The following is a 57,671-nucleotide window of genomic DNA, read 5'->3' as shown; positions in this document are numbered from 1 at the left end:
TCGCTGGCAGGCACCACGATCTTTCCCACCTTTGACTGGACCACCCCTGAGTTCACTCTTCAGGCCATGGCCGGCATCGCCCTGCCGCTCTTTGTGGTGACCATGGCATCCCAGAACGTTCCGGGGGTGGCTGTGCTCCGGTCGTTCGGCTACCAAACACCGTGGCGTGCATCCATGCTGGTAACGGGGGCGGGAACTGCCCTGGCGGCCCCGTTCGGCGCCCACGCCATCAACCTTGCCGCACTGAGCGCCGCGCTGGCCGCCGGTGAGGAAGCGGGGCCGGACCGGAGCAGGCGGTGGATCGCCGGTTTTACGTCCGGTCTTGCCTACCTTGTACTGGCCGCGTTCTCCACTGCACTGGTTTCCCTTGTGGCCGCCGCACCGGCGGGAGTGCTCGAAGCAGTGGCGGGCTTGGCCCTCCTGGGAACCCTGGCAAGTTCCGTCTCGGCGGCCCTGGCGGACCCGGAGGACAGGATAGCCCCGGCCGTCACTTTCCTGATGGCTGCCTCCGGGCTGGCTTTTGCCGGCGTCGGCTCCGCCTTCTGGGCGCTGGCTGCCGGCCTGGCGGTCCGGGCGGCGCTGAACCCGCGCCGGCCGCCGGCTTCAGGCTAGGACGGTTCGTGGTTCTGGCCTTCACGGGCCAGGGCGGTGAGGCGTGAGACGGCGCGGAAGTACTTCTTCATGTAGCCACCGGTCATCATTTCCTCGGTGAACAGCTGGTCGAAGGGAACACCGCTGGCCAGGATGGGCACATCCTTGTCATAAAGCCGGTCGGCCAGCACCACAAAGCGCAGCGCCACCGCCTGCTCGGTAATGGTTCCCACGTTGCGCCACACCACGCCGTCGATGCCATCGATCAGCTGCCGGTACCGGCTGGGGTGCACACCGGCCAGGTGGGCGATCAGGGTGCTGAACTCGTCCTGGGCCACCGTCTTGCCGTCGAACTCGGCTTTCATGTGCGCGGACAGTTCGCTGTTCTTCAGGGGCGCCGGGGCTGCCGGAAGCCCGCGGTGGCGGAAATCTTCGCCGTCAATCCGGACTACGTCGAACTGGTCGGCGAGGACCTGGATTTCGCGCTGGAAGTCCACCGCGGCGAACCTGCCGTCGCCCAGGGAGCCAGGCAACGTGTTGGACGTGGCCGCGAGCTTCACGCCGGCGTCCGCAAGTTCACGCATCAGCCGCGACATCAGCACGGTATCGCCCGGATCGTCGAGTTCGAATTCGTCGATGCAGACGAGCTTGTAGCCGCTCAGCGCGTCCACGGTTTTGCGGAAGGAGAGGGCCCCCACCAGGTTGGTGTATTCCACGAACGTGCCGAAGGCCTTGGGCCCGGGCGAGGCGTGCCAGAGAGAGGCGAGCAGGTGGGTCTTGCCCACGCCGAAACCACCGTCCAGATAGATGCCGGCGCGGGAAGTGTCCTTCTTCCCGAACAGTTTCTTAAACAGGCCGCCCCCGTCACCGGACCCTACGCCCTCGGCAAAGCTCTGCAGGGCGCGCACGGCATGTGCCTGGCTGGGCTGCTTGGGATCGGGCCTGTAGCTTGCAAAGGACACCTGGCCGAACCGCGGCGAAGGATAGAAACCCTTGAGGAGCTCATCCACCGATACCGACGGGGTTCGGGCGGCAAGCTGTTCGATCTGTACCAAGGTGGTCCGTTCTGCTGGTGGTTGGTCCCCAGAAAGGATACCGGCAATGCACCGCGGCTCCCGGTGGCGCCGGCCACACTTGGCGGATGCGTGATGAAGCCAACATTTCGTCCTGTTAACGGAATACGGACATCACTTGGGGCGCTGGCTAGTGTGGGAGCAGGTCCCAACACCGGTCCCGCGGGTCTCCCGTGTCCTCAATGAAAGGCCAACGTTATGCCATACCCCGTTGAACAGAACGAGAAGTTCGCTGCCTACGCCCACCCGGAGCGCCTCGTCTCCACTGAGTGGCTCGCCGCCGCCGTGGAAAACGGTGCAGTGGAAAGCGGCCAGCTGGTGGTAGTGGAGTCCGACGAGGACGTACTCCTCTACGAAACGGGGCACATCCCCGGTGCCGTGAAGATTGACTGGCACACCGACCTGAACGACGAAGTGACCCGCGACTACGTGGACGGGGCCGCCTTCGCGGAACTGGCGGCGTCGAAGGGCATCTCCCGCGACAGCACCGTGGTGATCTACGGTGACAAGTCCAACTGGTGGGCTGCCTACGCCCTGTGGGTCTTCACCCTCTTCGGCCACCGCGATGTGCGGCTGCTCGACGGCGGCCGGGACAAGTGGATTGCCGAGGGCAGGGAACTGACCACGGACAAGCCCGCACCGGCCAGGGGCAACTACCCTGTGGTGGAACGAGATGACGCTCCGATCCGCGCCTTCAAGGAAGACGTCCTGGCCCACCTGGGCAAGCCCCTGATCGACGTCCGCTCCCCCGAGGAATACACCGGCCAGCGCACCCACATGCCGGCCTACCCCGAAGAAGGCGCGCTGCGCGGCGGCCACATTCCCACGGCTGCCTCCATTCCGTGGGCCCGCGCTGCCGCAGCGGACGGAACATTCCGCAGCCGCGAGGAACTCGACGCCCTCTACCTGGGCGAGGCCGGCCTGACCGAAGGAGACGACGTTGTGGCTTACTGCCGCATCGGCGAGCGTTCCAGCCACACCTGGTTCGCCCTCAAGTACCTCCTGGGCTTCGAAACCGTCCGCAACTACGACGGTTCCTGGACCGAGTGGGGCAACGCCGTACGCGTTCCCATCGTCAAGGGCGCCGAGCGCGGGTCCTTTCCGGTCGCGGTCGGAGCCTGACCCGGCCCCTTTGGATCCCGCGTAAACTTGGAATGATGACTACTCAAGCACTGCCCACCGCCCTTGCGGCCATTGTGGACGACTTCCAGGCCCTGACGGAGCCCGAGCGGCTGCAACTGCTGCTCGAGTTCTCGCAGGGCCTGCCGGAACTGCCCGACCGGCTCAAGGACCATCCCGAGCTGCTCGAACAGGTCGTGGAATGCCAGTCTCCGCTGTTCCTGACCATCGAGACGGAAAAGGGCGAGGGCCCTGCCGGTACGGTACGGCTCTTTTTCAAGGCCCCGGCAGAGGCTCCCACCACCCGCGGGTTTGCCGGCGTCCTGCACGAAGGCCTGGACGGGCTGTCTGCCGAAGAGATCCTCGCCGTGCCGGATGACATGCCGGAACTGCTGGGCCTGACGCGCGCCATCACGCCGCTGCGCATGCGCGGGATGACGGCGATGCTGGGACGGATCAAGCGCAAGGTTGCCGCTTCCACGGCTGTGCGCTCCTAGCCGTCCGCCCGTACCCGATGGGACGCAAAAACGCATCACAGGGAACTCCGGCCACCGCCGTACTGGCGGCCGCCGGGGTTCCCTTTGTGCTGCATCCCTACGATCACGATCCCGCCGCCGCCAGCTACGGCGCCGAAGCTGCCCAGGCGCTGGGGATCGAACCTGCAAAGGTCTTCAAAACCCTGATGGTGGAGGTGGAAGGCAGGCTGGCGGTGGGCATCGTGCCGGTCAGCGGCACACTCGACCTCAAAGCATTCGCAGCGGCCATGGGTGCCAAGAAGGCGGCGATGGCTGACCCCGCCGCCGCCCAGCGGCGCACCGGGTACGTACTCGGCGGCATCTCCCCGCTCGGCCAGCGGCTTCCCTCCCCCACAGTCCTGGACCGCAGCGCCCTGGCGCTGGAGACGCTGCTGGTTTCGGGCGGAAAACGCGGCCTGGACATCGAACTCGCTCCTGCTGACCTGATCCGCCTCACCAAAGCCGTGACGGCACCCATCAGCTCGCTGTCGTAGGAGTTTGAGAACCAAATCACGGGGCCATCTTCATGCTGCGGGCCTATAATCGTTGCACCGCTGAATTGCTGCAGGAGCAGTGACGGTGGGAAAGGTCACGGTCGCCGTGGTCACAAATCCATTCAGGCATGCTGCGCATGATACCCACGAGGGTACAAAAAGCCACGCTCACAAATCCTGGCTGCAGCGCGAGGATGCCGGCATCAGCCATGGCAGGAGCAGCCTTTTCTTCATCGCCCACGAAGAGCCGCCACCGCCGTCGGTGACGTGCCTTCAAGGGCATGAAGTCCTGCCGGGAGAAAACACCTGCAGCCAGGGCCACCCGATCGGCTGACGCTCGTCGGACTAAGCACCGCCAGCGACTTCTAGGCCCGGTCTTCGTCCACTGCAGCGTCCCGTTCCTGCCGGGCTGCACCCGGATTCAGACGCGGGGCCAGCTGTTTCCGCAGCCACGCCTTGACCACGCGCTCCCAGCGCTCCGGGTCAACGTTCCATTCCTTGGTGTGCCGGGCATGGTTGAAAGCCTCGAAGGTGACCATTTCCGGATTACGTTCAGCCAAAAGCGCGGACGGGCCGTAAGGCACGTACTCGTCGTCCACGCTGTGGATGATCAACGTGGGAGTGCGCAGTTCAACCGCCCGCGACACCCAGTCCATCGCCTTGAGGTCCACCGGTGCGGACAGCCCTGTGAGCCGCCGTCCCAGCGGGTGCCCCAGCATGAGTTGCCCGTAACGCCCCACCAGTGACGGAATCTTGTTCAGCTGGGCGTGGTGGGCCAGTACGGTCACCCAGTCAATGACCGGTGCATCCAGCACCATGGCCCGGATCAGGTTCCGGTAGCGGGACAGATCCGCAGTCTGCAGGCAGATGGCGCCGCCCATGGACCAGCCGAACAGCACAATCTCCTCGGCCCCGTTCGCCAGGGCATACTCGATGGCGGCTTCGATATCGCGCCACTCGGTTGACCCGAGGCCGTAGCGTCCGTCATCCGCCGACGGCGCCAGCCCGTCGTTGCGGTAGGAGACCACCAGGGTCGACAGCCCCAGCTCGAGGGCAGGCCCGACGGCGCGCAGGGCTTCCTGCCGCGTGGCGCCCCGGCCGTGGACCATGACAGCCCAGGTCCGTGCCGTTCCGCCGGCGCGGACCAGCCAGGCGGGCGCCTGGCCCCGGTCCACCTCGATCATGACGTCTTCGGCAGGGATTCCGACGGCGGCCGGGTCCGGATACAGAGCCCCGCTCCACCAGCCCCAGCGGGCCTTGCCCAGGTCCCCTGCGTACACCGCTTCGACCTCGCGGGACACCGTGCGCTCAGCAGGAGAGTAGGAGACGATGCGGCCAATGCGGGCGTGCCCCTTGCCGCCGTCGAAAAAAAGCCCGTAGGTCCCGTCAACGGTGGTGTCCTCGTTGGCTGCCATGATCACCTGCTGCCCGTTGCCATCCCGGATCACGGCCAGCACTTCCTGGTTCGCGGCCCGCTGGCGTGCGGGGGTGATCACCCGGCGGGCAAAGTAGACGGCGAGCGCCGAGGATCCCGTGGCCAGCAGCCCCGCGAGCGCGCCTCCGCCGATAGCCCCGCCGATGGCCCATTTGGTCCGCAGCGACAGGCCGGTGCCGGAATCCTTCGGACTCAGGAGGGGTGCGGGGCTGCTGCGCTGGAAAAGTGCCATGGAACTATTCTTACCGCCCCTGCGCCGGCAGGCCGTATTTGCCGCCAGGGGCGCACGGGCCCGGCACGTCGTTAAGCCCGGCACATCCCTGAACGCGTCACGCCCCTGAACCAGTGCGGCCGCACCTTGCGCGGGACTAGGCTAAGGTCATGAGTGATCCCATCGTCATCCTGACTGAAGAACCCCTGGGCGCGGACGACCGCCTGAACATCGAGCGTCTTGTGGACGGAGGAGACACCCGGCTGCTGGTCCTGGTTCCGGCGAACACCGAACGCCATCTGCTGGTGGACTTCCTCGAGAACCTCTCGATGCTGGACATCGCCAAGGCCTTCCGCGAACTGACATCCCACACGCCGGATCCAGCCACCGAACGGGCCCAGGCGGCGGAGACCCTCGCGGTGTCGCTGGCAGCGCTGGCGGGGCTCGGCGCCGGCGTCACGGGAGAAATAGTCGACGGCGGCGCGGTGCAGGGCCTGGTAGCCAAAGTCAAGGAAAGCGGTGCTTCCCAGGCCGTGGTGATCACCCGGCCGCACGCCGTTGCAGATACGTTCCACACCGACTGGGCGAACAAGGCCCAGGACCAACTGGGCCTGCCCGTCCTGCACCTGTACGCAGGTTCGGGATTTATCGGCGACTCCTGAGCGTTGACAAGGCTATGAGCATCTTCGGAAACAACATCCTGGGAAAAAACATCTTCGGAAACAAGGACACAGGTCCGGCTCCCGAGTCCCCTGCCGCCGAGCCCGGCGTCCAGAAGACCGACGCCGAGTGGAGGCAGGAGCTCACGCCGGAGGAATACCATGTACTCCGCCAGGCGGGCACGGAGCGTCCCTTCACCGGTGAGTACTGGGACACCCATACTGCCGGCGTCTACCAGTGCCGGGCGTGCGGGGCGGATCTGTTCACCAGCAATGAGAAATTTGATTCCCATTGCGGGTGGCCCTCCTTCTTCGCACCGCTGGCAGAAGGCACCGTCCGCTACATCCATGACCGCACCCTTGGCATGGAGCGCGTGGAGGTGCGCTGCGCCACCTGTGATTCCCACCTCGGGCACGTGTTCGACGGCGAGGGCTACCCCACCCCCACTGATCAGCGGTACTGCATCAATTCCGTTTCCCTGAAGCTCGTCCCGCGCGAAGAACCGCAGGCCGGCGCGCCCGTGACGGAAGCCTGAGATCAGGAAAGGCTGGACCTTTTTGCAGTCCTGGGGCCAGAAGGAAAAGCTTTTCTTACGGTAGGCCGCTTTTCTGATTAGTCCTGCTGGTTGCTTGCTACGCTCGCCATAGATAGCAAGCAACCAGAAAGGCGCCGACGATGACCGAAACACTGATCACCGCTCCCACCGGGATTTCCGCAGAAAACCAGGACTGGGCCAGGCTCAAGGCCGCCGCCACGGCCCTCCAGGCGCTCCAGGTGAAGGACGGCTCCATTCCCGACCCGGCCAACCATGCCGAAGCATCCCTGCACGTGGGGAACATCGTTGACGCGGTGCGCGCCCTGGCCCCCGCCTTCCCGCACGACGCTGCCTATCTGGATGCGGTCTGCGCCGATTTTGGCACCTGGGAAGCCAAAGGCTTCACGGTCCCCGACTTCCTGTCCTCGCTGCTGGCCTTCCAGCCGCAGGAACAGCGCCAGGACGGTCTCCAGCACCTCGTGGTCTTCCCCATGTACACGCAGAACGGGAGCAGCAACAGGCTGATTGAGGCCGTCCTGATCGAAGTGATCTGGCCGGAGTTCATCGCCGGACTCGAAGCCGCGGAGTACTCGAACAAACTGTTCGTCCCCATCCGCTTCCTGGACTTCACCGCCGGTTACAACACCAACTCCGCAGTACTGTTCCCGGAAACCGTCGCCGTCAGCGAAACCCCCACGTTCACCTGGGGCGCCATCTTCGCCGACCGGGAAGCCGCCCGGTTCCGCCGCGTGCTCAAGGCCGCCGCCGAAACCACCCGCCTGGAACTGCCCGAAGGAGCGGCGGAACTCCTCGCCGACCAGGACCTGACGGAGGCCACCTTTGTGATGTGGGACCTCATCCACGACCGGACCCACATGCGCGGCGACCTTCCCTTCGATCCCTTTATGATCAAGCAGCGGATGCCGTACTTCCTGTACTCACTCGAGGAACTGCGCTGCGACCTGACCGCCTTCCGCGAATCAGTGCGGATCGAAAAAGACGACGACGCCGATCCGGACGCGCGCCGCCACGCCAAGCTCGTGCAGTACGCCATCATCTTCGACCGGATTTTCCGCTTTGCGATCACTGGCAGCCGCGTCCGTAACTACGACGGCCTCGGCGGCCAACTGCTCTTCGCCTGGCTGCACCAGCAGCACGTCCTGCACTGGACCGACACCCGGCTCACCATCGACTGGGACGAGGTGGCCGATGCCGTCATCGCCCTGGGAGCCAGCATCGATGAGCTGTACTGGCGTTCCATCGACCGGCCCAAGACCGCCCACTGGCTCGCCGCATACGAGCTTATTTCCGCTACCGTTACCCCTAACCCGGCATCAGCCTGGGCCAAGGGTCCTGAAGCGCTGGCACTCGCCGGGCCGCCCCGCGGGCTGACCGACCAGGTGCTGGACGACGAGTTCCCGCTGTCCATGTTCTACGAAGCATTGGAGAAGAAGATGCGCCCCGTGATCGAATCCACCGCCGGAATCACCGGAGCCTCCGCGCTGTGACGGAGGGACCGGCAACAGCTGAATCCCTGCCGGAAGCGCCTTCCACGGAGGCCGCACAGCTGAACATCCTGGTGACCGGCGGCAGCGGGGCATCGGGCATCGCCGTTGCACGCGCGCTGCACCAGGCAGGCCACCGCGTGTTTACGGTCGGTTCGGACCAGAAAAGGATCGAGGCGGCAGCGCAGGAGGCGGGCGACGGCGTCACCGGGCTTGTGTGCGACCTCGGGGCTTTGGCGGACGTTCGGCAGTTGCGGACTGATGTGGGCGCAACCGGCGGAGACGGCAAGACCAACACCATTGATGCCGTGATCCACCTGGTGGGCGGCTGGCGCGGAGCCAAAGGCATCCCGGACCAGACCGATGAGGACTGGGACTTCCTGGAACGGGGCGCCATCACCACGCTCCGGAATGTGACGCGGGTGTTCTACGACGATATTGCCGCCTCGCCCCGTGGCCGCTTCGCCATGGTCTCCTCCACCGCGGTGGAAAAACCGGCAGCGGCTTCCGCCAGCTATGTCGCCGCCAAAGCCGCTGCCGAGGCCTGGACCATGGCCGTGGCCGACGGCTTCCGCCGGGCGGCCGGCAACAACCCCGGAGCGGACTCCGGCACCGGACCGGCCGCCGTCGTCCTCGTGGTCAAAGCCCTGGTGGACGACGCGATGCGCCGCAGCCAGCCCGAACGCAGCTTCCCCGGCGCCACGGACGTGGAAGACCTCGCCCGGGCCGTCGTCGGGCTCTTCGAAGCCCCCGCTGACCAGCTGAACGGCACCCGCCTCCGGTTGGCCGACCAGCGCGCCCGCGACTGAACTTAGACTGAAAGCGTGACCAAAGCCATGACCACAACAGCAGAAACTGCCGCCGGGATCCGGCTGCACGATCCCAACGTCCGCGGGTTCGCCTCGGACAACTATTCGGGCGTCCATCCTGAGGTCCTCGCAGCGCTGGCCGCGGCGAATGACGGCCACCAGGTTTCGTACGGCGAAGACGAGTACACCGCCAGGCTGCAGGAAGTGCTGGAAGGCCACTTTGGCGCCGGCATCGAGAGCTTCCCGGTCTTCAACGGCACGGGCGCCAATGTCCTGTCCCTGCAGTCGCTGCTTCCCCGCTGGGGCGCGGTGATTTGCGCCTCCACCGCCCACATCAACATGGACGAAAACGGCGCACCGGAACGCATCGGCGGCATCAAGCTGCTGCACGTCCCCACCCCGGACGGCAAGCTCACGCCTGAACTGATCGACCGGGAGGCCTGGGGCTGGGGCGACGAACACCGCGCCCAGCCGCTCGCCGTCTCCATCACCCAGACCACTGAACTGGGCACCTGCTATACGCCCGAAGAAGTCCGGGCCATCGCCGATCACGCGCATGCCAAGGGCATGAAGCTGCACATGGACGGTGCCCGGCTGGCGAACGCGGCGGCCCACCTTCAGGTCCCCCTGCGGGCGTTCACGCGCGACGCCGGCGTGGACATCCTTTCCTTCGGCGGCACCAAGAACGGGCTGCTGTTCGGTGAAGTAGTGGTGGCCCTGAACCCGGAGGCGGCGCACGGGCTGGTGTACCTGCGCAAGATGAACATGCAGCTGGCGTCCAAGATGCGGTTTATGTCGGCCCAGTTCATTGCCCTCCTGGAGGGGGACCTCTGGCTGCGCTCCGCCTCGCATGCCAACGCGATGGCAGCCAGGCTGCGCGCCGCCGTCGACACCATTGACGGCGTGCAGCCCACGCAAAAAACCGAGTCGAACGGCGTCTTTGCCATCCTTCCCGAGGGTGTGGCGGACCGGCTGCGGCAGTCCTTCCGTTTCTACGACTGGGACGAGGCCGCCCGGGAGGTGCGCTGGATGTGTTCGTTCGATACCACCGAGGAGGATATCGATGCCTTTGCCGATGCCATCAGGCGCGAGCTTCGCGCTTACCGAAGCGGGACGGCGAGCTAGTAGCGCGGCGACGGCGAGCCTTCCCGCCGTCCCCGGCCCGGTTGCGTAACCTGCGAAGGTGAACGCACTTGACCAGGTTCCCCCGGAATTTCTCCACGCCTTGGGAACCCTCAGGAAAGCCCGGTGCCGCGGGGAACTCCGCCTTGCGGAGATCCCCGCGCCGGCACGCCTGGCGCCTTTTGCCGTAGCGCTGGGCGCAGAGGTCCTCGCGCCAGGGCCTAACGCGGCCGCTACTCCCCTGCACGGCCCTGCCGCCATGGCGCTGGCTGCTGCCTCAGGAACAGCGGACGACGACGAGACAGAGTTGGCCACGGGGCGCTTTATCCTGCTCCACGACCCCGAGGGCTCGGCGGTGTGGGACGGTGAGTTCCGCATCGTTACCTATATCCGGGCGCAGCTCGAGCCGGAGATGGGCAATGACGAGATGCTGGGAACGGTGGCGTGGACCTGGCTGGTGGAGGCGCTCGAAAACCACAAAGCGCCCTACCGCGCCGCCGGTGGCACTGCCACCCGTGTCCTCTCCGAGAGCTTTGGAACGCTGGCGGACAGGCCAGGATCCATCGACATCGAACTCCGGGCTTCCTGGACTCCGGCCACCTCCGATGTCACCGCCCACCTCGAGGCCTGGTCAGACATGGTGTGCACCTTTGCCGGCCTTCCGCCACTTCCCGACGGCGTCACCCCGCTGCCGCAGCGGCGCCGGAACTAGCGCCGTGGCATGCGGCCAGGCGCGGGGCGAAAGCGCGGCAGCGTTCCGGCGGCAGCCCGGAAGCGGCCGGCCGGTAAACTGAAGGCATCATGACCCCTAACATTCCGGAAAACACCACGGCCGGCGTCCCGGCTGCTGATACAGCACCCCACATCACGGTGGAGGGCTTCGACGCCCCCATCCCCCAGATCATTGAACTCGATTCGCCCCGCGACGGCGTTCCTCTGGTCATCGAAACGCAGGCGGGGCTGGAGCGGTGCGCAGCCGCCATCGCCGCCGGTACCGGACCGGCCGGCGTGGACGCCGAACGTGCCTCAGGCTTCCGCTACGGACAACGCGCGTTCCTGGTCCAGATCCGCCGCGAAGGTGCCGGGACCTGGCTGATCGACCCCGAACCCTTCGACAACCTGGACATCATCAACGAGGCCCTGCGCGGCGTTGAGTGGATCCTGCACGCCGCCAGCCAGGACCTGCCCTGCCTGCACGAACTCGGCATGTGGCCGGACAAGCTCTTCGACACCGAACTCGCCGCCCGCCTGGCCGGCCTGCCCCGGGTGGGACTTGCCGCCGTCATCGAACAGCTGCTGGGTTTCGGACTCGCCAAGGAGCACTCCGCGGCGGACTGGTCCACCCGGCCCCTTCCCGAGCCGTGGCTGCGGTACGCCGCCCTGGATGTCGAGGTCCTCACCGAACTGCGCGAAGAACTCATCGAGCTCCTCGAAGCGGACGGCAAGCTGAAGTATGCCGAACAGGAGTTCGCCGCCATCCTGGCTGCCGGACTTCCTCCCGCCCGTGTTGACCCTTGGCGGAAAACCTCCGGCCTTCACCAGATCCGCGACCGGCGCCAGCTGGCCGCCGTCCGTGAGCTGTGGCTGGAACGCGATTCCCTGGCCCAGAAGAGGGATGTGGCGCCGGGCCGGCTGATCCCCGATTCAGCGCTGGTTGCCGCCGCCAAGGCGATGCCGTCCACGGTGCCGCAGCTGCTGGGAACCAAAGGCTTCCATGGCCGGGCAGCCCAACGCGAGGCTCCCCGCTGGCTGCGCTGCATCGCCACAGCCCGGGACCTGGAGGAACTTCCGCCGCTGCACCTGGCTACCAACGCCCCACCGCCGCCCCGGGTCTGGGCCGACCGGGATCCCGAAGCCGCCGCACGCCTCGCCACAGCACGGCCCATGCTGCAGGAGAAGGCCGACCAGCTGAAGCTCCCCCTGGAAAACCTCCTGACGCCGGATTACCTGCGGCGCGTAGCGTGGCGGCCCCCGGCGGAGACCAGTGAGGCCTCCATCGCTGCCGAGCTCCGGGCGTTGGGTGCCCGCGAGTGGCAGGTGGAACTGGCAGCGCCCCTGATTGCTGACGCGTTCCTCCATCCGCAGCCCCTTCCGGCCAAAGAGCCCAAGCCGGACGTCGCCGCCGCCGGATAGCAAGTCTGACGCTCTCTCACTTAATGCGTGCTTTTTTGCAACGCTCTCTCACTTAATGCGCGAATATTGCCAGCGCTCTCTCACTTTCTTCAGGAAAGTGAGAGAGCGCCGGCCAAAAAGGCACATCAGGTGAGAGAGCGTCCCATGGTGAGGGGCCTTGCCGGGTAAGTTACTGGCGAGTAACATCGAGAGCATTGCCGCTTGGCTGCCTGCCGCATACCGGCATGCACCGGCGCCTACGTCTCGATGAGGAGTTACACGTGAGCACAGCCCGCAACAGCGGAGAGCGCAGCGGCGCACCCGCGCGCACTGTCCGGGACGTCGTTTTTGTCGACGGCCTCCGCACCCCCTTTGGCCGGGCGGGAGAAAAAGGCATCTACGCCGGAACCCGGGCCGACGACCTGATAGTGAAATGCATCCGCGAACTGCTGCGCCGGAACCCGTCGCTCCCGCCGGAACGCGTTGACGAAGTGGCCATCGCTGCCACCACCCAGACCGGTGACCAGGGCCTGACCCTGGGCCGGACTGCCGCCCTGCTGGCGGGACTTCCCAGGACCGTGCCCGGCTTTGCCATCGACCGGATGTGCGCGGGCGCCATGACCGCCGTCACCGCCACCGCCGGCGGCATCGGCTTCGGCGCCTATGACGTGGTGATCGCCGGCGGTGTGGAACACATGGGCAACCATCCGATGGGCTCGGGCGCAGATCCCAATCCGCGGTTCATGTCAGAACGGCTGGTGGACCCGGCAGCGCTGAACATGGGCAACACCGCGGAGAACCTCCATGACCGGTTCCCTGCCATCACCAAGGGCCGGACCGACGCCTACGCCGTGGCGTCACAAACCAAATTTGATGCAGCCCGGCGAAATGGCCGAATCCAGCCGGACCTGGTTCCGGTGGCCACCCTGAAGCCGGGCCAGGGCTGGAGCCTCAACACCGTTGATGAACCGCCCCGGCCGGGCACCACGGTGGAAGACCTGGCAGCGCTCCGTACGCCGTTCCGTCCGCACGGGCGCGTCACCGCGGGAAATGCCGCGGGCCTGAACGACGGCGCCACCGCCGCCATCCTGGCGTCCGCCGATGCCGCGGCCGAACTGGGACTGCCGGTCCGGATGCGGCTGGTCAGCTACGCCTATGCGGGAGTCGAGCCTGAAGTGATGGGCATCGGCCCCGTCCCTGCCACCGAAAAGGCGCTAAGAAACGCCGGCCTGTCCATCGACGAGATCGGCCTGTTCGAAATCAACGAAGCCTTTGCCGTCCAGGTGCTGAGCTTCCTCGATCACTTCGGCATTGCCGACGACGATCCCCGCGTCAACCGCTACGGCGGTGCCATCGCGGTGGGCCATCCCCTCGCATCCTCCGGTGTGCGGCTGATGAACCAGCTGGCCCGCCAGTTCGAGGAGGATCACTCCGTACGGTACGGCATCACCACCATGTGCGTAGGGTTGGGAATGGGAGCCACAGTGATTTGGGAGAACCCGCAGCACCCCGATTACAGCGGAACCCTGCCAGGGTCGTCCGAAGCCGGGACCGTCACCGCCGCCGAAACCGTTTCCGAAGGAGCCGCATGAGCGCCGCAGATTTCACCAAGCTTGCCGATCTGTTCCCCCACGAGACCGCGACGCACTCCTACGTCCAGGACATCGAGCTCCCGGCACCGGCCGGCAAGCCCAGCCCCGGTACCTTCGCCCTCATCACGCTGGACAACGGCCTGGACCACACCAAGCCCACCACTCTGGGTCCGAACACCCTGGTGGAGCTGGGCACGGTACTTGAGGCACTCCGGGAGCGGGCCGGTCGCGGCGAGATCGTCGGTGTGGGCGTGACCGGCAAGCCCTACTTCCTGGTGGCCGGAGCCGACCTCTCCGCCGTCAAGAACCTGGAAGAGCGCGAGCACGGACTGTGGATGGCACAGCTGGGCCACGACGTGTACAACACACTTGCCAACCTCGGCGTGCCCAGCTTCGCGTTCATTAACGGCGCTGCGCTGGGCGGCGGCCTGGAGGTCGCCCTGCAGTCCACCTACCGCACTGTTTCCACCGGCGCAGGTGCGCTGGCCCTGCCGGAGGCCTATCTTGGACTGGTTCCGGGCTGGGGCGGCGTGTACCTCCTGCCTCGCCTCATCGGCCCGGAGAACGCGGTCAAGGTCATGATCGAGAAGGCGCTCAGCAACAACCGGACGCTCACCGGCCCGCAGGCCTTCGCGCTCGGCATTGCTGACGCCATGTTCGAACCGGCGGACTTCCTCGAGCAGTCCCTTGCCTGGGCCGGGAAAGTCATCTCCGGTGAGGTGACGGCGGAACGTCCCAACGCCGTCGACCCGGCTGATCCGGAAACGGCCGCGCGCTGGTCGGCAGCGGTGGCGGCCGGCCGGGCACTGGTGGAAGCTAAGACCTCCAACGCAGCCCCTGCTCCCGGCAAGGTCCTGGACATCATGGAAGCAAACCGGACCATGACCCAGGCCGAGTCCGCCGCACTTGAATGCGAAACGCTCGCCGAACTGATGCAGACCGACGAATTCCGTGCCACCGTGTACGCCTTCCTGGACCTGGTCCAGAAGCGGTCCAAGCGTCCTGCCGGCGCACCGGACCGCAAGCTGGCCCGCCCGGTGACCAAAGTGGGTGTGGTCGGTGCAGGCTTGATGGCCAGCCAGCTTGCGCTGCTGTTCGCCCGCCAGCTGAAAGTTCCCGTGGTGATGACGGACATCGACCAGGCCAGGGTGGACAAAGGCGTGGGCTACGTCCACGCCGAGGTGGACAAGCTCCTGGCCAAGCAGCGCATCAGCCCGGACGCCGCCAACCGCACCAAGGCCCTGGTGACCGGTTCGGTGTCGAAGGACGTTTTCGCCGACGCGGACTTTGTGATCGAAGCGGTCTTTGAAGAGCTGAACGTCAAGAAGCAGGTGTTCGCCGAACTGGAGCGGATCGTCACCCCGGAATGCATCCTGGCCACCAACACCTCGTCGTTGTCTGTCACGGCCATGGCCGAGGACCTCCAGCATCCCGAACGGCTGGTGGGCTTCCACTTCTTCAACCCCGTGGCCGTGATGCCGCTGCTGGAGATCGTCCGCGCCCCGCGGACCGATGACGCCGTGCTGGCCACCGCCTTTGAACTGGCCAAAGCCCTGAAGAAGACCGGGGTGCTGGTCAAGGACGCGGCCGCTTTTGTGGTCAACCGGATCCTCTTGCGGCTGATGGGCGAGGTGACGGCGGCCTTCGATGAAGGCACTCCCGCCGACGTGGCCGACAACGCCCTCCGCCCCATGGGCCTGCCCATGACCCCCTTCACCCTCGGCGCGATGGTGGGCCTTCCCGTGGCGCAGCACGTCCAAGAGTCACTGCACGCAGCCTTCGGCGACCGCTTCACCGTGTCCGCCAATCTGCAAAAGCTCATCGATAACGGCATCAAGGGCCTGTGGGCTCCGGGGCCTGATGGCAGCCAGGTGATCCCGGAATCCACACTTTCCCTGATGTCCTTTGGCACCAGCCCTTCCACCGCTGACGAGGTGTTGCGCCGCACCCAGGATGCCCTCGCCGAGGAGATCGGCCTGATGCTGGCGGAAGGCGTGGTGGCGGGGCCCGAAGACATCGATCTCTGCATGATCCTCGGCGCCGGCTGGCCGCTGTTCCTGGGCGGCATCACCCCCTACCTTGACCGGGTGGGCGCCGCAGAACGCGTCAACGGCAAGCGCTTCCTCCCCGCAGGCGTGGCGTCCCGCAGGTCAGCGGACAGCCCGGCGAAGGTGTAAAAAGCGCCAAAGGGCCGGCGCCACAGCTGAAGCATCACAAGGGCTCCGTCCGGTTCCTCCGGACGGAGCCCTTGCGCATACTGGCCGCCGCGCCCGGTCCGGGTCAGTGCGGTGCCAGCCGCCCGCCGCCGAGCATTAACAGGCGGTCCGCCACCGAGCGCGCGTAGGGCACGTCATGGGTGACCAGGACGACGGCGGCGCCCGCCGCGGCTGCGTTCCTCACCGCTGCGTCCAGCAGCCGGAGCCCGTCCCCGTCCAAGGCGACGGTGGGCTCGTCCAGTGCCAGGACCGCCGGCCTGCGGGCGAGGACCGTTGCCAGAGCCAGTAGCCGCTGCCGGGACGCCGGCAGCTCCACGGGATGGGCGTCCGCAGACTCGGACAACCCGACTGCAGCCAGAGCGGCCCCGGTCCTGGCCGCCGCTTCACTGGCGCCATACCGCCGGTCCAGGCCGAACCGCACCTCCCGCGCAGCCGTCCGTTCGAACAACTGGTGGCGCGGGTGCTGGAACAGCAGGCCCACGGCCGCCGCCACCTCACCCACCGGCCGGCCCGCAATGTCCCCGCCGTGCACCAGGACGGAGCCGGAGGTGGGCCGCAGCAACCCGTTGAGGTGCCGCAGGAAGGTGGATTTCCCCGCCCCGTTCGGTCCGGTGACGGCAACGATCTCGCCGGGCATAAGTTTGAGGTCGATGCCCCGGAGCACCTGTTCCGGCTTTTCCACCGCTGCCCCGCCAGTGCCCGCCCGGGCTTTCCTGCCGCCCGCCGCCTTGTCCGCGTACCCGAAGGCCACGCTCCGGAGCTCCAGGGCGGCGATCTTGTCCTGGACCTTCGCCCGGGGCTGCTGCCGCGTCTCCGGCCGGGTGCCAATCCCACCAGTGCCGGTCCATCGGATGCCGCTGGGCAGCCGTCCAGGCGCTTCGGTAAGTTCAGCCGGCGCACCGCTGGCCGTCACCGTTCCGCCGTCCAGCACCAGCCACCGTTCCGCAGCGAGGAGCGCCTCCTCAACCGTCTGGCTGAGGATCACGACGGCGGTCCCCCGCCTGAGGAGCGGGCCCAGCAGGTTTGTCAGTTCATCCGCCCCCGCTGCATCCAGGGACGCGAAGGGCTCATCCATGATGAGCACGTCGGGTTCTGAAATCACTGCGCACCCGATGGCAAGCCGCCGCAGCTGGCCGCCCGAGAGTGTGTCCGGGTGGTGGTCCAGCAGCCCGCTCAGGCCAAGCAGAACGGCCGTCCGTTCCACCGCAGCCCTCATGGGCACCCGTTCCATACCGGCATTCTCCAGGCCGAACGCCAGTTCTTCGGCGACGGTGGTCCGGACAGTAGACAGTATGGCCGAGGCGTCCTGCGGGACGAAACCCACCCGACGGCCCCACTGTCCTGGGTTGATGCGGGGATCATCTGGCGCGGCCTGGAACTGCAGTGTGGTCCCAGCAAGCGCCAGGCATCCTTGCAGCCGTCCCCCCGGTCCTGGCGGAAGCCAGCCTGCCAGGAGCCGGCCCAGGGTGGATTTGCCGCTGCCGGAAGGTCCCAGGATTGCCGTCAGAGTCCCGGGTTCGAAAGAGATGTGGACGTCGCGAAGGACCGGCGCGTCGTCGTCATGGAAAGCGAAGCTCCGGATGCCGGCACCCAGGACGGTGTCGGATTGCACCTATGTGCCCGTCTGCAACAATCGGGCAGCGACCGCTGCGGCGGCGGCCAGCACCAGGACGAGCCGCAGGAACCGCTCCCACTGCCGGTCCGGCACATCGCGGTAGCTGGTCCGCGGGCCAGTGCTGCCGAAACCACGGGCGTCAAGGGCTGCAGCGCGGGTTGCGGCGTCCTCCACCAAAGCAGACACGAGCGGTACTGCCTGCAGCCGGAACACCGCGGTCCGTGCCAGGATGCCGCGCCGGATCACCAGCCCGCGTGCTTCCTGGGCCTGGCGGATGCGCTCCAGCCGGGAGGTGATGGCCGGCAGCAGGGTGAGGGTGGATGCCAGCACGAAGGCAAACCGCCCGTGTACCCCTTTGGCCGATAGCGCCGCGACCAGGTCAGGAACACTCACGCTGAAGGAGAACGCCAGCAGGGCCAGGACCGCGGCGGAAAGCTGGGCCGCCAGCTGGACTGCGAAGGAGAGCCCCTCGGAGGTTACGCGCGCCGGTCCCCACTCGGCCAGCACGGTACGGCCCTCCGGGAAAAACAGGCCATGCAGTACCAGCAGCGACAAGCACAGCGGAACCAGGATGGCAGCTGCCGCGGGCAGGAGCCTGCGGAACGTACCGGCCCAGGCCGCGAGGCCCGCTGCCGCCGCGATCACGGCGAGCGACAGCGGCAGGTAGGCTGCCGCCGTCGTAATGATTGCCGTACTGCCGGCTGCCGCCAGGGAGGTCAGCGGATGTAAACGCATCAGGAGGCGGTCAGGCGTCCTGTTCCGGAGCCTTGCCGGCCAGCACGCGGTGCCGCCGGACAAACGGGAACTGCAGGCTCGCGCGGCGGGGAAGGGCATAGATGAGCAAGGCCACGGCGGCGAACACGATGGCTTTGTCCATGGGGTCGGAGATCAGGGCCTGCTTGGTGATGGCTGCCAGGAGGCTGTCCCCCATGGAGCGGAAGGCGCTCACGATGGCACCGGTGGCAACGCCGGAGGTGCCGCCGAAGACGAAGGCGGCCACCGGGGCGGAGACCACTCCGCCGATGATGCCGGTGACGAATCCGGCCACGGGTGCCAGGTAGAAGCGGCGGAAGAGTCCGTAGCGGGCGGCAAGGCCGGCGAGGCAGCCGATCAGCGCGGCCCCGGCGGCGAAGGGCAGCACGGTGGGGTTGAAGAAGGACCAGACGATGCTGCTCAGTGCGCCGGTTGCCGCCCCTGCGGCCGGGCCTGCCAGGACTGCCACCAGTACGGTGCCGATCGCGTCAAGGTAGAACGGCACCAGGGTGCTGCCCACGAACTGGCCCAGGACGATGTTGAGCACCAGTGCGACGGGAATCAGCACCAGGGTGGACGTCGGCAGGGTGGGCAGGACAGCCGCGATGAGCAGGATGGCGCCGGCCAGGAAACCGGACAGTGCGATGAGGGCCGAGGCGCTTCCCGGTCCGCCGGTGATGTCAGTGGGCTGGTTGAGGACCAGGTAGAGGTAGGTGCCGGCGATGGCCAGGGCACCGAGGATTTCCAGCAACCTGCGTTTGCGGGCGGCGGCAGGTGACGTGGCGGGCAACGTCAGGGAGTGCGATGACATGGGGTTCCTTCAGGGTGCGCACGGACGGCCCGGGAAGCCCGGGCCGGAGGAAGCACTGCTTATGTCACCTCGGCAGCAGCCGGCAGGCAGTCAGCGCCTGTCCGGTCCGCGGACAATTCTACCGCGGTGCTCTCCCAACCGCGCCGTCTCAACCCAGCCGCCGTGCCAGGCTTCCGACGGCGGACACCAGCTCCCGGAAGGCGGCTTCCGGATGGTTCGCGGACACCACGCGGGCATTCGGCGGTACTCCCCAGAGGCCGCGGAAGTCGGCCACAGTAGTGCCCATCAGCATCTTTGAACCGGTCTCCACGTCGACGGTGGCGGGCCGGGTCTCGAAGTCCAGGGTGCCCGCGGCCACGCCTGCGGCGAAGTAGTCGTGCACGTGGGCCAGGTAGCCCTGGTCATAGTGGCGGTGGAACTCGAAGTAGAACCGCAGGGCGTCGGACAAGTGGCGCACCAGGGTGTTGTCCGAGGTGCTGCGCAGGCCTTCCGGCTGGTCTGGCAGGACCAGTTCGGGAACTGTTGCACCGGCAGCCTCCGCCAGCTGCCGGACATGGTCAGGGTGCAGTTCCATCCGCTCCGTGGTGTCCAGGGAGCAGACGATGGGGAGCCTTTCCTGGGGCATGCCTTGGAAGGCGGCGTAGACCTCCTTGGCCGCGTGCGGGTCAACATGGGTGTTCCACTCCGCGGTGGGCGTGGTGTTGCCCTGGTGGTAGAAGCTGCCGCCCATAATGACGACTTTCGCGAGCAACTCGGGCAGCCTCGGTTCCTTCCGCAGGGCCAGCGCAAAGTTGGTCAGCGGTGCGGTGATCAGGGCGGTAAGCTCCCCCGGCCGTGCCCGGGCGTGCTCAACCCACAGGTCCACGGCGTTCCGCGCCGAGACAGCGCCCGCGGGGTCAGGCAGGACTGCGTATCCGATGCCTTGCGGGCCGTGGGTTTCAGGGGTGGTCAGCAGAGGGATGGAGAGGGGTTCACGGGCGCCGACGGCCACTTCCACTCCAGGGCGGCCGCACAGCTCCAGCAATGCCAGGGTGTTGCGCGCCACCTGGTCCGCGTCCACGTTTCCGGGCGTGGCGGTGACGGAGACGAACTCCGTGTCCGGCAGGGCGGCAAGGTAGGCGAGGGCCAGGGCGTCGTCGATGCCCGTGTCCACGTCCAGCAGGAAGGCGGTCATGCCGGCCCTAGAAGAGCGCGACCTTGGGCGCTGCGGGGAAAATGCTGTCCAGCTCCGCGAGGTCCTTTTCGGAGGGGATCCAGTCCGCAGCTTCGGCGTTCTGCCGCACTTGTTCCGGCCTGGTGGCCCCGGCGATGACGCTGGCAACAGAGGGCTGGGCTGCGAGCCAGGAGAAGGCCACCTGGATTTCGCTCAGGCCGCGTTCCCGGGCGAAGCTGCTGAACCTGCCCAGCTGGTCCCAGTCGGCGTCGTGGACCATGTTCTTGCGGGTGTGGCTGAGCCGCGATCCTTCCGGGGCGTGGCCCGGGGCGTACTTGCCGGTCAGCAGGCCGTTGGCCAGGGGGAAATAGGGGAGGACGCCCAGGCCGAACTCCTCCGCCGCCGGGGTGACTTCAAGCTCAGCCCGCCGGTCCAGGAGGTTGTAGTGGTTCTGGGTGGAGATGAAGCGTGCACCGCCGAGTTCACGGGCAACGTACTCCGCCTGCGCTATCTGCCAGCCGGCCCGGTTGGAGTGGCCGATGTAGCGGACTTTCCCGCTGGTGACCAGGGCGTCCAGGACGGACAGGGTTTCGTCGATGGGGGTCAGCGGGTCCGGCGTGTGGAACTGGTACAGGTCGATCCATTCGGTGCCCAGCCGGCGCAGCGAGGCTTCCACCGCCTGGAGGATGTAGCGGCGGGAACCGCGGGCGCCGAAATCCGGGCCACTGGCGCCTTTCATGTCCATGCCGAACTTTGTAGCAACCACGACGTCGGCGCGCCGGGCACCGAGCGCCTTGCCGAGCATCGTTTCGCTGAGCCCGGGTTCCCTGCCGTAGGTATCGGCAACGTCGAACAGCGTGATTCCGGCGTCCACCGCCGCGTTGACCACGGCGTCGGTAGCCTCCTGCGACTCGGTCGGCGTGTTGGCCCGGCCGAGGTTGTTGCAGCCCAGGCCAACCGTGGAAACGGTCAGGCCGGACTTTCCGACGCGGCGGTAGGTGGTCACGGAAACTCCTAAAGGCTGAAGGTGTTGGCGGGCTTTGCTGAGTGCTTGAGCTTGAAGTTCTGCGGATCGCTGTGCGGGGCTGCGCCGATGCTGAGCTTGGTGAAATCCAGGTCCTCGTTCCGCGCGCATACCTTGATGGCGCTGACGGCTTTGTTGACCTCAGGGCAGAGGCAGAAGATGTTGAGTTTGAAGTCGGTGAACTCGGTACGTTCCACCGTGCCAAGCCCCCGCCAGGCCAGGTGGCTGATCAGCGCATCCTTGGCCTTTTCCTCCAGGTAGCGGTCCCGCTCGGTGCCCTCCCTGGTCTTGAGGGCGAACTGGGCCACCACCCAGAACTGCTCCTCCTCCGGGATCTCGGCGTAGCCGTCCTCGGCGCACTGGACCGCAAAAGCGTCCAGGAGTCCTTCGGCGGCCGCAGCATCCGGCACGTCAGTTTCCTCGGTCTTGCTCTGGTGGCCCACCACTCCGTAATTCATCACGAACTGCTCGTAGTCCTCATCGAACCAGGCTTCCCGGAAGTGGAGCGTCCCCTCGTCGTCGCGCTTGTAGACCCTGACAATTCCGCTCATAACCGTCCCTTTGTAAACCATTCAACGTCGGTGCCGTCGAAGGGTGCCTGCTCCGCCTTCACGGCCTGGTAAAGCTGTCCGGCGGAGGCCTCGAGGGATTCCACCAGGGCGGCCGGATAGTCCATGGCCACGCGGTGTTCGGCGAACTCGTCCTCGTCGTCGATGAACACGCCCCGCTCTGCTGTCCGCACCACGTCCAGGTCCATGTCGATGACGTGGAATTCCGTGACGGTGGGCCGGATGGGGTTCCATTCGTGCGCCACGGCCAGGTCGATGTAGATCCGCACGCCGCCGGGGTGGGCGTCGTCGTAGAACGTGGCCACCCAGTCGCCTTCACGCGGTATCAGGAGGACCGCGTCAGACTTTGTGTAGAACGCGGCACCGGGCCGGGAGCAGAATTCGTTGGTTCCCTGGAAGATCCACCAGCCGTGCCGGTCCTCGCCCAGGTAGCGCCCGGGGACAACCCAGTGCGCTTTACCGTTCCATTTACGGTTGCGGGCCACCACCAGGTGGCCCGGTTCAAGCGCTTCTGGTTCACGTGCGGGCCCGGGATGCTTTTCTACTGCAGGCTCCCCCACAACGCCCGGGTACTTCAGTAGGTCCTCTCCCCTCACAGGATCGGAAGGCTGCCGGTGGTGGGATGCTGCTGGCCCGGCAGGGGACGCGCAAAGGGGACCTTTGTCCCCAGGACCTGGGCTACGACGTCGTGCGCAATCTGCTGGGCCGTCAGCCCCACGCGTTCCAGTACCTGGTTGCGGGTTCCGTGGTCGAGGAATTCGACCGGCAGGCCCACCTCGTTCAGGGCAGTGTCCACACCGGCGGCGCGCATTTCCTGGCGGATGCGGGAGCCCACGCCACCGGCGCGGACACCGTCCTCGATGCAGATCACCAGGCGGTGATGGGATGCCAGCGCGATGATGGACCGCGGAACCGGAAGCACCCAGCGAGGGTCCACTACCGTGGTGCTGATGCCCTGCGCGCCGAGCCGGTTGGAGACATCCAGTGCCAGCTCGGACATGGCGCCGACGGAGATAATCAGTACGTCGTTCTCCGTGGAGCCCGAGGGCCGCCGGGAGAGGACGTCCACGCCGTCGCTCAGGCGTTCGAGCGCCTCCACTTCGGCGCCCACTGATCCCTTGGAGTAGCGGACCACCGAGGGAGCGTCACTGATGGCCACTGCCTCGCGGAGTTCCTCGCGCAGCCTGCTGGCATCGCGGGGCGCCGCCAGGTGCAGGCCGGGGACGATCTGGACCATGGACATGTCCCACATGCCGTGGTGGCTGGCGCCGTCCGGACCGGTGACGCCTGCGCGGTCCAGGACAATGGTGACGCCGGCCTTGTGCAGGGCGACGTCCATCAGGAGCTGGTCAAAGGCACGGTTGAGGAAGGTGGCGTAGACGGCCACCACGGGGTGAAGCCCGCCGAAGGCCATGCCGGCCGCCGAGGTCAGCGCATGCTGTTCGGCGATGCCGACGTCGATCACGCGGTCCGGGTGCCGGGCGGCGAACTTGTGCAGGCCCACGGGGATGAGCATGGCGCCGGTGATGCCCACGACGTCCTTGCGTTCATCGGCGATGGCGGCGATTTCGTCAGCAAAGACGGAGGTCCAGGATTTGGCGCCGGCCGTACCGGTGGGCTCGCCGGTTTCGGGGTCGATGATGCCGACGGCGTGGAACTGGTCAGCCTCGTGCGCACGCGCCGGAGCGTACCCGTGCCCCTTTTCAGTCATGGCGTGGACAATGACCGGGCCGGCATAATTCCTGGCCGTGGACAGGGCGTGCTCCATGGCCTGGAGGTTGTGGCCGTCCACCGGACCGATGTACTTCATGCCGAGGTCCTCGAACATGCCCTGCGGGGCCCACCAGTCCTTGATGCCCTTCTTCATGGCATGCAGGCTCTTGTAGGTGAACTGGCCCGCGGGTCCGCCGTTTTGCAGCTTCTTCTTCCACCAGTCCAGGGCGCGTTCGTAGGCCGGGGCGGCGCGGAAGGAATCGATGGTGGGACGCAGGGAGGCGAGGTAGTCGGCAAAGCCGCCGACCGTCGGGGCGTAGGACCTGCCGTTGTCATTAACGACGATGACCACGCGGCGCCTCTTGTCCGCCGCAATGTTGTTGATGGCTTCCCAGGCCATGCCGCCGGTCAGTGCGCCGTCGCCCACCACGGCGACGACGTGCCGGTCGGCCTCGCCGGTCAGCTGGCGGGCACGGGAGATCCCGTCAGCCCACGACAGTGAGGATGAGGCGTGGGAGCTTTCCACGATGTCGTGCTCGGACTCGGTCCGGTCGGGGTAGCCGGAGAGGCCGCCTTCCTGCCGGAGGGTACTGAAGTCCTGGCGCCCGGTCAGGAGTTTGTGGACGTAGGACTGGTGCCCGGTGTCAAAGACGATGCTGTCACGGGGCGAGTCGAAGATGCGGTGCACGGCCAGCGTGAGTTCCACGACGCCGAGGTTTGGTCCGAGGTGGCCGCCCGTCTGGGAGACGTTTGTGATCAGGAAATCCCTGATCTCCGAAGCCAGCTGGTTCAGCTGTTCTTCGGACAACTCGTTCAGGTCCTGCGGATTCCGGATGGTGTCCAAGATTCCCAATGACCCCTCCTTCGGGTGGTAGACATGCCGTTTAACTCTAACGCCTCGGTCCGCATGACCAGACCCACCTGCAAAGCGCAAATGCAAAGCCGAAGCCCCGGCTGGTCGGTGACCGGCCGGGGCTTCGGGTGGTGCTGCCTGCTGGGCAGAAAACCGCTAGTTTGCGGAGATCTGGCGCAGCACGTACTGCAGGATGCCGCCGTTGCGGTAGTAGTCCGCTTCACCCGGGGTATCGATGCGGAGCACGGCGTCGAAGGACTTTGCGGATCCGTCTTCGGCGGTGGCGGTGACCTTGAGGGTCTTCGGCGTGGTGCCCTCGTTCAGGGCGGTGACGCCCTCAACGGAGAACGACTCCGTGCCGGTCAGGCCCAGGGTCGCAGCCGATTCGCCGGCCGGGAACTGCAGCGGCAGGACGCCCATGCCGATCAGGTTGGAGCGGTGGATACGCTCGTAGCTTTCGGCGATGACAGCCTTGACGCCCAGCAGGGCGGTACCCTTGGCAGCCCAGTCACGGGAGGAGCCGGAACCGTATTCCTTGCCGGCCAGGACCACCAGCGGGGTGCCGGCTGCCTGGTAGTTCTGGGCAGCGTCGTAGACGTAGGCCTGCGGGCCGCCTTCCTGGGTGAAGTCGCGGGTGAAGCCACCTTCGACGCCGTCCAGGATCTGGTTCTTGATGCGGATGTTGGCGAACGTTCCGCGGATCATCACCTCGTGGTTGCCGCGGCGGGAACCGTAGGAGTTGAAGTCCTTGCGCTCCACGCCGTTGGCCAGCAGGTACTGTCCGGCGGGGGTGTCGGACTTGAAGGAACCGGCCGGGGAGATGTGGTCGGTGGTGACCGAATCGCCCAGCTTCAGGAGCACGCGTGCGCCCGTGATGTCCTTGACGGGTTCCGGCTGCGCCTTCATGCCCTCAAAGTACGGGGGCTTCCGGACGTAGGTGGAGTTCGGATCCCAGGCGAAGGTGTCGCCGGCGGGGGTGTCGAGTGCCTTCCAGCGGTCGTCGCCGTCGAAGACGCCCTCGTAGCCCTTGGCGAACATTTCCTTGTCGATCGAGGAATCGATGACCTGCTGGACCTCAACCGGGTTGGGCCAGATGTCTTTCAGGAAGACATCGTTGCCTGCCTGGTCCTGGCCCAGGGCGTCGGTTTCGAAGTCGAAGTCCATGGACCCGGCCAGGGCGTAGGCGATGACCAGCGGCGGGGAGGCCAGGTAGTTCATCTTGACGTCCGGGTTGATGCGGCCTTCGAAGTTGCGGTTGCCCGAGAGGACAGCGGCAACGGCGAGGTCGTTGGCCTGAATGGCCTCCGAGACTTCGGTTTCCAGCGGACCGGAGTTGCCGATGCAGGTGGCGCAGCCGTAGCCCACGATGTAGAAGCCGAGCTTCTCCAGGTAGGGGGTCAGGCCGGACTTCTCGTAGTAGTCGGTGACCACCTTGGAGCCGGGTGCAACGGAGGTCTTGACCCACGGCTTGGACGTGAGGCCCTTGTCCACGGCGTTGCGTGCCAGGACCGCGGCAGCCAGCATGACCGAGGGGTTGGACGTGTTGGTGCAGGAGGTGATGGAGGCGATGGTGACTGCACCGTGGTCCAGTTCGAATTCGCGTCCGTCAGCCATCTTCACGGGCACCGGGTTGGTGATGCGGCCCGCTCCCCCGTGCCCTGCCGAGTACTTCGGGGGCTCGCGGTCAGTGTCGGAGACGTGGGTTGCGCCGCTGGTGAAGGAGGGCGAGTCAGAGGCCGGGAAGGTCTCCTCGAGCGATTCGTCCAAGGTACCGGCGTCGGCATCGTGCGAGACGTAGTTCTTCAGGTCGTGGCGGAACTCGTCCTTGGCCTCGGTAAGTTCTATGCGGTCCTGCGGGCGCTTGGGGCCGGCGATGGACGGAACAACCGTGGACAGGTCCAGTTCCAGGTACTCAGAGAACTTGATGTCGCGGGAGGCATCGTGCCAGAGGCCCTGTTCCTTCGCGTAGGACTCAACGAGCGCAACGTTCTGCTCGGAGCGGCCGGTGAGGCGCAGGTAGTCCAGGGTGACGTCGTCGATCGGGAACATTGCGGCCGTGGAACCGAATTCCGGGCTCATGTTGCCGATGGTGGCGCGGTTGGCCAGCGGCACAGCCGCGACGCCTTCGCCGTAGAATTCCACGAACTTGCCCACAACGCCGTGCTTGCGGAGCATTTCGGTGATGGTCAGCACCACGTCGGTTGCCGTGGCGCCGGCCGGGATGCTGCCGCTGAGCTTGAAGCCCACAACGCGCGGGATCAGCATGGAAACGGGCTGGCCGAGCATGGCGGCCTCGGCTTCGATGCCGCCGACGCCCCAGCCGAGCACGCCCAGGCCGTTGACCATGGTGGTGTGCGAGTCGGTACCGACGCAGGTATCGGGGTAGGCGCGAACCACGCCGTTAACTTCGCGGGTCATCACGGTGCGGGCCAGGTACTCGATGTTGACCTGGTGCACAATGCCGGTTCCCGGCGGGACCACCTTGAAGTCATCGAATGCCGTCTGGCCCCAGCGCAGGAACTGGTAACGCTCCCCGTTGCGCTGGTATTCGATCTCCATGTTGCGCTCCAGTGCGCCGGAGTTACCGAAGGCATCGATCTGGACCGAGTGGTCAATGACCATTTCGGCAGGTGCCAGCGGGTTGACCCGCTTGGGGTCGCCGCCCAGTTCCTTGACCGCTTCGCGCATCGTCGCCAGGTCAACCACGCAGGGAACGCCGGTGAAGTCCTGCATGATCACGCGTGCCGGCGTGAACTGGATTTCTGTATCGGGCTGGGCGTTGGGATCCCAGCCTGCCAAGGCGCGGACGTGATCGGCAGTGATGTTCGCGCCGTCCTCGGTCCTCAACAGGTTTTCAAGCAATACCTTGAGGCTGAACGGAAGGTTTTCTGCACCTTCAACGGAGTTCAACCGGAAAATTTCGTACTCGGTTCCGGCTACATTAAGTTTGCCTTTTGAACCGAAGCTGTCCACAGTGCTCATCGCAGGACTCCTCTCGCAACAGTTTCATCTTTGTCGCGCGGTTGACCGCCTGCTAGTTAGGAGGCCCTAACTATATTCAGGGCCTGAAAATTGCACACGGCCGGCCGTGGATACGGAGCGCGACGTGGGACTACTACCGCCATAGTAGTCGAAATACGAAGCGGCCTCAGGGTCCGGGAGTCAGCAGGGCAACCGTCTCCAGGTGATGCGTGTGGGGGTAGAGGTCGAAGGCCCGAAGGGCCTTGAGCTCCCAGCCGGCCTTCCGGAAGTACCCCACGTCCCGGGCGAACGACGCCGGGTCGCAGGATACGTAGGCAACGGCACGCGGGTGCGAGGCTACAAGCTGGCCCACCACCGCTTTCCCGGCCCCTGCCCTCGGCGGGTCCAGGAGAAGGGCGTCGAAATCCCGCGGTTTCTGGCGCAGGACGCGTTCGACGCGGCCCTGGACGACCTCCACCTGCGGTGCCGCGTGCAGGTTCTTTCGCGCGTCCCGGCTGGTTCCCGGTGCGCCTTCCACCGAAAGGACGGAGCCCGTTTCGCCCACCGCGTCGGCCAGGACCGCCGTGAAAAGGCCTGCTCCGGCATACAGGTCCGCCACCACGGCGCCGGGGTTAAGGAAGCCGCCACCCTGCAGGAATTCTGTGACAGCCCCCACAAGTGTTTCGGGCGCGTCGCGGTGGATCTGCCAGAATCCGGCGCCGGTCACCCGGTAGTCGTGCCCGGCCGCTGATTCCTGCACCCACAGCCGTCCACGTATTTGTTCAACGGCCTCTGTGACGGGATCAAAAGCCGCAACGGATACGTCGTCGGGCAGCTGGGCCGCGATGGCCCTGAGCCTTTTAGGTTTGGTGCCCTGGGCCGGCGCCAGCAGCACCAGCGGGCGGGAGCCGTTAGCCGGTGCTGCCACTTCCACCCTGTCCACGCCCTGCAGGTCGATGTCCCACAGGCGCAGGGTGTTGATGGCATCGGTGGCCAACGGCATTTCGCTGACCGGGATGATGTGCCCGGAACGGTGGGCATGCATCCCGAGCCTGCCGCCGGGGGTGACCGAGAAGCTCGCGCGCGTCCGCCACCCGCGGCCGCTGCCGCCGTCGGACGTCTCCCCCACAGCCTCCACGGACGTGCCGGCCCGGCTGTCCGGTGACTGCCCGACGCCGGCGAGGCGCCTGAGCTGTTCGGCGAGCACGTCCGCTTTGAGGCTGCGCTGGCGGGCCAGCGAGATGTGGCCGAATTCCGCTCCGCCCACGGGCGGATGGCCGTGGGCCCAGGCGCGTCCGGAATCTGCCGGACGCCAGATATGGTCCACGCGGTCCGGCGAGGCTTCGAGGACGTCCACCACGTCGGCACGCCAGAACTTGGCAGTGTCCTCCGCGTCGGTCAGCCGGGCCCGGACCTTTTCGCCGGGGATGGCGTGGCGGACAAAGATGACGCGGCCTTCGTGCCTGGCCACGCAGTGGCCGCCATGGGCCACCGGGCCGACGTCGAGCACTACTTCCGTGCCGGTCTGTCCGGTGGGGGCCGGCTGGGTTTGTGTTTTTGCTGTCATTGAACGTCCTGCAGGTTTTTCGCTTCTTCGGATGATTTGAGTTGCCAGGGAACGCTGGCCACCATCACGCCGGGCTCAAAGTGCAGCCGGGTCTTGATGCGCAGGGCGGTCTGGTTGTGAACCAGCTGCTCCCACCACTTACCCACCACGTACTCGGGGATGTACACCACCACCAGGTCGCGCGGGGAATCCCGCCGCATCTGCTTGACGTACTCCATGATGGGCGTGACCGTCTCCCGGTAGGGGCTGGCCAGCACCGTCAGCGGCACCGGAATGTCCAGCCTTTCCCAGTCTGCCACCGTGTGTGCCGTCTCCTCGGGATCGATGTCCACGGTGATGGCGTCCAGCCGCGACGGCCGGGACGCCCGGGCGTAGGCCAGGGCCCGCAGGACGGGCTTGCGGACGTGGGACACCAGGAGGACGGCATGGACGCGGGTGGGCAGGGCGCGCGGCGAGGAATCCGCATCCACTGCCAGTTCCCTGGCCACGTTGTCGTAGTGCGCCCGGATGCTCCACATGATCAGGAAGAGCACGAACATGGCCAGCAGCGCAATCCAGGCGCCCTGCTCGAACTTGGTGATCAGGACAATCACCAGCACCAGGGCAGTCATGCCGAAGCCCACAGTGTTGATGGCCCGGGATTTCGCCATCCGGCGCCGCACCGCCTTGTCTTTGGCCAGTTTCAGTTCCCTGCCCCAATGCCGGATCATGCCTAATTGGCTGGCGGTGAAGGAGATAAAAACGCCCACGATGTAGAGCTGGATGAGTTTGGTTACATCGGCATTGAACGCGATGATCAGGACCAGGGCGCCGGCGGCGAGGGCCAGGACGCCGTTGCTGAAGGCGAGCCGGTCGCCCCTGGTGCGGAGCTGGCGCGGCAGGTAGCCGTCCTGGGCGAGGATGGAGCCCAGGACCGGGAAGCCGTTGAAGGCGGTGTTGGAGGCGAAGACCAGGATGACGCCGGTGGCGGCCACCACTATGTAGAACGGGATGGAGCCCGGACCGAAGATGGTCTGGGCGATCTGGCTGATGGCCGGGTTCTGGATGTACCCCTCGGGCAGGGGGCTGCCGTTCAGCAGGAACTCGGTGGCCGGGTCCAGCACAATATGGACCTTGGTGGCGTTGGCCAGGTAGATGATGCCCGCCAGCATGGCTGCGCCGATCACGCCCAGGAGCAGCAGCGTGGTGGCAGCGTTTTTGCTCTTGGGGACCTTGAAGTTCGGGACGCCGTTGCTGATGGCTTCCACACCGGTGAGCGCCGCGGCTCCCGAGGAGAAGGCACGCAGCAGGAGGAAGGCCCCGGCCAGTCCCACCAGCCCTTCATCGAAGCCGGCGGCGGGGACGATGGTGAAGGCAGCGGACGGCGCCTGTCCCAGCTGTCCGGTCGCCGCCTGGAAGATGCCCACAGCGGTCATGCCGAAGATGGATGCCATAAAGATGTAGGTGGGGACCGCGAAAACGCTGCCGGCTTCCTTGATGCCCCGCAGGTTGATCAGGGCCAGGATGACGACGCCGATCGTGGCAATCGTGGCCTGCCGGCCGTGGAGGGACGGGATCGCCGTCGTCAGGTAGGCGGCCGCCGAGGACATGGATACCGCGACGGTCAGGACGTAGTCCACCAGCAGGGCCGATGCCACGGTGAGGCCGGCGAACTTGCCCAGGTTCTCGTTGGCAATTTCGTAGTCGCCGCCGCCGGAAGGGTACGCGTGGACATTCTGCCGGTAGGAGGCCACAACTGTCAGCAGCACCACCATCACCGCCAGGCCCACCCACGGCGAGAACGCCACGGCACTGACCCCGGCAAGGGCCAGGGTCAGCAGGATTTCGTCCGGCGCATATGCAACCGAGGACAGCGCGTCCGACGCGAAAATCGGAAGTGCGATCTTTTTCGGAAGCAGGGTGTGGGCCATCCGGTCGTTCCGGAACGGCCGTCCCACCAGCACGCGCTTGACCGCGTTGAATATTGTCAGCACCCCACAAAGCTAGTCTGATTCCCGGGCTGTGTCATGACGGCCGGTGAACAGCGGCATTCCGCGCCCTGACGGTAGAGTTCTAGCGGCAGGACGAACGGGAAAGAAACAGAGGAGATACTGGTGGCGCATTTCGTGATCATGGGATGTGGCCGGGTGGGGGCCACGCTGGCGCACACCCTTGAAGACGCCGGGCATTCCGTGGCCATCATCGACCAGGACGACCGCGCTTTCCGCAGGCTCCGCCAAGGCTTCACGGGCCGAAAGGTCACCGGAGTGGGCTTCGACCGGGACACCCTCAAGCAGGCCGGTGTCGCCGAAGCGTACGCCTTCGCCGCAGTCTCCAGCGGTGACAATTCCAACATCCTGGCCACCCGCGTAGCCCGGGAGACCTTCCACGTCCCCCATGTTGTGGCCAGGATCTACGATCCCGGCCGGGCGGAAATCTACCAGCGCCTGGGAATCCCCACCGTGGCGGCGGTCCGCTGGAGTGCGGACCAGGTGCTGCGGCGCATCCTTCCCGAACAGCACCTGGCCGGTGACTTCCGGGAGCCTTCAGGGCGCCTGGTGCTGGCCGAACTGGATCTCGACGCCGGCTGGATCGGCCACCGGATCAGCAGCATCGAAAAGGCGGCCGGTATCCGCATCGCGTACCTCACCCGCTTCGGCGAAGGATTGCTTCCCGACACCGGCACTGCCTACCAGGACGGCGATACCGTCCACGCCATGCTGCAGGTTGACCGCAGCGCCCAGGTCGCCCAGATCCTCGCCAAAGCACCCGCCAAGGAGTACCAGTGAAAGTTGTGATTGTGGGTGCCGGCAGTGTCGGTTCGTCCATCGCCCGGGAACTCCTGGCACACAAGCACGAAATCCTGCTGATCGACCTCAAGCCGGAGGTCATTGGGCGCAGCGGGCTTCGCGGCGCGCACTGGCTGGTGGGTGACGCCTGCGAGCTGAGCACCCTGCAGGGCGCGAAGGTGGAGGACGCTGACGTGGTGGTATCAGCCACCGGTGACGACAAAGTCAACCTGGTGGTGTCCCTGCTGGCAAAAACCGAATTCGGCGTTGGCCGTACCGTGGGCCGGGTGAACAATCCAAAGAACGACTGGATGTTCAACGATTCGTGGGGCGTGGACGTTGCGGTGAACACTCCCCAGCTGATGACGGCGCTGGTGGAGGAAGCTGTGGAGATTGGCGACCTCGTCCGGCTGCTGACTCTCCAGACCGGTGTTTCCTCACTGGTGGAGTTCACCGTCCCGCACGATTCGCACGTCATCGGAAGTACCGTAGGCGACATCGAATGGCCCGAGGACTCCACCCTGGTGGCCATCCTGCGCGACCATGCACCTATTACGCCCAGCCGCGACGACGTCATTGACGGCGGCGACGAACTGTTCTTCGTCACAACCATTGCCGCCGAGGACGAACTGCGTGCCCTGCTCTCCCCCGATTCCTCGGAGCCGCCGCGGCCGCGGGTTGACGCCGGCACGGGACATACGGACCAGCAGGCCCCGGAGGACGACGGCTTCGACGGCTAGTTCTGGTCTGCTGCCAGTTCTGGTCCCCGGGCTAGTCGCGGGCTGTGGCGTCCGTGGGGGCTGAGCCGTCCCCTGCGTCAATGCTCGCCGGTCTCGGCCTGGTGACGAGCCACGCGACCCAGACGCCCAGGATGTACAGCGGAGCGCCCATAATGAGCCTGGTGGTGGCGAGGGCGGCCAGTCCTTCGGGCCCCATGAGGTAGAGCGGGACCTGCACCACAAGCCGGAGCACCAGGACGCCGACGATGATCCAGGTGCCAAGCCGGTACGCCTTGAGCCGTGCGGGGTCCTTGCGCCAGTCGAGGCCCTCGTTCCGGATGAAGCCGAAGAGAAGGCCGGCCACCGGCCATTTGACCAGGATCGAGATCACCATCGCCACGATGTAGGCCGCGTTGGTGAAAAACCCCGGCAGGTAGAAGTCCTCAGCCTTGCCGGTGGTGTTGGCGAGCCAGGCGGAGATGCCTACGCCCACCACACCGGCCAATGCCTGCGTCAGGGGGCGCCGTTGCACCAGCCTCACAACGGTGAATGCCGCGGCGGCGGCTAAAGCGGCCACCAGGGAAACAGTGAGGTCCTGGCTGACGGTGTATGCCACCAGGAACACCAGGCCCGGCAGGATGCTTTCGGCAATACCCTGGACTCCGCCTGCGCTGCGCAGTACGTCCACACGCCCGTCATGCGTCCGGTGCAACCCTGCCTTGGCGGCGTAGTCGGCCGCAAGGCCTGCCATCGGCGACGATGTTTGTCCGTCAGCCGATTCCTGTCCCACGGGCGCCTTCCCCGCAGGGCCGCCCGGCTGGCCGTTCTGCCCGGGGCCGGTGGAAGGGCTGGGGTCGGGCACAGTCATTCGTCCTCCTGGCGGGACAGTATTTCGTAGCGGGGGTTGAACATGGTGGGCAGGCCCTGCACCGCCGAGAGCATTCCTTCGAGCCGCACCTCGGTGCCTGCGTCGATTCCCGGTACGCGCCGCCGTCCCAGCCATACCACCCGGAGCCTGGCAGGGCGTCCCGCCGCGGCACCTGGTCCGCGGTGGCGGGCATCGGCGTCGGACACTATGGCGCTGAACTCCGCGGTCTGGCCAGTGGGCACATACGTCACGGATTCGATCCACCCGCGGCAAACGACCCGGCCCTTGACCGGCAACTGGCTGAGGGGGATGTCGCCGCTTTGGCCTAACGGGGCTCCCCCTGATGCGATATCAGCCAATCTGGGTGATTTCAGGACCACGTTCAGGTTCCTGCAGTGATGGTGCGGCCGGCGGGGGCGTAGCGGTGGCGTCCTTGGGCAGGCGCAGCTGCAGCAGGTCCCGCGGCGGCATGGGGTTGTCTCCCCGGATCACCACCACCTGCCGGAAGAGTGCTTCGAGGGGTTCCGCGGCGGGCCGTTCCAGTGCCGCGGCACCGCCCAGGACGCCGCGCAGGAACCAGCGGGGGCCGTCCACGCCGATGAAGCGGGCCACGCGGTAGCCCTGGCTGCCGTCCGGCAGGCCGGCAGGCAGTTTTGCCACAAGCTCGGTGCCGAAGGGACCTTCGATCTCCTCGACCTGGCCGCCCTGGACGCCCACGGACTGGCCGATCTGTTCCCGGATCTCGTCCCAGAGGCCCTCGCTCTTGGGGGCTGCGAAAGCCTGCAGCTGGAGGCTGGAGCCGTTGAGGTCCATGGTGACCGCGACGACGCGCTGGGTGGCTTCTTCCACCTCGAGCCGGAGCTGGAGCCCTTCGCTGGGAGTGATCAGGAGGGCGCCCAGGTCAACATAGCCGTCACGGCTGCTGATTTCGGACTCATCGAAAGGGCCGTTGGAGCCGCGGCCGGAACTGTCCTTCGCCTCCTCCGCGGTCTCCGCGGCAGGCAACAGTTCGTCCGGTTCGGCTGCTTGTTCCTTCTTGGCTTTCCTGCCGAGCCCAAAGACCATTTGGGTGTCTCCTTAGTTGGTTGCCGGGCTGGCCCGTGGGGGTCCCGCCGTCGTGCTTTTAGTGCCGTCCGGCAGGCTCATGCCGGACCTGAGGAACGGGTAGGGGAAGAAAAAGGTTCAGGCGCCGGGCACGGTAAAGCCGCCGGTGGAACCGAATCCTCCTGCGCCGCGCACGGATCCGCTCAATTCGTTGACGGGGATGAACTGCGCATACTCGACACGCTGAATGACCATCTGTGCAATTCTATCGCCGCGGCGCAGCTCGATGCTGTGGTTCGCATCAGTGTTCAGCAGCGTGACGGAGATTTCACCGCGGTAGCCGGCATCGACTGTTCCGGGGGCATTCACAATAGTGAGGCCGTGTTTGGTGGCCAGGCCGGAGCGCGGGTGGATCAGGGCAACGAAGCCGTCGGGGAGGGCGATGGCCACTCCGGTGGGGACCAGCTTGCGCTCCCCCGGCCGCAGGACAACATCTTCCCGCGCGCGAAGGTCCGCGCCCGCATCGCCCGGATGGGCGTAGGAGGGTGCCTCCAGGTCCGGGTCAAGCATCTTCAGCTGGACCTGCAGGGTGGGAGCGCCCAGGGCGGCCGGAACGGCTGCGGCGGCTTCGTCAGGGAAGGTATCTACTGTGGCGGGATGATCAGTCACAGTCACTCACTCTAGCCCGCGCCCCCAAATCAGTCCTAGGTGTACTACCTGCGGCCGGGTACCGGGTTGCCCGTGGACGCCCGGTACCCGGCGCTGGAACCGTTTTGCCCAAGGTGAAATAGCCGGGCAAAAATGGAAAGCTTGGCTCATGCCCGAATCAAGCTCCCCTGCGCCCTTGCCCGAGATACCTTCCACCGGGGCGCCGGTGATCTATCGGGAGAAGCTCTGGCCCAACGTATGGATCTGGATTATCTCGGCAGGTGTGGCGGGGGCCGGCATCCTGATGTTCGCACCTATCAGCATGACTGCGGGTTACACCGCCGCGGCAGTACTCTTCGCAATCATCGCCGTTCTCCTGGTCCTGTCCACGCCGGCCATTGTGGTGACAGAGGATTCGCTGACCGTGGGCCGTGCCACCATTGAACGCCAGTTTGTGGGATCGGTGGAGGCGTTCCGGGGCGAGGAGGCCACAGCAGAGCGCGGAACCCGGCTCAACGGCCTGGCGTACCTGTGCATCCGGGGCTGGATAGACCCGGTCGTCAGGATCCAGATCACGGACCCGTCGGACCGGACTCCGTATTGGCTGACCTCCACCCGGCACCCGGACGAGCTGACGGCGGCCCTGGCACGGGGTTAGCGGGCCTACCCTTCGCAGTCCCTGCAGTAGAAGCGGCCGTCCTTTTCGCGGGCGATTTGGGAACGGTGCCGGACCAGGAAGCATGAAGAACAGGTGAATTCGTCTGCCTGGGCAGGCACAACCTGCACCATCAGTTCTTCACCGGACAGGTCGGCGCCGGGCAGTTCGTATCCGGCGGCCAGCTCACTTTCGTCTTCATCCACCACCGCAACCGGCTTGTCCGTGCGGCGGGTCTTCAGCTCCTCGATGGAATCCTCGCCGAGGTCTTCTTCAGACTTGCGCGGCGCATCGTAATCGGTGGCCATAGTCGCCGTATCCTTCTTCCTTTTTTGCCAGCCTGCAAATGCCACCCTTGATAACGCTGCAGGCACTGCGTTTGTGCCCGCCGCCGGTCCCTTTTCCGCGCTGGGCAGAACTCCCGCAGCACTGCCCGCAGCCGGAATATCGCGGCGCGCCCTGCCCCTTGACACAAATCGGGTTCACCTGGTGGCAGAGTTTCGATTGATAGTAATGCCAGGGTGGAGGACTTGTATGCAGGATCTACGGCTTGTAGGCGTACACGACGACGGGACGCATCTCCTGTTGAGCGGGGCCGGCGGCGAGATGTTCCAGCTGCCGATCGATGAAGCGCTGAGGACCGCGAGCAGGCCTGCGCCCAGGCCTGCTTCCGAGCGGCCCGCCATTCCGCTGTCCCCGAGGGACATCCAGGCCCGGATCCGGGCGGGAGCGACGGCCGCCGACGTGGCCGAACTGTCCGGCCTGCCGCTGGCCAAAGTAGAACGCTATGAGGGACCGGTACTCGCGGAACGCGAGTATGTCGCCCAGCAGGCGCGCAAGGTGGAAGTGGCAACGCCGTCGCCGGGGCACGACATCTACCGGTCCGCGTTCGGCGACAACCCCGCCACGTTGGGCGACATGGTGTCACACAGGCTTTCTGCCCACGGCATCGACCCCTCCTCAGTGGAGTGGGACTCCTGGCGGCGCCAGGATGGCACCTGGACGGTATCGGCCAGCTTTGAGGCAAACACCGGCGGAAAAGCCGGCATCGGCGAAGAGCCGCCGGCGTTGTGGACCTTCAGCCCAAGCCGGAAGTCGCTGCACAATGCCAACCGGTGGGCCCAGCAGCTCAGTGAGCTCGAGCCCCTGGATGGTCCGGTCCCGGCACGAAGGCTTTCCGCTGTCTCCGACCGCCCTTTCGACTTTGAAGCCGACGCGGACTCCGTCCGTCCTTTGCCGGGCTCCGAGGCCCAGCCCGAGGGCAAGGAATCGGACGGGCTCCTGGACATGCTGCGCTCCCGCCGGGGACAGCGGCTGGGTGTGGACGAGGACTCCGACGACGCCCTGGCGCTGTTGCTGACCCACGGCGTCCCCGCCGCCCACCCCAGGCCCTCCGAAGTGGTTCCTGAGGCTGACGAGCACACCGGCGAGTCGCAGGACGACACCACCGAAGCTCCCGCCGCCCACGCCAGCTCGTTCACCCGGCGACGGGACGCCAGGCCGTCCATGTTGTCGCGCCTCAGCCTCATTCCTCCGCACCGGGAGGCGATGGAAGACGCTTTGAAGCTGCACGACGGCGTCAGCACAGAAACGCGCGAAATCACTATTGTTGCGTCGCCCCAAAGGCCCTCCGGCGGTATCGACGGAACGGGTTCCGGGGACGCGGGCATCCGGGAGTCCAGCAGTGAGGCTGGCGGCAGCGCCGCGGCTCCTTCCGAGAGCGTCAATTCCTCCAGCGGCGCCGGCCTGAACGAGTTGCTGGGCAACAACCCGCGGCGTCCTGCTCCGCGGACCGACGACAGCTCCCCCGCTACCGGCCAGCTGCCGGAAACCGGCGCACCCGAGCGCCAGCCGGGCAGGCCCAAGCGTTCAAGCGTTCCGTCCTGGGACGAGATTGTGTTCGGTACGCGCAGCGAGTAGGCCGTTCGTCCTCTGAGGAACTTCAGGCGTCGGGGCGTCGCAAGCGGCGAACGCACCGGCGCCGGGGGGCAGCAGCCCCACGCGGCGTCAGCGCGGAGAGGGAGGTTGAGCCTAGGCCCCGCCAGCTCCGGTTCCGCCGGATCCCCGCCACAGGCAGGCGTCAACTTCGAACGGCAGCAACGGGTCCTGCTGGCCCATCAAACTGGCTCCGTGGGCGGTGACCCGCCGCATGTAGTGCCGGCGGCAGAGCGTCTCGTACCCCACCACGGGAACATGGTCCACGGCGGTCGTTCCTGCGCCGGAGTCCATGGCCATATCCACATCGCCCACCACCACCTGGGCGCCCTCGGTGACCATCACGCCGTCGACCGTCCTGGCATTGTGCGTGGCGCGGCGGCCGCACCAGCACAGTGCCTCCACCTGCAGCACCTGCACCCGGTCAGCCAGTTCCACGAGCCGTTGCGAGCCTGGAAACAGCCGGGTGCGGAAATCGGCGGTGATGCCAAACGCGAACACGTCCACGTCGATCTCATCCACCACTTTGGCCAGCTGTTCCACCTGCCCGGGCGTGTAGAACTGGGCTTCATCACAGATCAGGTAGTCGATGCGCTGGCCTTTGGTGCGGCGCATCATGACTTCCTCCCAGAAGTCCGTGCTGTCCACTACCTCCACTGCATCGGTCTCCAGGCCGAGCCGGCTGGAGATCCGTGATTCACCGGCGCGGTCGTTCCGGCTGAAGCGTACGCCGCCGCGTCCCCTGGCCCGGTGGTTATGATCCATCTGCAGGGCAAGCGTGGACTTTCCGCAGTCCATGGTGCCCGAGAAAAAGACGAGCTCAGCCACGGCGGGAGCTCCTGCCGCCGGCGGTGAAGCAGAGCAGGGGGACCTCCCGCTCAGCCTTGGTCAACGACCCGTGCTGCCCCACCACTTCCATGGCGGCGGGGCGGACACGGCGGGTGTCGTACAGGGCCAGGGCGTCGCGGGCTGCGATCATCACGTCACCGATCCTGCCTTCGACGGCGGGACGGACAGTGCCGAAGAGGCCCGCCGCCAGCGCGTCCTCCCTGGTGAAGGCCCAGATCCGGTCACCGAAACGTGCCCGCCAAGCCGCGAGCAGCCGGTCCCGCACGTCCGGTCCGGTCCCGTTTTCCAGGTAGAGGTGGACCATCCGCGGTTCCCCGGCAGTGTGCCGGACCCCTTCCACCAGTGCAGGTTCGGCGGAGTAGTCGATCCGCTGCTGCTCGGGGACGTCCAGCATGCCGTGGTCCGCCGTGAGCAGGATGGTGGTGCCTGCCGGCAGGGTGTTGCTCAGCCGCTTGACCGTTGCGTCAAGTTCCTCGAGCTGGTGTTCCCATTGCTCCGACTGGCAGCCGTAGCGGTGCCCGGCCTTGTCCAGCTCGTTCACGTAGAAGTACATCAGCGACGGACCCGCGGAGGCCATGGCCTCGGCTGCGGAAGCCGTCCGGGCATGCGAAGTGACTCCGGAAATATGCCGGCCGCCCCGCAGGGCGGCGCGGGTCATGGGCGAATCCGCGAACTGCGGCAGGCTGACAGTGGTGACATCCACATGTTCCGCTGCACGCTCCAGCACGGTGGGAAACGGCTGCCAGGCGGCAGGGTCAACGCCCGGATCCCAGTTGCCCAGCAGGTTGACCACCTTGTCCTGCCGCGGATCGAGGACGTCATAGCCCACCATGCCGTGCTGGCCGGGGGGCTGTCCCGTGCCGAAGCTGGACAGGGCCGCTGCGGTGGTGGACGGGAACGCCGAATCAAGCCACACGGGCACGTCGCCCTGCCCGGCCTGGATAACGGAGCGCAGGAACGGCGTGTGGGCCGATTTCTGCTTCAGCAGGTTCCGGCCCAGCCCATCCGCGAGGACCACGCACACCCGTGAGGCGGCCGGAAGGCCGAGCGTATTGGCGAACCCGTCCAGGCCCAGGCTGGCCGCGGCGCTGGTGAGCACCTCGGCAATGGAGCGCTGGCCGTACGCAGGAGCCGGCGGCATCAGGAACTCAAGGCCTGGCCCGGCGGGAGGAACGATGTCAGTCGGCTGGCGGTCTTCGGGCATCAGCGCTGCTGGTGCCCGCGGCTGAGGCGGTTGCCGAACACCCCGGCACGCGGCCGCGGCGGCATGGACTGGACGTGCGGCTGCGGGGCAGGCGAACCGGTGTTTACGGCCCGGAGCGCCCGGGCAAAGAGCTTGGCGTCCTGGACAGCCTGCAGCCCGTCGGCCTCGGCACTGATGCGCAGCACAATGTCTTCCTGCGCGATGGTGCCGCTGTAGCCATGGTCCGCTTCGCACTGGGGGTCGCCGCAGCTGGCCGGCCCCATGTCCAGCCGCTGGCCTCCCGACCACGCGATGGACAGCGTGACTTCGCGGACGGGGTCCGAGGGCTTGTAGTTCTGCGGCTGGGAGTACATGTAGCTGAGCACCACGGACCGGATCTGGGCCACGGGGACGGACTCGGTGGAAATCTGGGCAACAATCTGTTCGCCGGCATCATCAAGCTGCTGGTCATCCACATGCGTGATGACCAGCATGTCCGCGGTCAGCACCAGCACCGTAATGTGGCGGCGGACTTCGGCGCGGTCAAAGTGGGTCTCCAGGTGCACCAGGTGCGCCACGCAGTCGCGGCCGTCCAGGGCGTCGTCCACAACATCTGCCACGAGGCGGGGATAGAAGCCGGCCTTCTGCAGGGCGCCTTCGAGGCTCTGGCCTTGCGCGGTGTGGCTGTGTGAGCTGTGGTGGCGGACTGCCTGGGTTTCGTTGCCGGGCGTTTCGGGCGCCGAAGCGGGAGGCTGTGAGCTCATTACCCCATTTTCACAGATCGGCCGGACTCTTGCTAACCGCGTCAGCCCAGCATGGCCCGGCGGGCGCTGTCCGTCCGCTGGGCGGGGTTGCCGATCCGGATGTCCGCGGCAAGGATGGTCAAACCCGAGGTGCCGCACAGGACCGGGTTGAACTCCACCAGCGCGATTTCGGGATGATTGTCCTTCAGCCAGGCAAGCCGGCCGGCAAGGTCCTCAAGCGCAGCGACATCCACCGCCGGCAGGCCCTGGTAACCGAACAGCTTCCGGGACGCACGCGGGCCGCGGATGAAGTCGTTCACGTCGACGGCGGACAACGGCGGCACCCGGTGCGACCAGTCGTCCAGCAGGTTCACGGCGTCCCCGGCGAGCCCGAACGAGATGACCGGCCCCAGCAGCGGGTCCTCGATGGCGCGGAACGTGCAGGCCTGGCCAACTGGCGCCATGCTCTGCACTTCCAGCGCGGGATCGCCATAGTTGGAGAGCACCCGCCGCATCTGCACAACGTTCTGGCGCAGCGACTCCGCATCCTGGATGTCCAAACGCACGCCGCCGAGGTCCAGCCGGTGCCGCAGGGCGGGATCGGTGGTCTTCAGCACCACCGGCCAGCCCAGCGCTTCGGCCGCCTCAACTGCCTCATCCGGAGTGTCAAAGCCCACGGACGGCAGCACCCTGATGCCGTAGTGGCCCAGCAGGGAGGCCGCCGCCACCGGTTCCAGCCGTTTGAGCTGCTCCCCCTTGACGTCCCGGAGCAGGGCTTCGAGCTCGGCATCCGCCAAGTCCGGGTTGCATCCTTCCGGTTCCACAAAGTGCCCCTGGTCGCGGGAAACCCACTCCGAGTACCGGGCAACAGCCGCGAGCGCAGCCACGGCAGCACCGGGGTTGGAGAAGCAGGGGACGGCGCGTTCGGCAGGACCCACCATTCCCTCGACGTAGATTGAAGCGTCCAGGATGCCGGTGAACGCCGCGACCACCGGCTTGCCTGCCGTTGCCGAGCATTCGGCCAGCACTTCAGCGATGCTGTCCACTGTGAGCCCGCGGGCGGGAAGCAGGGCTGCGACCGCTGCGTGGACAGCGTCCTCCTCAAGCGCCCTGAGCAGGCTGGCCCTGAGCGCGGGCAGCGCGACTGACTGCCCGGCGTCGAGGTCCACGCCCGTCACCAGCTCCTCGACGGTGAGCCCCTGGGACGACGCGTTGTCTGCCACCACATTGCCCAGCGCGTGCGAGTTGCTGAAGATTGCCAGCCCCGGCCCCAGGGGAAGGGGCTGGCCGGACACCACCTGCGCCACGTCCATCAGCTGCTCGATGGTTTCCACCCGGATCACGCCGGACTGCCGCAGCATGGCGTCCAGTGCACCGGTCGGTGCCTGGGTGGTCCGGACGGCATGCCCCGGCGGCAGCCTCAGGCCCATGGCGTCGGACTTCGCAACGATCACCGGCCGGGTGCGCGCCAGCCGCCGGGCCAGCCGGGAAAACTTGCGCGGGTTGCCGATCGATTCCAGGTACAGGCCGACGGCGGCAGTATCGGGATCGTCTTCCCAGTACTGCATCATGTCGTTGCCCGAGACGTCCGCCCGGTTCCCGGCGGACAGGAACGTGGACAGCCCCAGCCGGCGGCGGCTGGAGGCTGCGTAAAGGGAAACACCGATCGCCGCCGACTGGCTGAACAGTCCCAGTCCCCCGCGCAACGGCATTGTCGGCGCCATGGAAGCGTTCAGGGACACGTCCGGGTTGGTGTTGACGATGCCCAGCGAGGCCGGGCCGATCACGCGCATGCCGCTGGCCCTCGCCTGCCGCACCAGGTCACGCTGGCGCAGGAGGCCCCGTTCGCCGTCGTCCGCGAAGCCTGCGGAGGCTACCACCAGCCCCCTGACGCCGGCGGCTGCACAGTCCGCCACCACGGCGGGGACTTCCTCGTAAGGGACGGCGACGACGGCAAGCTGGACCGGTTCCGGGACCTCGGACAGTTTGCCGAAGGACAGCATGCCGGCAAGTTCCAGCGCTTCGGGGTTGATCGCGTACACCGGGCCGCGGAACCCCCCTTCAATAATGTGCTCCAGCAGCTGGTACCCCACAGTGCCCCACTTGCGGCTGGCACCGATGACAGCAACGGACGACGGCGTCAGCAGGTCCCGCACGCTCCTCGCCTCCGCGCGGTGCTCCCGTGATTCCATCACCGCCCGGGATTTCTCGGTGGGATTGATGTTGAACTCGAGGCTGACGACGCCGTCGTCAAAATGCCGCCGGACGTCGTACCCGGCGTCGGAGAACACCATCAGCATTTTCCGGTTCTCCGGCAGCACCTCGGCGCTAAACCGGCGGATCCCGTTTTCATGGGCCGCGGCGGCAAGGTGCTCCAGCAGGATGGAGCCGATTCCCCGCCCCTGGTGGGCGTCGGAAATGTTGAACGCCACCTCGGCTTCGGTGGGATCGTCCAGCCGGTCATAGCGGCCGATGCCGACGATTTCGCCGCGGATGGTGATTACAAAAGCCACCCGGTTTTTGTAGTCAACCTCCGTGAAGCGCTTAAGCTCTTTGCTGGATAACCTGGCTTTGAACGCGAAGAAGCGCATGTAGATTGAATCCTGGGACTGCCCCATGTGGAAGGCCTGCACAGCGTCAGCGTCGGAAGGATGGATTGGCCTCAGGTGGGCCGTTCCGCCGTCCCGCAGTACGACATCAGCTTCCCAATGTTCCGGATATTCGCCGTCCCCGGGCTGATCCACCATAGGCTTAGCCTAGCCAAAAACTATGGCAGCACACCCCCGTTCGCTGCTCAGTACCCAGAAGGATTTACCAACCCCCATGGCCCGCCGCCAAAGTTCAGCCCCTCCCGTGGACAACACCCCCTACACGGAGAACATCGTTGATATCGATGTCACCTCCGAGATGGAGGGCTCCTTCCTGGAGTACGCGTATTCGGTGATCTACTCCCGTGCGCTTCCGGACGCCCGGGACGGCCTGAAACCCGTGCAGCGGCGCATCCTCTACATGATGAGCGACATGGGGCTACGCCCGGACCGGGGCCACGTCAAGAGCGCCCGCGTGGTGGGCGAGGTCATGGGGAAGCTGCACCCGCACGGCGATACGGCCATCTACGACGCCATGGTGCGCATGGCCCAGGACTTTTCGCTGCGGCTGCCGCTGATCGACGGGCACGGCAACTTCGGCTCGCTCGACGACGGCCCGGCGGCCCCGCGGTACACCGAGGCCCGGATGGCTGCTGCAGCCCTCACGCTCACCAACCACCTCGATGAGGACGTGGTGGACTTTGTCCCCAACTACGACAACCAGCTGACCCAGCCCGAGGTCCTGCCGGCCGCGTTCCCCAACCTGCTGGTCAACGGCGCCACAGGCATCGCCGTCGGCATGGCCACCAATATGGCCCCGCACAACCTGGTGGAGGTCATCTCCGCCGCCCGGCACCTGATCGCCAACCCGGACGCCACCCTTGATGACCTCATGCGGTTCGTCCCCGGCCCGGACCTGCCCAGCGGCGGCCGGATCGTGGGGCTGGACGGCATCCGCGACGCGTACGCCACCGGACGCGGTTCCTTCAAGACCCGCGCCAAGGTGGAGGTCGAACAGCTGTCGGCACGCCGGACCGGCCTGGTGGTCACCGAGCTGCCCTACATGGTGGGCCCCGAAAAGGTCATCGAAAAGATCAAGGACGCCGTCAACGCCAAGAAGCTGACCGGCATCAGCGACATCGTTGACCTGACGGACCGCAAGCACGGGCTGCGCCTGGTCATCGAACTCAAGAACGGCTTCAACCCCAACGCCGTTCTCCAGCAGCTGTACCGCTACTCGCCGATGGAGGATTCCTTCGGCATCAACAACGTGACCCTGGTGGACGGCCAGCCGCAGACCCTGGGCCTGTTGGACCTGCTGACCGTGTACGTGAACCACCGGATCGACGTGGTGCGCCGCCGCACCGTGTTCCGGTTGGGCAAGAAGAAGGACCGCCTGCACCTGGTGGAGGGCCTCCTCATTGCCATCGTGGACATCGACGAGGTCATCCAGATCATCCGGTCCTCGGATGAAGCCGCCGCCGCGCGGGAACGCCTGATGTCAATCTACGACCTCACCGAAATCCAGGCGAACTACATCCTGGAACTGCGCCTCCGCCAGTTGACCAAGTACTCCCGGATCGAACTGGAGAAGGAACAGGACGAGCTGCGCCGCGAGATCGCCGAACTGGAAGCCATCCTCGCCTCGGACGAGCGGCTGCGCACCCTGGTCTCGGACGAACTCGGCGCCATCGCCGAAGAGCACGGGACCCCGCGCCGCACCCTGCTGCTCGAATCCGAAGCCGTCTCCCCCACCGTGGCCGCCGAACTCGCAGCCCCGGGCAAGAAGGGCAAGGCCGTCCCACTGGCACTGGAGATCGCCGACGACCCCTGCTGGGCCATCCTCACCGCCTCCGGCCAGATCGCCCGCACCAGCAACCAGGAGCCCCTGGCGGAAGCCGGGCCCCGCAACAAGCACGATGTGTTCACCTCGGTGGTAAAGACCTCGGCCCGCGGTGAAATTGCCGCCATCACGTCATTGGGCCGCATGCTCCGCCTGCAGGTGATGGACATGCCGGTGCTGCCCCCGGTTTCGGGCCTGCCCAACCTTGCCGGCGGTGTCCCGGCAAAGGACTTCATCACCCTGCAGAAGGGGGAATCCCTGGTGGCCTTCGCCCGGCTGGACGAAGTCCTGGCCGTCGGCACGGCGCAGGGCGTGGTGAAGCGGGTCCAGCCGGACTACCCCCTGAACCGCGAGGACTGGGAAGTCATTTCGCTGAAGGACAAGGACTTCGTGGTGGGCGTGGCGCCTGCCGGCGAGGACGACGCGGAACTGGTGTTCCTCACCAGCCAGGCACAGCTGCTCAAGTTCGGGGCGGCTGCCGTGCGGCCCCAGGGCCGGACGGCCGGCGGGATGGCCGGGATCAAGCTCGCCGCGGGTGACAAGGTCCTCTTCTTTGGCGCCATCCACCCCAAGGACGAAGCGGCAGTGGTGGTGACCATCGCCGGCACCACGGGCGCGCTGCCGGGAACTGCCCCGGGAACGGCCAAGGTGACGGCGTTTTCCGAATACCCCGTGAAAGGACGCGCCACCGCAGGAGTCCGGGCGCACCGGTTCCTGAAGGGTGAGGACACCCTCCTGCTGGCCTGGGCCGGCCACGGCCCGGCCAAGGCGTCGTCCGCCGCCGGGGTAGCGCGGTCCCTGCCGCAGGAGCACGGCCGGCGCGACGGTTCGGGCGTCCCGCTGTCCCAGCCGGTGGAAGTGGTGGGTCCTGCCATGGCCTGGCCTGATCCCGCTTAGACTGCTTCCATGCCTATCGTTCCTGATGAAAAGGACTGGACCTGGGTCCTGACCCGTCCGTGCCCGGAATGCTCGTTCGACGCCTCCACCACCACGCCATCCACCGCGCCCGGGACCATCGAAAGCCTGCTGCCGCGCTGGCGTGCCGTTCTTCGCAGGCCTGACGTGGCCGAGCGTCCGGATGACAATACGTGGTCGGCGCTGGAGTACGCCTGCCACGTCCGGGACGTGTTCAGCCTGTTCGACCAGCGGCTGAACCTCATGCTGGATTCAGACGACGCCCGGTTCGACAACTGGGACCAGGACCAGACCGCCATCGACAAGGACTACGCCAACGCGGACCCCGCAGTTGTCAGCGCCGAGCTCACGGCTGAAGGCAAGCAGGCCGCCGGGTCGTTTGCTGCCGTCAGGGAGTCGGAGTGGGGCCGCAAAGGGCTGCGCAGCAACGGCTCCGAATTCACGGTGATGACGCTGTCCCAGTACTTCCTGCACGACGTTGTCCACCACCTTCACGACGTGGACGGCTGATCCCCCGCATAGGACGGCACCAGGTATCCGCCGGTATTTCCCGAAGCGGGGCGCCCCGAACCAGAGTGCTCCGGACCGGCCGCCAGCACCAGGCGGGCATCCCCGGGCCGGATATCCGCCGGGTTGTGAGTCACCAGCACCACGGTGCGGTGGCGCAGCCCGTGCCGCAGGTCCGCCAGCATCGCCCGGGCCGACTCCGCATCCAGGTGGGCGGTGGGCTCATCCAGCAGGATCACCTCGGCACCGGTCATCAGGGTGCGGGCCACCGCCAGGCGCTGGCGCTCCCCGCCGCTCAGGAACGCCCCGCCCGGCCCGATCCGGGTGTCCAGGCCCGCCGGCAACCGCTCCAGCAGGCCGGTGAGGCCTACCGAGGCGAGCACCTCCAGCAGCCGCGCATCGCCCTGCTGGTTGTCCTCTGTGGTTTCGTTGCCGGACTTCCCGAGCAGGAGGTTTCCGCGAATCGTGGAGTCGAACAGGTGCGCTTCCTGCGGGCACCAGGCGGCCCTGCCGGTCACGCCGATCCGCCCTGCGGCCACGGGAAGGAAGCCCAGCAGGACTGACAGCAGGGTGGACTTCCCCGAGCCCGACGGGCCGGTCACCGCCAGCCACCGGCCCGGCCCGGCCACGGCGTCCAGGCCGGTGAACACCGGTGCGCCGCCCGGCCAGGCCGCTGACAGGCCGGCCAGTTCGACGCCGGGAAGGCCGTCCGGGCGCTCAGGCACCGCCTGGAGTCCGTCGCCGTCGCCCCTGCCGGACGCGTCGTCGAGGGCGCCCGACTCAGCGACCCGCTCCATAACGGTCCGCAGCGCCGGGAACTGGCGTACCGCCGTCGTCATCGCCGCGTAAGGCTCCACCAGCGCGAGAAGCAGCAGGACCACCACTGCTGCGGTTTCCGGGGCAAGCTGTCCCGCGAGCACGGCCGGGCCCGCGAGCCAGGCTGCGCCCAACGCTGCGGCGGCGCAGGCGGCAGTGGTGATGGCCTGGCCCAGGCCGTCGGCCCAGGCAGAGCGCTGGGACGCCTTGGTGGCGTGGCGGTCCTGCGCGCGCAGGCCGTCCAGGACGGGGGAGGCTGCGCCGTTCGCGTGCAGTTCGGCCCGGGCGTCGAGGGCCGCTGAAATGCGCCGTAGGACCCCGGAGCGGAGGAGCTGCTCGGCAACAGCAGACTTGCGGTCGCCCCAGAGGGCAACTGCCGGCGCAAGCAGCAGGCTCACCACGGTGGCAGCGAGCACGGCGGGAAGGGCGGCAGGCACCAGCAGTGTTGTAGTGACCACGGCCAGAACAGCCACCGCCATGGCCGTGACCGGCGGCAGGACCACCCGTGGCAGGAGATCGCGGACGGTGTCGACGTCGTCAACCACCGTTCCCAGGACGTTGCCGCCCTGCAGCAGGCGCCGCAGCGGCAGCGCCCGCCTGCTCAACGACTCCCAGAGCCGGCCCCGGAGCCGGGTCAGGGCGGCGAACACCGCGTCGTGCAGGAGAAGCCGTTCACAGTACCGGAGCACAGCCCGGCCGATTCCGAAGAACCGCACGCCCACGATCGCGGTCAGCAGGTACAGGATGGGCGGCTGCCCGGCGGCGCGGATAATGAGCCAGCCGGACAGGCCGGACAGCGCAACGGCGAAGATCGCCGCCAGTGTTCCCACCACTGCTGCGGCCGCGAACTTGCCCCGCACCGGTGCCAGGAGCGCGGACAGCAGGCGAACGGCGCCGGTTTCCATGCCGGGCCGGATGTTGCCCTGCCGGGCGTCGCGTGCCGGGGGTTCTGCTGTATGGGGCCGGGCTTCGGTGGAGTCCGCCGCCACGCTGCTGCTTGAGGCACGTGCCGGCCCGGCGTGCGCGGCTGCCGCAGGAGCCGGCGCGTTTCCGGCGACCGGCACGAGATGTTCGGCGAGCGCCCGGGTGCGTTCCTCGTGGGCGACCAGGATGACGGTCACCTGCCCGCGGAGGTTCCTGATGGTGTCCTCCACCAGCATCGCCGATTCGTCGTCGAGGTGTGCAGTGGGCTCGTCCAGCAGCAGGATAGTGGCGCCGGCCTCGATCCGGGCCAGCCCGCGGGCAAGCGCCACGCGGCGCAGTTCGCCGGGGCTGAGCTCCGCCGGGTGCTTGCCGGCAAGGTGGGCGGCCGCCGCCCGCGCCAGGCAGGACATGGCCGCCTTTTCAGTGGCCAGCCGCCGGGGCCCGTTGCCGGCAGGGCCCGTGCCTCCGGACAGGTACAGCACAATCTCGTCGAGGACTGTGTCCGCGACCATCACCGGGTGCTGCGGGACCCAGGCGATGTCCTTGCGGTCCAGGCCGGAGATGGTGCCGCTGACTTTTGTGCCTGCCCCATCGCCGATGGTGCCCGCCAGGACACCCAGGACGGTGCTCTTCCCGGCTCCGCTGGGACCGTCCAGGGCGGTGATCCGGCTTTGCGGCGCCGTGAAGGTGAGCGGGCCGACGGCGGGCCGGGACCTCCCGTCATAGCTCACCGTGAGTGCCGTGACGGTGATGGGGGCGCCCGGCCTGCCGGCGCGGGCGGCGGGAAGCGGCTGCGGCTCGGGCGCTTCGGTGACGGCGGTGGTTTCGGCGAGCGCCACCCTGCCGTCGTCGCTGGCATGGTGGGCGGTGCCAAGCTCGCGCAGCGGCAGGTAGCAGTCGGGTGCCAGGATCAGGGCCAGCAGGCCGGCTTCGAGCGGCATGTCGCCATGCACCAGCCGTACGCCGATGAAGACGGCCACGACGGCAACGGAGATGGTGGCAATCAGTTCCAGCGCCAGGGCCGACAGGAACGCCGTCCGCAGGGTCCCCATGGTGCGGGACCGGTACTCCTCCGAAATCTCCTCCAGGGCTTTGCGCTGGGCCGAGGCACGTCCCAGGCCCACGAGCACGGGAAGCCCCTTGGCGAGCTCCAGCATGTGGGTGGAGAGCCGGGCCAGGGCGGCCTGTGCTTCGCGGACGTTGTCCTCGGTGTACCGGCCAATCAGCACCATAAACAGCGGGACAAGCGGAACCGTCAGGACGATGACCACCGCTGAGACCCAGTCCGCAAACAGGATCCGGGCACCCACCAGCAGCGGGATGGCCGCGCAGTTCACCAGGGCGGGCAGGAACTGCGTGTAGTAGCTGTCCATGGCGTCCAGTCCGCGGGTGGCCAGCACGGCCAGTCCGCCGTCGGCCGGTCCCGTGCCCCGCACCCCGTTGCGCAGCGCCCGTTCGAGCAGTCCGGCGCGCAGCTCCTCCTTGATGCCCAGTGCCGCCCGGCGCGCCGCAACGGCCTGACCCCACACGGTCGCCGACCGGAGGACCACGCCGGCCATCCCGACGGCGGTCTGCTCCGCCCACGCAGGGTTCCCCGCCACCAACCCGGCGAGCACCGACGCCACCGCCTGGCCGATCAGGACCAGGGAGAGCGCCTTGAGGGCGGCGAGGAGTCCCAGCCAGTAGATGGCGGAACGGGTGGCCGGGCCGGGCGGAAGGATGGGGCGCATGTCAGCCTTTGTTGGTGAAAGCCTTGGCGGCGATGGCCGGCAGGAAGCTGTGGGCCTCCGGGATGTGCGCAGCACTGACGCGTTTCCGGAAGACCCAGTAGGTCCAGGCCTGGTAGGCGATGACCAGAGGGAGTCCGAAGGCGGCCACCACAGTCATCAGGCCCAGAGTGTAGTCCGAGGATGAAGCGTTGGAAATGGTGAGGTCAAAGGCCTCATTGAGGGTGGAGGGCAGCACCACCGGGAACGCCGCCCCGAAGATGGACGCCGAGCCCAGGGCCAGGAACGCTCCCAGGGCCACAAACGCCTTTCCCTCCGCACCTTTCCGGGCCATTGACCAGGCTGTGGCTGCCGCGGCTACTGCCACCAGGACCAGCGCCCAGGTCCAGGGCTTTCCTTCGAGGATCTGCACGGTCACCGCCCATGCCGCGATGGGCAGGAGCAGGACGGGAAGCAGCCGGACAAACCAGGTGCGGGCACGGTGGCGCACCTCGCCGTCGGTCTTCAGGGCAAGGAAGGCCAGGGCGTGGACCAGCGCGAATCCGACGACGGCGAGTCCGCCGAGGACCGCGTAGCCGTTGAACCAGGCGAAGGGGCCGCCCTCGCGGTCGCCGTTGGCGTTCAGGGGAAGGCCGGTGGTGGTCAGGGCGAGCGCTGCGCCGACGCCGAAGGCCGCGAAGAAGGATCCCAGGGCAATGGCCCAGTCCCACCGGGCCCGCCACTGCTCGGTGTCCACCTTGCCGCGGTATTCGAAGGCCACGGCACGGAAGATCAGTGCCACCAGGACCACCAGCAGCGGCAGGTACAGGGCGGAGAACAGCGAGGCGTACCAGAGCGGGAAGGCGGCGAACGTAGCACCGCCCGCGGTCAGGAGCCACACCTCGTTGCCGTCCCATACGGGGCCCACGGTGTTGAGCAGGACCCGGCGTTCGGTGTTGTTCCGGGCGAACAGCTTTATCAGCATGCCCACGCCCAGGTCAAAGCCCTCCAGGAAGAGGTACCCGGTCCAGAGCACTGCGATGGCGATGAACCAGATGGTTGGCAGCAGTTCCATTCTTGTTTCCTCTGCTCGTGGCGGGACTAGTAGGCGAAGGCCAGGACGTCGTCGGCCGGTTTGCCGCCGGGGCCGCCGGGGCCGCCGGGGCCGGGGGTGGCGTCTTCGTTTTCGTCCACGGGGGCGTGGACGAGTTCCGGCATCGCGGACACCACGCCGCCCCGGATGTACCTGACCAGCAGCTTGACCTCCACCACCAGCAGGACGGCGTAGATGGCGGTCAGGGTGACCAGCGATGCCAGCAGCTCACCGGCGGAGACACCGGGTGACACTGCGGCGGCGGTGAACATAAACACCTGGTCGATGCCGCTGGGGTCCGGGTTCGGTGCCACCACAAAAGGCTGGCGGCCCATCTCCGTGAAGATCCAGCCGGCAGCGTTGGCGCCGAACGGGGCGAGGATCCCGAAGACGGCAAGCCGCATCAGCCAGCGGGACCCGGGCACGGTGCCCTTCCGGGTGAGCCAGAGGGCCACCAGGGCCGCCAGGGCCGCGAGGCCGCCGAAGCCGATCATCATGCGGAAGCCCCAGTAGGTGACCTCCATGACGGGAAGGTAGTCGATTTCCTGGCCGGCCCGGTCGCCGTAGATCGGGTTGTCCGGAAGGTGGGTGCCGTACTTTTCCTTGTACTCAGGCAGCAGGCTGTTGACGCCCTGGACTTCGGTGGTGAAATCGCCCTTGGCCAGGTAGGAGAGGATGCCCGGCACCTCGATCAGGGCCACGATGTCATCGCAGTTCTGCGAGCCGATGTTGCCGATGCTCAGGACTGAGAAGCCGGTGCCGTCGTGGCATGCTGCTTCGGCGGCGGCCATTTTCATGGGCTGCTGTTCAAACATGAGCTTGCCCTGGAGGTCGCCGGTGAGTGCGGTTCCGGCGAAGGAGATCATGGCCACCACGGCACCGATCCGCAGGGACCGGAGCCAGACCTTGTGGTCGTCCCGGTCGCGGCCGGGGATGTCCGCGGCTTCGCCGGCAATGACCTTCCCGTCGGCACCCACGGTGTCGACGCCGTCGCGCCGCCTCCTCCAGAGGTGGTACCAGGCGATGCCGAGCAGGAAGCCGCCGGCGACGGCCAGGGCGCCGAAGAGCGTGTGGGGTACGGCAACGAGGGCGGTGTTGTTGGTGAAGACGGCCCAGGCGTCGGTCATGACCGGGCGGCCGTCGACCATCTCGACGCCCACGGGGTGCTGCATCCAGCTGTTGGCCACGATGATGAAGTACGCGGAGAACACGGAGCCGACGACGGCTATCCAGAGGCAGGCGAGGTGGATGGCCGGCTTGAGCTGCTTCCAGCCGAAGATCCACAGGCCCAGGAAGGTGGACTCCACAAAGAAGGCCAGCAGCGCCTCGAGGGCCAGCGGGGCACCGAAAACATCACCAACAAAGCGGCTGTACTCGCTCCAGGCCATTCCGAACTGGAACTCCTGGACGATGCCGGTAGCCACGCCCATGATGAAGTTGATCAGGAACAGCTTTCCCCAGAATTTGGTCATCCGGAGGTATTCGGGCTTTCCGGTGCGGTGCCAGATGGTCTGGATGACGGCCACCACCAGGCCCAGGCCGATGGTCAGCGGAACCATCATGAAGTGATAGACGGTGGTGATGCCGAATTGCCAGCGTGCGATTTCCAGAGCGTCCAAAGCGTCCATGGCGGTCCCTACTGTCCGGGCGAAGGTTTTCTACGTTCTGTAGAAACTCTGACTTCTACAAAGTGTAGAACAACGCCGGCGGCGCTGTAAAAACGGGCCGCGGCGCCTTCGGCGCCTGCCGGAAGGCCGTGACCGGCTTGTGTTCTACCCGATGTAGAAAGTGAAAGGGAATCGGGGTAAATTGGATCCTGTAGTAGTAGCAAAACGCATGATGTCACCGCTGTCCATGGCGGCGGTGCGGGGAAACAAAGGAAAAGTGCAATGGCTAGTCTTGGTGAACTGGAACGGGCAGTGATGGACCTGCTCTGGGCGGGCCATGAAGCAGCCACCGCCAACACGCTGCGGGACCGGCTCGCACAAACGTCAGCAGGCCAGGATGGCACCGCCGGCCATGAAGGCAAGGAACTGGCGGTCACCACCGTGCTCACCGTGTTGTCCCGGCTGGAGAAAAAGGGCCTGGTGGAACGCGAACGCGGCACTCGGCCGCACCGCTACCAGGCAGTATCCAGCCGTGAAGACCACACCGCTGAGCTGATGCACGAAGTACTGGGGTCAGCCCCGGACCGTGAGGCCGTACTGGCACGCTTCATTGGCTCCGTTTCCGAGGGTGAAGCCGAGACGCTGCGCAAACTGCTTGGCCACATCTAGCGGACCATGTTCTGGGCCTCGTACCTGCTGGCGGTCCTTGCGATAGTCCTGGCGTGGCCGGTCCCTATCCTCCTCTCGCGTGCGCAGTGGCCCGCGCGGTCCCCCTTCACGGCCATGGTGCTCTGGCAGGCCATCGCCCTTGCCGGTGGCCTTTCGATGATCGGCGCCATGCTGGTGTACGGCCTGGAGCCCATTGGCGACAACCTCATTGCCGGCCTGCGGGCGCTTGCCGGCATGGTGTTCTTCAACGCCCCCACCACGGACCTGGGCTTCTGGCACATTTTCGCGTTGTCCGCCGCCGCGCTGCTGACGGCGCACCTGGTGTTCACCCTGCTGCTGACCTATTACAAGATCGAGCGGCAGCGGCGTCGGCACCGGGAGCTTCTGGCGCTGCTGGCCTCCCCGTCCGCCGAGGGCGCCGGGACGCTGGTCATCAGCCATGATTCGCCGGTGGCTTATTGCCTTCCCGGCGGGGCGCGCTCCGTAACCGTGTTGTCCGACGGCCTGATGGCGGCCCTTGAGCCGGCCGAACTCCGCGCCGTACTGATCCACGAAAATGCGCACCTGAGCCAGCGCCACCACCTGCTGCTGTGGGCGTTCGCCGCGTGGCGGCAGGCGCTCCCCTGGCTTCCCACCACCCGCCTCGCCCAGGAGTCCGTCAACTCCCTGATCGAGATGCTGGCCGACGACGTAGCGCTCAAAACCGAAAGCAAAGCCACGCTCATCAAGGCCATCGCCATTGTTGCCAGCGGATCCGCCAGGACGCCGGGTGACGCGGAGCTCCAGCCCGGCCCTTCCGGGCTGTCCGCTTCGGGGTTGTCACTGGCCGGGCTCGACTCGGCGGCGGCCGCCGGCGCGGACTCCGCACGCACCACGGCCTCCCGGGTCAGCCGCCTGCTCTCCCCGCAGCCGCAACTGCCGGCCCCGGTCCGCAGCCTGGTCCTGGCCGGCTGCGTACTCCTGCTGGCGCTGCCCACAGCCCTGCTGGTGGTGCCGGGCCTGTTCGGCTGAGTCCCGCCGTCGTACGCCCTGCCCCACCTGCCGGTGGTTGAGCTTCTCCAAACGCGGGTTCCGACAAGCTCAACCACCGCTGGAAAGGGTCAGGCGTCGATGCGTTCCCGGTCCAGGCTGGAGGCGCCGGCGATGATGAAGTCCTTGCGCGGCGAGACGTCCGAGCCCATCAGGAGGTCAAAGATCTCCTCCGCCTGCTTAGCGTTCTCGATCCCCACCTTCCGCAGCGTGCGGTGGCGCGGGTCCATGGTGGTCTCGGCCAGCTGCTCGGCGTCCATCTCGCCCAGGCCCTTGTAGCGCTGGATGGGTTCCTTGTACCGCTTGCCCTCCTGGGCCAGCCGGGCCAGCAGCACGTGCAGCTCCGCCTCGGAGTAGGTGTAGATCATCTCGTTGGCCTTCTGGCCGGCGTTGATGACCTCCACCCGGTGCAGCGGCGGCACAGCGGCGAAAACACGGCCCTCATCGATCATGGGGCGCATGTAGCGGAAGAAGAGCGTCAGGAGCAGCGTGCGGATGTGCGCGCCGTCAACGTCCGCGTCGGTCATCAGGATGACTTTGCCGTAGCGGGCGGCGCTGATGTCGAAGCTGCGGCCGGAGCCTGCGCCCACCACCTGGATGAGGGCTGCGCATTCGGCGTTGGAGAGCATGTCCCCCACCGATGCCTTCTGGACGTTGAGGATCTTGCCGCGGATGGGCAGCAGGGCCTGGAAGTCCGAGGACCGGGCCAGCTTGGCGGTTCCCAGGGCCGAGTCGCCTTCCACGATGAACAGCTCGGAACGTTCGACGTCGTCAGTGCGGCAGTCAGCCAGCTTGGTAGGCATCGAGGAAGTTTCCAGGGCGTTCTTGCGCCGCTGGGTCTCCTTGTGCACACGCGCCGAGATGCGGGACTTCATCTCGCTGACGATTTTTTCCAGGAGCAGGGCGGACTGCGACTTGTCGTTTTTGTTGCCGGAGGTGAGCTTGGCGGTGATTTCGCGCTCCACCACCTTGGACACGATGGCGCGGACGGCGGAAGTACCCAGGATTTCCTTGGTCTGGCCTTCGAACTGCGGCTCGGCCAGGCGCACTGTCAGGACGGCGGTGAGGCCGGCGAAGATGTCGTCCTTTTCGATTTTGTCGTTGCCGGCCTTGAGTTTGCGGGCGTTGTTTTCCACGGCTTTGCGGAAGGTCTTGACCAGCGCCTGCTCGAAGCCGGACTGGTGCGTTCCCCCCTTGGGTGTGGAGATGATGTTCACGAAGCTCCGGACGGTGCTGTCGTAGCCGATCCCCCAGCGCAGGGCCACATCCACCTCACAGTCGCGCTCCACCTCGGCGAGCTGGCTGTGGCCGCGTTCGTCCAGGACGGGAACGGTTTCCTTGAACTTGCCCGATCCGTGCAGGCGCCAGACGTCGGTGACGGCGGGATCGGCGGCAAGGAATTCGACGAATTCGGAGATGCCGCCGTCGTGGTGGAAGATCTCCTCGTGCGGGCCGGCTTCGCCGGGCGTTCCCGCGACCTTCCTCTCATCGCGCACCGTCAGCTTGAGGCCGGGTACCAGGAAGGACGTCTGCCGGGCGCGGGCGGCGAGTTCGTCATAGGAGAACTTTGCGTCCGGGGTGAAGATCTGCCGGTCCGCCCAGTACCGGATCCTGGTGCCCGTGACACCGCGCTTGGCCTTGCCCACCACGTCCAGGACGGAGTCGTCCACAAAGGGGGTGAAGGTCGCGGCCGGGTCGACTTTGGAACCGGTGTCCTGGAAACGGCCGGGCTCCCCGCGGCGGAAGGACATCTTGTAGGTTTTGCCGCCGCGGTCCACCTCAACGTCGAGGCGGGAAGACAGGGCGTTGACCACGGAGGCGCCGACGCCGTGCAGGCCGCCTGAGGCCGTGTAGGAGCCGCCGCCGAACTTACCGCCGGCGTGGAGCTTGGTGAAGACCACTTCGACGCCGGTCAGCCCGGTTTTTGGTTCCTTGTCGATGGGGATGCCGCGGCCGTCGTCGTGGATCTCCACGGAGTTGTCGGCGTGGAGGATGATTTTGATGTCGTGGCCGAACCCGGCCAATGCCTCGTCAACGGAGTTGTCGATGATTTCCCAGAGGCAGTGCATGAGGCCGCGGGAGTCGGTGGAACCGATGTACATGCCGGGGCGCTTGCGGACGGCTTCGAGGCCCTCCAGGACAGACAGGTGCCGGGCGGTGTAATCAGAACTTGGTGCCACCGGTGGTGAACTCCTTCAGGGGATGGAACAGCGGGCTGGGGGTCGCTCTTTCTAGGGTAGTCGGCCGGACCTTGGACCGCCGACTGCCACACCTGGCGGGGCCTGTGCCCCCCGCCACTTGGCGCTTTTCCAGAGGGACTGTGCAGATCTTGACGGACTCTTGCGGATACGCGGACAGCGAACTTGCCCCATCCTTGCGATGGTTTTGTTACGAATACTGGTTATATAGACGTACTGATCTACTAAGGAGGCCGACATGACAACAGCAGTGGCAGATCGCACACTCAACGCACTCGACCGGTGCGACCGTTGCGGAGCCCAGGCATATGTGCGGGTTGTACTCGAGTCCTCCGGCGGTGAGCTGCTGTTCTGCGGCCACCACGCACGTGCAGTCGAGGCGACGCTCAAGCCGTTGAGCTCGGACTGGCACGATGAGACGGGGAAGCTTCACGAGAAAGCTGCCGTGGAAATCGACTAGCGCAACCGAAGCTGCTGGGACCCTGCCGGAAGGCGGGGTCCCTCTTCGTTTAAGCGGCGCCCGCCTGCTGGACAGAAGCGGCGCGACGGCGCAGGTACTGAACGAAAGCGGCCCGCCGGCTGCTGGGCCCCGTGAGGGGCACGGCAGCCGGCGGGCCGCTTTTCCTGGCTTGCTGGTCCTAGTCCAGGTAGTCCCGCAGGACCTGCGACCGCGAGGGGTGGCGCAGCTTGGACATGGTCTTGGATTCGATCTGGCGGATCCGCTCACGCGTGACTCCGTAGACCTTGCCGATTTCGTCTAAAGTCTTCGGCTGTCCGTCGGTCAGGCCGAACCGCATGGCAACAACGCCGGCCTCACGCTCGGACAAAGTGTCCAGGACGGAGTGGAGCTGTTCCTGCAGGAGGGTGAAGCTCACGGCATCAGCCGGGACCACGGCCTCGGAATCCTCGATGAGGTCGCCGAACTCGGAATCGCCGTCCTCGCCCAGGGGCGTGTGCAGCGAAATGGGCTCGCGGCCGTACTTCTGGACTTCGACCACCTTTTCGGGCGTCATGTCCAGTTCGAGGGCCAGCTCTTCGGGCGTGGGTTCGCGGCCGAGGTCCTGCAGCATCTGGCGCTGGACACGGGCCAGCTTGTTGATGACTTCCACCATGTGCACCGGAATACGGATGGTGCGCGCCTGGTCTGCCATGGCGCGGGTGATCGCCTGGCGGATCCACCAGGTGGCGTACGTGGAGAACTTGAAGCCCTTGGTGTAGTCGAACTTCTCCACAGCGCGGATGAGGCCCAGGTTGCCTTCCTGGATCAGGTCCAGGAACAGCATGCCGCGGCCGGTGTATCGCTTGGCCAGCGAAACCACCAGGCGCAGGTTGGCCTCGAGGAGGTGGTTCTTGGCG

General features: G+C 66.8%; 50 protein-coding genes (2 of these 50 cut by a window edge). 23 read left to right on the top strand and 27 right to left on the bottom strand.

Annotation, left to right across the window (positions count from 1 at the left end):
• Positions 1–612, top strand: the 3' end of a protein-coding gene (locus AC3A4Z_RS00755) for a benzoate/H(+) symporter BenE family transporter (RefSeq protein WP_498709389.1). Its footprint begins 612 nt before the window's first position; 612 of the gene's 1,224 nt are visible here — the last part of the coding sequence; its start codon lies off the left edge, out of view; its stop codon occupies positions 610–612.
• Here AC3A4Z_RS00755 and zapE read toward each other — a convergent pair.
• On the bottom strand, positions 609–1,646 hold the full coding sequence (gene zapE, locus AC3A4Z_RS00750) for a cell division protein ZapE (protein WP_493971526.1): 1,038 nt from the start codon (positions 1,644–1,646) through the stop codon (positions 609–611). The two genes, AC3A4Z_RS00755 and zapE, sit on opposite strands and share 4 nt — an antisense overlap.
• A 216-nt stretch (positions 1,647–1,862) precedes the next feature.
• Here zapE and AC3A4Z_RS00745 point away from each other — a divergent pair, with 216 nt between their 5' ends.
• From AC3A4Z_RS00745 to AC3A4Z_RS00730, 4 genes are all read left to right on the top strand, one after another.
• Positions 1,863–2,786: a sulfurtransferase gene (locus AC3A4Z_RS00745; protein ID WP_498709388.1), complete on the top strand. Its 924-nt coding sequence runs from the start codon at positions 1,863–1,865 to the stop codon at positions 2,784–2,786.
• Positions 2,787–2,821: 35 nt separating this feature from the next.
• Complete coding sequence (locus tag AC3A4Z_RS00740; RefSeq protein ID WP_493971528.1) at positions 2,822–3,280, top strand: SufE family protein; 459 nt, start codon at positions 2,822–2,824, stop codon at positions 3,278–3,280.
• A gap of 17 nt (positions 3,281–3,297) precedes the next feature.
• Positions 3,298–3,792, top strand: coding sequence for a Cys-tRNA(Pro) deacylase (gene ybaK / locus AC3A4Z_RS00735; RefSeq protein ID WP_498709387.1), 495 nt, complete (start codon positions 3,298–3,300; stop codon positions 3,790–3,792).
• 85 nt (positions 3,793–3,877) lie between these two features.
• Positions 3,878–4,126 carry a hypothetical protein gene (locus AC3A4Z_RS00730; RefSeq protein ID WP_498709384.1) on the top strand — a complete coding sequence of 83 codons (249 nt, stop codon included), beginning with the start codon at positions 3,878–3,880 and terminating at the stop codon, positions 4,124–4,126.
• 31 nt (positions 4,127–4,157) lie between these two features.
• On the opposite strand, the gene AC3A4Z_RS00725 is transcribed toward AC3A4Z_RS00730, so the two are convergent.
• Positions 4,158–5,459 carry an alpha/beta hydrolase family protein gene (locus AC3A4Z_RS00725; protein WP_498709382.1) on the bottom strand — a complete coding sequence of 434 codons (1,302 nt, stop codon included), beginning with the start codon at positions 5,457–5,459 and terminating at the stop codon, positions 4,158–4,160.
• 149 nt (positions 5,460–5,608) lie between these two features.
• Between AC3A4Z_RS00725 and AC3A4Z_RS00720 the strand changes: the two genes are divergently transcribed.
• From AC3A4Z_RS00720 to AC3A4Z_RS00680, 9 genes are all read left to right on the top strand, one after another.
• Positions 5,609–6,100, top strand: a complete 492-nt coding sequence (locus tag AC3A4Z_RS00720) for a hypothetical protein (protein WP_050055452.1) — start codon at positions 5,609–5,611, stop codon at positions 6,098–6,100.
• Positions 6,101–6,114: 14 nt separating this feature from the next.
• Positions 6,115–6,633 carry a peptide-methionine (R)-S-oxide reductase MsrB gene (msrB, locus tag AC3A4Z_RS00715; RefSeq protein WP_498709381.1) on the top strand — a complete coding sequence of 173 codons (519 nt, stop codon included), beginning with the start codon at positions 6,115–6,117 and terminating at the stop codon, positions 6,631–6,633.
• A gap of 140 nt (positions 6,634–6,773) precedes the next feature.
• Positions 6,774–8,141, top strand: a complete 1,368-nt coding sequence (locus AC3A4Z_RS00710) for a DUF6421 family protein (RefSeq protein WP_498709380.1) — start codon at positions 6,774–6,776, stop codon at positions 8,139–8,141.
• 26 nt (positions 8,142–8,167) lie between these two features.
• On the top strand, positions 8,168–8,947 hold the full coding sequence (locus AC3A4Z_RS00705; RefSeq protein ID WP_498710044.1) for an SDR family oxidoreductase: 780 nt from the start codon (positions 8,168–8,170) through the stop codon (positions 8,945–8,947).
• A gap of 27 nt (positions 8,948–8,974) precedes the next feature.
• On the top strand, positions 8,975–10,072 hold the full coding sequence (locus AC3A4Z_RS00700) for a threonine aldolase family protein (RefSeq protein ID WP_498710042.1): 1,098 nt from the start codon (positions 8,975–8,977) through the stop codon (positions 10,070–10,072).
• 58 nt (positions 10,073–10,130) lie between these two features.
• Complete coding sequence (locus AC3A4Z_RS00695; protein ID WP_285250900.1) at positions 10,131–10,781, top strand: DUF3000 domain-containing protein; 651 nt, start codon at positions 10,131–10,133, stop codon at positions 10,779–10,781.
• 89 nt (positions 10,782–10,870) lie between these two features.
• The gene (locus tag AC3A4Z_RS00690; RefSeq protein ID WP_498709379.1) at positions 10,871–12,202 is read left to right on the top strand and encodes an HRDC domain-containing protein; all 1,332 of its coding nucleotides are present in this window, start codon (positions 10,871–10,873) and stop codon (positions 12,200–12,202) included.
• Positions 12,203–12,462: 260 nt separating this feature from the next.
• Entirely contained in the window at positions 12,463–13,773 is a 1,311-nt protein-coding gene (locus tag AC3A4Z_RS00685; RefSeq protein ID WP_498709378.1) for a thiolase family protein, read from the top strand.
• Positions 13,770–15,950 (top strand): 3-hydroxyacyl-CoA dehydrogenase NAD-binding domain-containing protein, encoded by a 2,181-nt coding sequence (locus AC3A4Z_RS00680; protein WP_498709377.1) that lies wholly within the window; start codon positions 13,770–13,772, stop codon positions 15,948–15,950. Before AC3A4Z_RS00685 ends, AC3A4Z_RS00680 begins: the two co-directional genes overlap by 4 nt.
• Positions 15,951–16,053: 103 nt before the next feature.
• Here the strand turns inward: AC3A4Z_RS00680 and AC3A4Z_RS00675 are convergent, their stop codons facing one another.
• The 11 genes from AC3A4Z_RS00675 to AC3A4Z_RS00625 all read right to left on the bottom strand — a co-directional run bounded on the left by AC3A4Z_RS00675 (position 16,054) and on the right by AC3A4Z_RS00625 (position 30,981).
• Entirely contained in the window at positions 16,054–17,601 is a 1,548-nt protein-coding gene (locus AC3A4Z_RS00675; RefSeq protein WP_498709376.1) for an ABC transporter ATP-binding protein, read from the bottom strand.
• A complete protein-coding gene (locus AC3A4Z_RS00670) occupies positions 17,602–18,339 on the bottom strand; it encodes an energy-coupling factor transporter transmembrane component T family protein (RefSeq protein ID WP_498709375.1) in 738 nt (245 codons plus the stop codon). It abuts the gene before it with no gap.
• A gap of 10 nt (positions 18,340–18,349) precedes the next feature.
• Positions 18,350–19,168 carry an ECF transporter S component gene (locus AC3A4Z_RS00665; RefSeq protein WP_498709374.1) on the bottom strand — a complete coding sequence of 273 codons (819 nt, stop codon included), beginning with the start codon at positions 19,166–19,168 and terminating at the stop codon, positions 18,350–18,352.
• 148 nt (positions 19,169–19,316) lie between these two features.
• Positions 19,317–20,342, bottom strand: coding sequence for a nucleoside hydrolase (locus AC3A4Z_RS00660; protein ID WP_498709373.1), 1,026 nt, complete (start codon positions 20,340–20,342; stop codon positions 19,317–19,319).
• Between the two features lie 7 nt (positions 20,343–20,349).
• Positions 20,350–21,327 carry an aldo/keto reductase gene (locus tag AC3A4Z_RS00655; RefSeq protein WP_498709372.1) on the bottom strand — a complete coding sequence of 326 codons (978 nt, stop codon included), beginning with the start codon at positions 21,325–21,327 and terminating at the stop codon, positions 20,350–20,352.
• 8 nt (positions 21,328–21,335) lie between these two features.
• Positions 21,336–21,896 carry a hypothetical protein gene (locus AC3A4Z_RS00650; protein WP_498709370.1) on the bottom strand — a complete coding sequence of 187 codons (561 nt, stop codon included), beginning with the start codon at positions 21,894–21,896 and terminating at the stop codon, positions 21,336–21,338.
• Positions 21,893–22,510 (bottom strand): DUF402 domain-containing protein, encoded by a 618-nt coding sequence (locus AC3A4Z_RS00645; RefSeq protein ID WP_498709369.1) that lies wholly within the window; start codon positions 22,508–22,510, stop codon positions 21,893–21,895. Before AC3A4Z_RS00645 ends, AC3A4Z_RS00650 begins: the two co-directional genes overlap by 4 nt.
• Positions 22,507–24,480 carry a 1-deoxy-D-xylulose-5-phosphate synthase gene (dxs, locus tag AC3A4Z_RS00640; protein ID WP_498709368.1) on the bottom strand — a complete coding sequence of 658 codons (1,974 nt, stop codon included), beginning with the start codon at positions 24,478–24,480 and terminating at the stop codon, positions 22,507–22,509. The genes AC3A4Z_RS00645 and dxs overlap by 4 nt, the downstream gene beginning before the upstream one ends.
• 156 nt (positions 24,481–24,636) lie before the next feature.
• On the bottom strand, positions 24,637–27,462 hold the full coding sequence (locus tag AC3A4Z_RS00635) for an aconitate hydratase (protein ID WP_498709367.1): 2,826 nt from the start codon (positions 27,460–27,462) through the stop codon (positions 24,637–24,639).
• 166 nt (positions 27,463–27,628) lie between these two features.
• Positions 27,629–29,008: a class I SAM-dependent RNA methyltransferase gene (locus AC3A4Z_RS00630; RefSeq protein ID WP_498709366.1), complete on the bottom strand. Its 1,380-nt coding sequence runs from the start codon at positions 29,006–29,008 to the stop codon at positions 27,629–27,631.
• Complete coding sequence (locus tag AC3A4Z_RS00625) at positions 29,005–30,981, bottom strand: amino acid permease (protein WP_493971548.1); 1,977 nt, start codon at positions 30,979–30,981, stop codon at positions 29,005–29,007. The genes AC3A4Z_RS00630 and AC3A4Z_RS00625 overlap by 4 nt, the downstream gene beginning before the upstream one ends.
• A 120-nt stretch (positions 30,982–31,101) precedes the next feature.
• Between AC3A4Z_RS00625 and AC3A4Z_RS00620 the strand changes: the two genes are divergently transcribed.
• Entirely contained in the window at positions 31,102–31,776 is a 675-nt protein-coding gene (locus AC3A4Z_RS00620; RefSeq protein ID WP_498709365.1) for a potassium channel family protein, read from the top strand.
• A complete protein-coding gene (locus tag AC3A4Z_RS00615; protein WP_493971550.1) occupies positions 31,773–32,516 on the top strand; it encodes an NAD-binding protein in 744 nt (247 codons plus the stop codon). The genes AC3A4Z_RS00620 and AC3A4Z_RS00615 overlap by 4 nt, the downstream gene beginning before the upstream one ends.
• A 31-nt stretch (positions 32,517–32,547) precedes the next feature.
• Here AC3A4Z_RS00615 and AC3A4Z_RS00610 read toward each other — a convergent pair whose 3' ends face one another.
• The 4 genes from AC3A4Z_RS00610 to dut all read right to left on the bottom strand — a co-directional run bounded on the left by AC3A4Z_RS00610 (position 32,548) and on the right by dut (position 35,076).
• A complete protein-coding gene (locus tag AC3A4Z_RS00610; protein WP_498709363.1) occupies positions 32,548–33,363 on the bottom strand; it encodes a DUF3159 domain-containing protein in 816 nt (271 codons plus the stop codon).
• Positions 33,360–33,614, bottom strand: a complete 255-nt coding sequence (locus tag AC3A4Z_RS00605; protein WP_498709361.1) for a hypothetical protein — start codon at positions 33,612–33,614, stop codon at positions 33,360–33,362. The genes AC3A4Z_RS00610 and AC3A4Z_RS00605 overlap by 4 nt, the downstream gene beginning before the upstream one ends.
• 100 nt (positions 33,615–33,714) lie before the next feature.
• Positions 33,715–34,428, bottom strand: coding sequence for a DUF3710 domain-containing protein (locus AC3A4Z_RS00600; protein WP_493971553.1), 714 nt, complete (start codon positions 34,426–34,428; stop codon positions 33,715–33,717).
• Positions 34,429–34,545: 117 nt separating this feature from the next.
• Positions 34,546–35,076 (bottom strand): dUTP diphosphatase, encoded by a 531-nt coding sequence (gene dut, locus AC3A4Z_RS00595; RefSeq protein WP_498709358.1) that lies wholly within the window; start codon positions 35,074–35,076, stop codon positions 34,546–34,548.
• A 148-nt stretch (positions 35,077–35,224) separates the two neighbouring features.
• Between dut and AC3A4Z_RS00590 the strand changes: the two genes are divergently transcribed.
• Positions 35,225–35,713, top strand: a complete 489-nt coding sequence (locus AC3A4Z_RS00590; protein ID WP_498709356.1) for a DUF3093 domain-containing protein — start codon at positions 35,225–35,227, stop codon at positions 35,711–35,713.
• Between the two features lie 5 nt (positions 35,714–35,718).
• On the opposite strand, the gene AC3A4Z_RS00585 is transcribed toward AC3A4Z_RS00590, so the two are convergent.
• On the bottom strand, positions 35,719–36,018 hold the full coding sequence (locus AC3A4Z_RS00585; protein ID WP_498709354.1) for a DUF4193 domain-containing protein: 300 nt from the start codon (positions 36,016–36,018) through the stop codon (positions 35,719–35,721).
• A gap of 226 nt (positions 36,019–36,244) precedes the next feature.
• On the opposite strand from AC3A4Z_RS00585, the gene sepH reads away from it, so the two are divergent.
• Positions 36,245–37,630, top strand: a complete 1,386-nt coding sequence (sepH, locus tag AC3A4Z_RS00580) for a septation protein SepH (RefSeq protein WP_498709353.1) — start codon at positions 36,245–36,247, stop codon at positions 37,628–37,630.
• A gap of 111 nt (positions 37,631–37,741) precedes the next feature.
• Here the strand turns inward: sepH and AC3A4Z_RS00575 are convergent, their stop codons facing one another.
• The 4 genes from AC3A4Z_RS00575 to AC3A4Z_RS00560 form a co-directional block, all read right to left on the bottom strand.
• Entirely contained in the window at positions 37,742–38,473 is a 732-nt protein-coding gene (locus tag AC3A4Z_RS00575; protein ID WP_498709352.1) for a thymidine kinase, read from the bottom strand.
• Positions 38,466–39,635 carry an alkaline phosphatase family protein gene (locus AC3A4Z_RS00570; protein WP_493971649.1) on the bottom strand — a complete coding sequence of 390 codons (1,170 nt, stop codon included), beginning with the start codon at positions 39,633–39,635 and terminating at the stop codon, positions 38,466–38,468. The genes AC3A4Z_RS00575 and AC3A4Z_RS00570 overlap by 8 nt, the downstream gene beginning before the upstream one ends.
• A gap of 62 nt (positions 39,636–39,697) precedes the next feature.
• A complete protein-coding gene (locus tag AC3A4Z_RS00565; RefSeq protein WP_050055478.1) occupies positions 39,698–40,441 on the bottom strand; it encodes a DUF5998 family protein in 744 nt (247 codons plus the stop codon).
• A 41-nt stretch (positions 40,442–40,482) separates the two neighbouring features.
• Complete coding sequence (locus AC3A4Z_RS00560; RefSeq protein WP_498709349.1) at positions 40,483–43,167, bottom strand: bifunctional acetate--CoA ligase family protein/GNAT family N-acetyltransferase; 2,685 nt, start codon at positions 43,165–43,167, stop codon at positions 40,483–40,485.
• A 76-nt stretch (positions 43,168–43,243) separates the two neighbouring features.
• On the opposite strand from AC3A4Z_RS00560, the gene AC3A4Z_RS00555 reads away from it, so the two are divergent.
• Together AC3A4Z_RS00555 and AC3A4Z_RS00550 are read left to right on the top strand one after the other, a co-directional pair.
• Positions 43,244–45,748: a DNA gyrase/topoisomerase IV subunit A gene (locus tag AC3A4Z_RS00555; protein WP_498710039.1), complete on the top strand. Its 2,505-nt coding sequence runs from the start codon at positions 43,244–43,246 to the stop codon at positions 45,746–45,748.
• A gap of 9 nt (positions 45,749–45,757) precedes the next feature.
• Entirely contained in the window at positions 45,758–46,276 is a 519-nt protein-coding gene (locus AC3A4Z_RS00550; protein WP_498709348.1) for a DinB family protein, read from the top strand.
• Here the strand turns inward: AC3A4Z_RS00550 and cydD are convergent.
• The 3 genes from cydD to AC3A4Z_RS00535 are packed head-to-tail and all read right to left on the bottom strand — an operon-like array spanning position 46,258 to position 52,431.
• Complete coding sequence (cydD, locus tag AC3A4Z_RS00545) at positions 46,258–49,743, bottom strand: thiol reductant ABC exporter subunit CydD (RefSeq protein WP_498709346.1); 3,486 nt, start codon at positions 49,741–49,743, stop codon at positions 46,258–46,260. The two genes, AC3A4Z_RS00550 and cydD, sit on opposite strands and share 19 nt — an antisense overlap.
• Before the next feature lies 1 nt (position 49,744).
• The gene (gene cydB / locus AC3A4Z_RS00540; protein WP_498709345.1) at positions 49,745–50,794 is read right to left on the bottom strand and encodes a cytochrome d ubiquinol oxidase subunit II; all 1,050 of its coding nucleotides are present in this window, start codon (positions 50,792–50,794) and stop codon (positions 49,745–49,747) included.
• A 26-nt stretch (positions 50,795–50,820) separates the two neighbouring features.
• Positions 50,821–52,431, bottom strand: coding sequence for a cytochrome ubiquinol oxidase subunit I (locus tag AC3A4Z_RS00535; RefSeq protein WP_498710037.1), 1,611 nt, complete (start codon positions 52,429–52,431; stop codon positions 50,821–50,823).
• Positions 52,432–52,701: 270 nt separating this feature from the next.
• On the opposite strand from AC3A4Z_RS00535, the gene AC3A4Z_RS00530 reads away from it, so the two are divergent.
• Positions 52,702–53,088, top strand: a complete 387-nt coding sequence (locus AC3A4Z_RS00530; protein WP_159825050.1) for a BlaI/MecI/CopY family transcriptional regulator — start codon at positions 52,702–52,704, stop codon at positions 53,086–53,088.
• A 6-nt stretch (positions 53,089–53,094) separates the two neighbouring features.
• Positions 53,095–54,099: a M56 family metallopeptidase gene (locus tag AC3A4Z_RS00525; protein ID WP_498709344.1), complete on the top strand. Its 1,005-nt coding sequence runs from the start codon at positions 53,095–53,097 to the stop codon at positions 54,097–54,099.
• Between the two features lie 89 nt (positions 54,100–54,188).
• On the opposite strand, the gene AC3A4Z_RS00520 is transcribed toward AC3A4Z_RS00525, so the two are convergent.
• Positions 54,189–56,297 carry a DNA gyrase/topoisomerase IV subunit B gene (locus AC3A4Z_RS00520; protein ID WP_498709343.1) on the bottom strand — a complete coding sequence of 703 codons (2,109 nt, stop codon included), beginning with the start codon at positions 56,295–56,297 and terminating at the stop codon, positions 54,189–54,191.
• 256 nt (positions 56,298–56,553) lie between these two features.
• Here AC3A4Z_RS00520 and AC3A4Z_RS00515 point away from each other — a divergent pair, with 256 nt between their 5' ends.
• Positions 56,554–56,775: a DUF7455 domain-containing protein gene (locus AC3A4Z_RS00515; RefSeq protein WP_013600696.1), complete on the top strand. Its 222-nt coding sequence runs from the start codon at positions 56,554–56,556 to the stop codon at positions 56,773–56,775.
• A 178-nt stretch (positions 56,776–56,953) separates the two neighbouring features.
• Here AC3A4Z_RS00515 and AC3A4Z_RS00510 read toward each other — a convergent pair whose 3' ends face one another.
• On the bottom strand, positions 56,954–57,671 hold the 3' portion of the coding sequence (locus AC3A4Z_RS00510; RefSeq protein ID WP_493971566.1) for an RNA polymerase sigma factor. 590 nt of this gene lie beyond the right edge of the window; 718 of the gene's 1,308 nt are visible here — the last part of the coding sequence; its start codon lies off the right edge, out of view; the stop codon is at positions 56,954–56,956.

Source organism: Arthrobacter sp. Soil_C_49, assembly GCF_057656635.1.
The sequence above is the reverse complement of the archived record's forward strand: the minus strand, read 5'-3'. Positions and strand labels throughout refer to the sequence as shown.

Coding starts and splice junctions, on each gene's coding strand:
- AC3A4Z_RS00725 (WP_498709382.1), bottom strand. CDS start 5,459: ATGGCACTTTTCCAGCGCAGCAGCCCCGCACCCCTCCTGAGTCCGAAG.
- AC3A4Z_RS00700 (WP_498710042.1), top strand. CDS start 8,975: ATGACCACAACAGCAGAAACTGCCGCCGGGATCCGGCTGCACGATCCC.
- AC3A4Z_RS00740 (WP_493971528.1), top strand. CDS start 2,822: ATGACTACTCAAGCACTGCCCACCGCCCTTGCGGCCATTGTGGACGAC.
- AC3A4Z_RS00610 (WP_498709363.1), bottom strand. CDS start 33,363: ATGACTGTGCCCGACCCCAGCCCTTCCACCGGCCCCGGGCAGAACGGC.
- AC3A4Z_RS00660 (WP_498709373.1), bottom strand. CDS start 20,342: ATGACCGCCTTCCTGCTGGACGTGGACACGGGCATCGACGACGCCCTG.
- AC3A4Z_RS00635 (WP_498709367.1), bottom strand. CDS start 27,462: ATGAGCACTGTGGACAGCTTCGGTTCAAAAGGCAAACTTAATGTAGCC.
- AC3A4Z_RS00710 (WP_498709380.1), top strand. CDS start 6,774: ATGACCGAAACACTGATCACCGCTCCCACCGGGATTTCCGCAGAAAAC.
- AC3A4Z_RS00745 (WP_498709388.1), top strand. CDS start 1,863: ATGCCATACCCCGTTGAACAGAACGAGAAGTTCGCTGCCTACGCCCAC.
- AC3A4Z_RS00570 (WP_493971649.1), bottom strand. CDS start 39,635: ATGCCGCCGGCTCCTGCGTACGGCCAGCGCTCCATTGCCGAGGTGCTC.
- AC3A4Z_RS00525 (WP_498709344.1), top strand. CDS start 53,095: ATGTTCTGGGCCTCGTACCTGCTGGCGGTCCTTGCGATAGTCCTGGCG.
- AC3A4Z_RS00530 (WP_159825050.1), top strand. CDS start 52,702: ATGGCTAGTCTTGGTGAACTGGAACGGGCAGTGATGGACCTGCTCTGG.
- AC3A4Z_RS00680 (WP_498709377.1), top strand. CDS start 13,770: ATGAGCGCCGCAGATTTCACCAAGCTTGCCGATCTGTTCCCCCACGAG.
- ybaK (WP_498709387.1), top strand. CDS start 3,298: ATGGGACGCAAAAACGCATCACAGGGAACTCCGGCCACCGCCGTACTG.
- AC3A4Z_RS00720 (WP_050055452.1), top strand. CDS start 5,609: ATGAGTGATCCCATCGTCATCCTGACTGAAGAACCCCTGGGCGCGGAC.
- AC3A4Z_RS00630 (WP_498709366.1), bottom strand. CDS start 29,008: ATGACAGCAAAAACACAAACCCAGCCGGCCCCCACCGGACAGACCGGC.
- AC3A4Z_RS00600 (WP_493971553.1), bottom strand. CDS start 34,428: ATGGTCTTTGGGCTCGGCAGGAAAGCCAAGAAGGAACAAGCAGCCGAA.
- sepH (WP_498709353.1), top strand. CDS start 36,245: ATGCAGGATCTACGGCTTGTAGGCGTACACGACGACGGGACGCATCTC.
- AC3A4Z_RS00670 (WP_498709375.1), bottom strand. CDS start 18,339: ATGCGTTTACATCCGCTGACCTCCCTGGCGGCAGCCGGCAGTACGGCA.
- AC3A4Z_RS00650 (WP_498709370.1), bottom strand. CDS start 21,896: ATGAGCGGAATTGTCAGGGTCTACAAGCGCGACGACGAGGGGACGCTC.
- cydB (WP_498709345.1), bottom strand. CDS start 50,794: ATGGAACTGCTGCCAACCATCTGGTTCATCGCCATCGCAGTGCTCTGG.
- AC3A4Z_RS00560 (WP_498709349.1), bottom strand. CDS start 43,167: ATGGTGGATCAGCCCGGGGACGGCGAATATCCGGAACATTGGGAAGCT.
- AC3A4Z_RS00665 (WP_498709374.1), bottom strand. CDS start 19,168: ATGTCATCGCACTCCCTGACGTTGCCCGCCACGTCACCTGCCGCCGCC.
- AC3A4Z_RS00550 (WP_498709348.1), top strand. CDS start 45,758: ATGCCTATCGTTCCTGATGAAAAGGACTGGACCTGGGTCCTGACCCGT.
- AC3A4Z_RS00590 (WP_498709356.1), top strand. CDS start 35,225: ATGCCCGAATCAAGCTCCCCTGCGCCCTTGCCCGAGATACCTTCCACC.
- AC3A4Z_RS00555 (WP_498710039.1), top strand. CDS start 43,244: ATGGCCCGCCGCCAAAGTTCAGCCCCTCCCGTGGACAACACCCCCTAC.
- msrB (WP_498709381.1), top strand. CDS start 6,115: ATGAGCATCTTCGGAAACAACATCCTGGGAAAAAACATCTTCGGAAAC.
- AC3A4Z_RS00690 (WP_498709379.1), top strand. CDS start 10,871: ATGACCCCTAACATTCCGGAAAACACCACGGCCGGCGTCCCGGCTGCT.
- AC3A4Z_RS00515 (WP_013600696.1), top strand. CDS start 56,554: ATGACAACAGCAGTGGCAGATCGCACACTCAACGCACTCGACCGGTGC.
- cydD (WP_498709346.1), bottom strand. CDS start 49,743: ATGCGCCCCATCCTTCCGCCCGGCCCGGCCACCCGTTCCGCCATCTAC.
- AC3A4Z_RS00585 (WP_498709354.1), bottom strand. CDS start 36,018: ATGGCCACCGATTACGATGCGCCGCGCAAGTCTGAAGAAGACCTCGGC.
- AC3A4Z_RS00565 (WP_050055478.1), bottom strand. CDS start 40,441: ATGAGCTCACAGCCTCCCGCTTCGGCGCCCGAAACGCCCGGCAACGAA.